The sequence below is a fragment of the Micromonospora matsumotoense genome, from assembly GCF_900091525.1.
Lineage (GTDB): Bacteria > Actinomycetota > Actinomycetes > Mycobacteriales > Micromonosporaceae > Micromonospora > Micromonospora matsumotoensis.
In genome coordinates this window covers 1-45,587 of record NZ_FMCU01000034.1, presented here as the reverse complement: position 1 = coordinate 45,587, position 45,587 = coordinate 1, and the positions used below count along the sequence as shown (strand labels likewise).

General features: G+C 72.2%; 39 protein-coding genes, 1 tRNA gene and 3 pseudogenes. 12 read left to right on the top strand and 31 right to left on the bottom strand.

What is annotated here, in order from left to right; all coding sequences use genetic code 11:
- Positions 1–352: pseudogene (locus tag GA0070216_RS32525) on the bottom strand (hypothetical protein); the annotation flags it as partial.
- 667 nt (positions 353–1,019) lie between these two features.
- On the opposite strand from GA0070216_RS32525, the gene GA0070216_RS32520 reads away from it, so the two are divergent.
- Positions 1,020–1,316: a DUF1540 domain-containing protein gene (locus GA0070216_RS32520; RefSeq protein ID WP_091254407.1), complete on the top strand. Its 297-nt coding sequence runs from the start codon at positions 1,020–1,022 to the stop codon at positions 1,314–1,316.
- A gap of 24 nt (positions 1,317–1,340) precedes the next feature.
- On the opposite strand, the pseudogene GA0070216_RS35950 reads toward GA0070216_RS32520, so the two are convergent.
- Positions 1,341–1,565, bottom strand: a pseudogene (locus GA0070216_RS35950) (protein meaA); the annotation flags it as partial.
- 58 nt (positions 1,566–1,623) lie between these two features.
- Here GA0070216_RS35950 and GA0070216_RS32510 point away from each other — a divergent pair.
- Both GA0070216_RS32510 and GA0070216_RS32505 read left to right on the top strand, forming a co-directional pair.
- Complete coding sequence (locus GA0070216_RS32510; RefSeq protein ID WP_091254403.1) at positions 1,624–2,526, top strand: ABC transporter ATP-binding protein; 903 nt, start codon at positions 1,624–1,626, stop codon at positions 2,524–2,526.
- Positions 2,526–3,367: pseudogene (locus GA0070216_RS32505) on the top strand (ABC transporter permease). Before GA0070216_RS32510 ends, GA0070216_RS32505 begins: the two are co-directional and overlap by 1 nt.
- A gap of 174 nt (positions 3,368–3,541) precedes the next feature.
- On the opposite strand, the gene GA0070216_RS32500 reads toward GA0070216_RS32505, so the two are convergent.
- Both GA0070216_RS32500 and murA read right to left on the bottom strand, forming a co-directional pair.
- Positions 3,542–4,390, bottom strand: a complete 849-nt coding sequence (locus tag GA0070216_RS32500) for a 3-hydroxyacyl-CoA dehydrogenase family protein (protein WP_091254400.1) — start codon at positions 4,388–4,390, stop codon at positions 3,542–3,544.
- Between the two features lie 220 nt (positions 4,391–4,610).
- Complete coding sequence (murA, locus tag GA0070216_RS32495; RefSeq protein WP_091254396.1) at positions 4,611–6,050, bottom strand: UDP-N-acetylglucosamine 1-carboxyvinyltransferase; 1,440 nt, start codon at positions 6,048–6,050, stop codon at positions 4,611–4,613.
- Between murA and GA0070216_RS32490 the strand changes: the two genes are divergently transcribed.
- Both GA0070216_RS32490 and GA0070216_RS32485 read left to right on the top strand, forming a co-directional pair.
- On the top strand, positions 6,049–6,621 hold the full coding sequence (locus GA0070216_RS32490) for a cob(I)yrinic acid a,c-diamide adenosyltransferase (RefSeq protein ID WP_091254392.1): 573 nt from the start codon (positions 6,049–6,051) through the stop codon (positions 6,619–6,621). The genes murA and GA0070216_RS32490 overlap by 2 nt on opposite strands.
- Positions 6,597–7,019, top strand: coding sequence for a VOC family protein (locus GA0070216_RS32485; protein WP_091254389.1), 423 nt, complete (start codon positions 6,597–6,599; stop codon positions 7,017–7,019). The genes GA0070216_RS32490 and GA0070216_RS32485 overlap by 25 nt, the downstream gene beginning before the upstream one ends.
- A gap of 64 nt (positions 7,020–7,083) precedes the next feature.
- Here GA0070216_RS32485 and GA0070216_RS32480 read toward each other — a convergent pair whose 3' ends face one another.
- The 12 genes from GA0070216_RS32480 to GA0070216_RS32425 form a co-directional block, all read right to left on the bottom strand.
- Entirely contained in the window at positions 7,084–7,539 is a 456-nt protein-coding gene (locus GA0070216_RS32480; RefSeq protein WP_091254385.1) for a DUF2550 domain-containing protein, read from the bottom strand.
- A 12-nt stretch (positions 7,540–7,551) separates the two neighbouring features.
- Positions 7,552–7,830, bottom strand: a complete 279-nt coding sequence (locus GA0070216_RS32475; RefSeq protein WP_067312863.1) for a F0F1 ATP synthase subunit epsilon — start codon at positions 7,828–7,830, stop codon at positions 7,552–7,554.
- 134 nt (positions 7,831–7,964) lie between these two features.
- Positions 7,965–9,107, bottom strand: coding sequence for an LCP family protein (locus GA0070216_RS32470; RefSeq protein ID WP_091254419.1), 1,143 nt, complete (start codon positions 9,105–9,107; stop codon positions 7,965–7,967).
- A gap of 247 nt (positions 9,108–9,354) precedes the next feature.
- On the bottom strand, positions 9,355–10,812 hold the full coding sequence (gene atpD / locus GA0070216_RS32465; protein ID WP_091254380.1) for a F0F1 ATP synthase subunit beta: 1,458 nt from the start codon (positions 10,810–10,812) through the stop codon (positions 9,355–9,357).
- Entirely contained in the window at positions 10,812–11,741 is a 930-nt protein-coding gene (locus GA0070216_RS32460; protein ID WP_091254377.1) for a F0F1 ATP synthase subunit gamma, read from the bottom strand. The genes atpD and GA0070216_RS32460 overlap by 1 nt, the downstream gene beginning before the upstream one ends.
- 9 nt (positions 11,742–11,750) lie before the next feature.
- Positions 11,751–13,394 (bottom strand): F0F1 ATP synthase subunit alpha, encoded by a 1,644-nt coding sequence (gene atpA / locus GA0070216_RS32455; protein WP_091254374.1) that lies wholly within the window; start codon positions 13,392–13,394, stop codon positions 11,751–11,753.
- A gap of 87 nt (positions 13,395–13,481) precedes the next feature.
- On the bottom strand, positions 13,482–14,303 hold the full coding sequence (locus tag GA0070216_RS32450; protein WP_091254372.1) for a F0F1 ATP synthase subunit delta: 822 nt from the start codon (positions 14,301–14,303) through the stop codon (positions 13,482–13,484).
- Positions 14,303–14,842, bottom strand: coding sequence for a F0F1 ATP synthase subunit B (locus GA0070216_RS32445; RefSeq protein ID WP_091254367.1), 540 nt, complete (start codon positions 14,840–14,842; stop codon positions 14,303–14,305). The genes GA0070216_RS32450 and GA0070216_RS32445 overlap by 1 nt, the downstream gene beginning before the upstream one ends.
- A gap of 27 nt (positions 14,843–14,869) precedes the next feature.
- A complete protein-coding gene (locus GA0070216_RS32440; protein WP_091254364.1) occupies positions 14,870–15,103 on the bottom strand; it encodes an ATP synthase F0 subunit C in 234 nt (77 codons plus the stop codon).
- Between the two features lie 100 nt (positions 15,104–15,203).
- Positions 15,204–16,001, bottom strand: coding sequence for a F0F1 ATP synthase subunit A (atpB, locus tag GA0070216_RS32435; protein ID WP_091254360.1), 798 nt, complete (start codon positions 15,999–16,001; stop codon positions 15,204–15,206).
- An 11-nt stretch (positions 16,002–16,012) separates the two neighbouring features.
- On the bottom strand, positions 16,013–16,249 hold the full coding sequence (locus GA0070216_RS32430) for an AtpZ/AtpI family protein (protein WP_091254356.1): 237 nt from the start codon (positions 16,247–16,249) through the stop codon (positions 16,013–16,015).
- A gap of 178 nt (positions 16,250–16,427) precedes the next feature.
- Positions 16,428–16,853 (bottom strand): hypothetical protein, encoded by a 426-nt coding sequence (locus tag GA0070216_RS32425; protein WP_091254416.1) that lies wholly within the window; start codon positions 16,851–16,853, stop codon positions 16,428–16,430.
- A 138-nt stretch (positions 16,854–16,991) separates the two neighbouring features.
- On the opposite strand from GA0070216_RS32425, the gene GA0070216_RS32420 reads away from it, so the two are divergent.
- Positions 16,992–18,452: an SDR family oxidoreductase gene (locus tag GA0070216_RS32420; protein WP_091254413.1), complete on the top strand. Its 1,461-nt coding sequence runs from the start codon at positions 16,992–16,994 to the stop codon at positions 18,450–18,452.
- A 21-nt stretch (positions 18,453–18,473) separates the two neighbouring features.
- Here GA0070216_RS32420 and GA0070216_RS32415 read toward each other — a convergent pair whose 3' ends face one another.
- The 4 genes from GA0070216_RS32415 to prmC form a co-directional block, all read right to left on the bottom strand.
- Entirely contained in the window at positions 18,474–20,594 is a 2,121-nt protein-coding gene (locus tag GA0070216_RS32415) for a transglycosylase domain-containing protein (protein WP_091254353.1), read from the bottom strand.
- 182 nt (positions 20,595–20,776) lie between these two features.
- Entirely contained in the window at positions 20,777–21,388 is a 612-nt protein-coding gene (locus tag GA0070216_RS32410; RefSeq protein ID WP_091254349.1) for an arsenate reductase/protein-tyrosine-phosphatase family protein, read from the bottom strand.
- Complete coding sequence (locus tag GA0070216_RS32405) at positions 21,389–22,033, bottom strand: L-threonylcarbamoyladenylate synthase (protein WP_091254410.1); 645 nt, start codon at positions 22,031–22,033, stop codon at positions 21,389–21,391.
- Entirely contained in the window at positions 22,033–22,980 is a 948-nt protein-coding gene (gene prmC, locus GA0070216_RS32400; RefSeq protein WP_176739258.1) for a peptide chain release factor N(5)-glutamine methyltransferase, read from the bottom strand. Before prmC ends, GA0070216_RS32405 begins: the two co-directional genes overlap by 1 nt.
- A gap of 73 nt (positions 22,981–23,053) precedes the next feature.
- On the opposite strand from prmC, the gene GA0070216_RS32395 reads away from it, so the two are divergent.
- A complete protein-coding gene (locus tag GA0070216_RS32395; RefSeq protein ID WP_091254341.1) occupies positions 23,054–24,598 on the top strand; it encodes a GGDEF domain-containing protein in 1,545 nt (514 codons plus the stop codon).
- Between the two features lie 76 nt (positions 24,599–24,674).
- On the opposite strand, the gene prfA is transcribed toward GA0070216_RS32395, so the two are convergent.
- The 4 genes from prfA to thrB all read right to left on the bottom strand — a co-directional run bounded on the left by prfA (position 24,675) and on the right by thrB (position 30,085).
- Entirely contained in the window at positions 24,675–25,763 is a 1,089-nt protein-coding gene (gene prfA / locus GA0070216_RS32390) for a peptide chain release factor 1 (RefSeq protein WP_091254337.1), read from the bottom strand.
- A 115-nt stretch (positions 25,764–25,878) separates the two neighbouring features.
- On the bottom strand, positions 25,879–26,103 hold the full coding sequence (gene rpmE / locus GA0070216_RS32385) for a 50S ribosomal protein L31 (RefSeq protein ID WP_091254334.1): 225 nt from the start codon (positions 26,101–26,103) through the stop codon (positions 25,879–25,881).
- A gap of 539 nt (positions 26,104–26,642) precedes the next feature.
- A complete protein-coding gene (gene rho / locus GA0070216_RS32375; protein WP_091254328.1) occupies positions 26,643–28,844 on the bottom strand; it encodes a transcription termination factor Rho in 2,202 nt (733 codons plus the stop codon).
- Positions 28,845–29,140: 296 nt separating this feature from the next.
- Entirely contained in the window at positions 29,141–30,085 is a 945-nt protein-coding gene (gene thrB / locus GA0070216_RS32370) for a homoserine kinase (RefSeq protein WP_091254325.1), read from the bottom strand.
- Between the two features lie 108 nt (positions 30,086–30,193).
- Here thrB and GA0070216_RS32365 point away from each other — a divergent pair, with 108 nt between their 5' ends.
- Complete coding sequence (locus GA0070216_RS32365) at positions 30,194–30,733, top strand: hypothetical protein (protein WP_141723273.1); 540 nt, start codon at positions 30,194–30,196, stop codon at positions 30,731–30,733.
- Positions 30,734–30,780: 47 nt separating this feature from the next.
- Here the strand turns inward: GA0070216_RS32365 and GA0070216_RS32360 are convergent, their stop codons facing one another.
- The 7 genes from GA0070216_RS32360 to argS form a co-directional block, all read right to left on the bottom strand.
- Positions 30,781–32,025 carry an MFS transporter gene (locus GA0070216_RS32360; RefSeq protein WP_091254319.1) on the bottom strand — a complete coding sequence of 415 codons (1,245 nt, stop codon included), beginning with the start codon at positions 32,023–32,025 and terminating at the stop codon, positions 30,781–30,783.
- Between the two features lie 11 nt (positions 32,026–32,036).
- Complete coding sequence (locus GA0070216_RS32355) at positions 32,037–32,882, bottom strand: polysaccharide deacetylase family protein (protein WP_091254315.1); 846 nt, start codon at positions 32,880–32,882, stop codon at positions 32,037–32,039.
- Positions 32,883–33,219: 337 nt separating this feature from the next.
- Positions 33,220–36,492, bottom strand: a complete 3,273-nt coding sequence (locus GA0070216_RS32350) for an efflux RND transporter permease subunit (protein WP_091254312.1) — start codon at positions 36,490–36,492, stop codon at positions 33,220–33,222.
- A 211-nt stretch (positions 36,493–36,703) separates the two neighbouring features.
- Positions 36,704–37,753, bottom strand: a complete 1,050-nt coding sequence (gene thrC, locus GA0070216_RS32345; protein WP_091254309.1) for a threonine synthase — start codon at positions 37,751–37,753, stop codon at positions 36,704–36,706.
- A gap of 114 nt (positions 37,754–37,867) precedes the next feature.
- Positions 37,868–39,181 carry a homoserine dehydrogenase gene (locus tag GA0070216_RS32340; protein ID WP_176739259.1) on the bottom strand — a complete coding sequence of 438 codons (1,314 nt, stop codon included), beginning with the start codon at positions 39,179–39,181 and terminating at the stop codon, positions 37,868–37,870.
- An 8-nt stretch (positions 39,182–39,189) separates the two neighbouring features.
- Positions 39,190–40,575 carry a diaminopimelate decarboxylase gene (gene lysA, locus GA0070216_RS32335; RefSeq protein ID WP_091254304.1) on the bottom strand — a complete coding sequence of 462 codons (1,386 nt, stop codon included), beginning with the start codon at positions 40,573–40,575 and terminating at the stop codon, positions 39,190–39,192.
- Between the two features lie 88 nt (positions 40,576–40,663).
- The gene (gene argS, locus GA0070216_RS32330; RefSeq protein ID WP_091254301.1) at positions 40,664–42,334 is read right to left on the bottom strand and encodes an arginine--tRNA ligase; all 1,671 of its coding nucleotides are present in this window, start codon (positions 42,332–42,334) and stop codon (positions 40,664–40,666) included.
- A 97-nt stretch (positions 42,335–42,431) separates the two neighbouring features.
- On the opposite strand from argS, the gene GA0070216_RS32325 reads away from it, so the two are divergent.
- From GA0070216_RS32325 to GA0070216_RS32310, 4 genes are all read left to right on the top strand, one after another.
- On the top strand, positions 42,432–43,247 hold the full coding sequence (locus GA0070216_RS32325; RefSeq protein ID WP_091254299.1) for a thioredoxin-like domain-containing protein: 816 nt from the start codon (positions 42,432–42,434) through the stop codon (positions 43,245–43,247).
- Positions 43,248–43,257: 10 nt separating this feature from the next.
- On the top strand, positions 43,258–43,926 hold the full coding sequence (locus GA0070216_RS32320; protein ID WP_091254296.1) for a DUF305 domain-containing protein: 669 nt from the start codon (positions 43,258–43,260) through the stop codon (positions 43,924–43,926).
- Positions 43,927–44,169: 243 nt separating this feature from the next.
- Positions 44,170–44,865, top strand: coding sequence for a winged helix-turn-helix domain-containing protein (locus GA0070216_RS32315; RefSeq protein ID WP_091254293.1), 696 nt, complete (start codon positions 44,170–44,172; stop codon positions 44,863–44,865).
- 285 nt (positions 44,866–45,150) lie between these two features.
- Positions 45,151–45,222: transfer RNA gene (locus tag GA0070216_RS32310), tRNA-Arg, on the top strand.
- The last annotated feature ends 365 nt before the right edge of the window (positions 45,223–45,587 follow it).

Genomic DNA, 45,587 nt, shown 5'->3' with positions numbered 1-45,587 from the left:
CACCCAGGTGGCCGAGGTTCTCCAGCTTCGACTCCTGCAACGCGGTGGCGATGGAGACCACGGCGGCCCGCTCGTCCAGGCCCGACTTCTTGGTCGCGGCGATGATCGCCTTGACGTTGCCGGTCTGCTCGTCGTTCAGGTCGATGCGGGACTGGTCGCCCTGCACGCCGTGCGGGATCAGCTTGCCCTTGTCCACGGCCGGCTTGTCGGCCTGGACGGTGGCGGCGACGGGACGGGCGTCGAGGGTGGTGGTGTCGGGGGTGCCGTGATTCAGCGGGCCGGCGGCCAGACCACCGGCGACGGCCAGACCGGCGATACCGAGAACACTCTTACGCAGAATGGTGGTGTTCATGGGGGATGCTCCTTCGAGGGGGTCGACGCCACCCGGCCGGTCGGGGGACCGGACCACCGGCCGTAGCCGGCGGCGGGGGCGTAAGCACCACGACGAGGCGCTCATGAGGGGGATCCGTCCGGCGGGCCCTGCCGCTCACGCCGGAACCAGAGGTAACGACCGGGGGCCCCGCATCATTCCGGGGCGTTGCCCGCCTCCGTGCTGGCCGGGCGGGGTGCTGCTGCGGTCGTACAGAGGGTGTAACGACGGCGGGCCGGCCGGGATTCCGCCGTCGGTGTGCCGTCGGTCACCGGACACACCACCGGAGACCACCCCCACCGGGACACCCGTGACGGGCCCGTTCCGCCGGGTCGGACACCTGCGGACACCCGGGACACCGGTGACAGGGGGAACGACCTGCACCGCCCGCCCACCCCGCCCGAGACGCGGGGCCGGGCACGCGGGGCCGGGCACGCGGGGCCGGGCACGCGGGGCCGGGCACGCGGGACCGGGCACGCGGGACCGGGCACGCGGGACCGGGCACGCGGGACCGGGCACGCGGGACCGGGCACGCGGGCCCGGGCACGCGGGACCGGGCTTCTCGACAGGGTGATCGGCGGCAGAACGGCCCGCGCCCGCTCCCCAGCGGCCTATCGTTTGTGGCATATCTACCGAAAGTGAGGTTGTCATGACCACAGCGATGGAAATGCCCCGGGTTCAGGAGTGCGCGGCCTCGTCCTGCGCCTACAACCACACGAACGACTGTCACGCGTTCGCCATCACGATCGGCAGCGCCGACCACGCCCACTGCCACACCTTCGTCGAGCTACCGGTACGCGGCGGTCTCGACCGGCTCATCGCCCAGGTCGGCGCGTGCAGCCGGGCGGACTGCCGGCACAACGCGGAACTGGAGTGCCGGGCCCCGGCGATCACGGTCGGCCCCGACAGCGACCTGGCCGACTGCATGACCTACCAGAGACGCTGACCCTCGCCGCCGCCGGCCACTCGGCAGGTCGTCGACGATGCCGGTGGGGGCGAGGTCCCTCGGTGCGAAGACCCGGGCCACCCCGACGACCCCCAGAGCGTCGGCGTCGCCCGGGGGATGGTGCCGCCGACCCCCACCGGCAGGGCACCCCGGCCGGCGGCGCGGTCCGGCCAGCACCACCGGCACGGCCGCCAGGCGCGACCCGGAGAGCACCGACGGGCCGACCAGGTCGTCGTCCTCCCGCACGGCACGACACCGGCACACCCCCGGCCGCCGCCCTGGTCGGGCTGGTCGCACACTTGACGTCATGGAAGACGAGCTCGCGATCTCCGTACGGGGACTGCGCAAGGCGTACGGCGACAATGTCGCGGTGGCGGGGGTGGACCTCGACGTCCACCGGGGTGAGGTGTTCGCCCTGCTCGGCCCGAACGGGGCGGGCAAGACCACCACGGTGGAGATCCTGGAGGGCTACCGGCAGCGCGACGCCGGCCAGGTGAACGTGCTCGGCAGCGACCCCGGGCTGGTCTTCGGGTCGCGCCTGCGCGGCTCCCGGGCGGGCTCCGCACCCACCTCCCGACGGCAGACGGCCGACTGGCGTTCCCGGGTCGGCATCGTGCTCCAGGGCACCGGCGAATTCGACGAACTGACCGTCGCCGAGGTGGTGCGGCACTTCTCCGGGTTCTATCCCGGCGCGGACGACCCGGACAAGGTCGTCGAGCGGGTCGGGCTGGGGGCGAAGGCCAACGCCCGGACGCACACCCTCTCCGGCGGGCAGAAACGCCGGCTCGACGTGGCGCTGGGCATCATCGGCCGCCCCGAGCTGCTCTTCCTCGACGAGCCCACCACCGGCTTCGATCCCGAGGCGCGGCGCGAATTCTGGGAGCTGATCCGGGACCTCGCCGCCGCCGGCACCACCATCGTGCTCACCACCCACTACCTGGACGAGGCCGAGTCGCTCGCCGACCGGGTCGGGGTGATCGCCGCCGGCCGGGTGATCGAGGTGGCCCCACCGAACCTGCTCGGCAACCGCCAGGACGCCCTGGCGACGGTCTCCTGGCGTACCCCGGACGGGACACCGGAGACGGCGCAGAGCGCGACGCCGACGGCGCTGGTGGCGGAGTTGGCCGCGCGCTTCGGCGGCGAGGTGCCCGGCCTGACGGTGACCCGGCCGACCCTGGAAGACATCTACCTGAGCATGATCGGACACTGATGACGACCACCACGAGGCCGGGGACCCCTGCCGCCGCCGGCAGCCGACGGATCGGGCCGGGCGCGCTCGCCCTGCGCCAGGGCCGGCTGGAGATCACCCAGTTCCTGCGCAGCCGGGAGTCCGTCGTCTTCACGATGGGTTTCCCGATCATCATGATCCTGATCTTCGCGTCGATCTTCGACGGGACGATCGGGGGCGGGGTGAAGTTCACCCAGTATTCATCACCGGCATGATCGCCACCGGCCTGATGACGGTGAGCTTCCAGAACCTCGGCATCTGGATTCCGATCGAGCGGGACCGGGGCGTGCTCAAGCGCTACCGGGGCACCCCGATGCCGAAGTGGGTCTGGTTCGCCGGCAAAGTGATCATGGTGGTGGCGATCGGCATCGCCGAGACCGCGCTCCTGCTGGCCGTCGCCGTGGCGCTGTTCGACCTCGACCTGCCGGCCACCGCCGCGAAGTGGTTCACCTTCGGCTGGGTCGCCATGCTCGGGGTGACCGCCTGCACCCTGTGCGGGATCGCCATCTCGTCGCTGGCCCGCACCGCGCGCAGCGGCTCCGCCGTGGTCACCCCGGTCTCCCTGGTGCTCCAGTTCATCTCCGGGGTGTTCTTCGTCTTCACCGACCTGCCCACCTGGATGCAGCAGGTGGCTGCGCTCTTCCCGCTCAAGTGGATGTGCCAGGGCCTGCGCGCGGTCTTCCTGCCGGAGAGTTTCGGCGCCCAGGAGCCCGGCGGCTCCTTCGAGCTGGGCCGGGTCGCCCTGGTCCTCGCCCTGTGGTGCGTGATCGGCCTGGCCCTCTGCCTGACCACCTTCCGCTGGACCACCAAGCGCGACGGCTGACCCCCGCCCCGGTGTCCCGCCGGCCGGCCCGGCCCGGGTCACGCCGGATCGGACGGGTCACGCCCGGGCCGGCCATGATCGACTCAGTTGTGCCGATACTGCGGTATCCCCACCAGCGGATACCGCAGTATCGGCGACATGGCGAACCGACCTACCGGGGCAGGCCAGGCGGGCTCAGTACGAGTAGAAGCCCTGGCCGGTCTTGCGGCCCAGGTCACCGGCGGTGGCCATCCGCTGGAGCAGCTCCGGCGGGAAGAACTTCTCGTCGGCGGTGTCGGTGTAGATGTTCTTCGTGGCGTTCAGCAGGACGTCCACGCCGGTCAGGTCGACCGTGGCCAGCGGGCCCATCGCGTGACCGAAGCCCAGCTTGCAGGCGGTGTCCAGGTCCTCGGCCGACATCACCCCGGACTCGACCAGCTTGACCGCCTCCATCGCCAGCGCGCAGATCAGCCGGGTGGTGACGAAGCCGGCGATGTCCCGGTTGACCACCACCACCGTCTTGCCGATCTCCTCGGCGAACGCCTTCGCGGTGGCGATGGTCGCGTCGCTGGTCTTGTAGCCGCGGACCAGCTCGCAGAGCTTCATCATCGGCACCGGGGAGAAGAAGTGGGTGCCCACGACCGACTCCGGCCGCTCGGTCACCGTGGCGATCTGGGTCACCGGGATGGCCGAGGTGTTGGTCGCGAGCACCGCGTCGGCCCGGCAGATCTTGTCCAGCGCGCGGAACACCTCGTGCTTGATCTCGATCTTCTCGAAGACCGCCTCCACCACCACGTCCGCGTCGGCCGCCGCCTCCAGCTCGGTGGTCGGGGTGATCCGGGCCAGGGTCGCCTCGACCTCGGACGGGTCGATCTTCCCCTTCTCGGCGAACTTCGCCAGCGACTTCCGGATGCCGTCCAACCCCCGGGTGGTGGCCGCGTCGTCGACGTCCCGCAGGGACACCTGCCAGCCCGCCTGTGCTGCCACCTGGGCGATGCCGGAACCCATCAGCCCGGCCCCGACGACCGCGAGTCGACCCGCCATCTGCTTCTCCCTCGCTGCGATTGAGTGTCTGCCAGCACCCTAGTCGGCGAGCCTGAACGACCGCTAAGCCCCGGACGCCCGGCCGGGCGAGGCCGGGCGGTGAAGTCAGCGCGGGTCAGCTGGCGCGGGACCGGGTTGGGGCAGGGTCAGCTGGCGCGGGGTCAGATGGGACAGGGTCGGCTGGCGCGGGACCGGTTAGGGCAGGGTCGGCTGGCGCGGGTCAGATGGTCAGCTCGGGGGCCTCCGGGGCGGTGCCGCGTTCCACCTCCACGCCGAGCGCCCGCAGATCGGCCACGAAGTCCGGGTAGCCCCGGTCCACGTGGTGCACGTGCGAGACCTCGGTGAAGCCGTCCGCACAGAGTCCCGCGATGATCAGCCCGGCGCCGGCCCGGATGTCGGTGGCGCGTACCGGGGCACCGGAGAGCCGGTCCCGACCCCGTACCACCGCGTGGTGGCCGTCGGTCTTGATGTCCGCGCCGAGCCGTGTCATCTCGTTGGCGAACATGAACCGGCCGTCGAAGATGTTCTCGGTGATCAGCGACGCCCCGTCGCTGACCGCCGCCAACCCGATCGCCATCGGCAGCAGATCGGTGGCGAAACCCGGGTACGGCAGGGTGACCACGTCGACGGCGGCGGGCCGCTCGTCGGCGCGTACCCGGAAGGCGTCGCCCCGGGTCTCCACCAGCGCGCCGGCCGACACCAGCTTGTCCAGCGCGACCTCCAGGTAGGCCGGATCGATCCCGGTGACCGTCACGTCCCCCCGGGTCATCGCCGCGCCGAACGCCCAGGTGCCGGCCACGATCCGGTCCCCCACCGTGGCGTGCCGCACCGGGCGCAGCGCGGGCACCCCGACGATGCGCAGGGTGGAGCTGCCACTGCCGGAGATCCGGGCGCCCATCCGGTGGAGCATGGTGCAGAGGTCGACGATCTCCGGCTCCCGGGCCGCGTTGTCGATCACGGTGACGCCCCGGGCCAGCACCGCCGCCATCACCAGGTTCTCGGTGGCACCCACGCTGGGGAAGTCCAGCACGATCTCGGCGCCCCGCAACCCGTCCGGGGCGGCGGCGATGACGAAGCCGTGCTCGCCGGAGACGTCCGCGCCCATCCGGGTCAGCCCGGCGATGTGCATGTCCAGACCCCGGGAGCCGATGGCGTCCCCACCCGGATGCGCCACCCGCACGTACCCCCGGCGGGCCAGCAGGGGGCCCAGCACGCAGATCGAGGCCCGCAGCCGGCGGACCAGGTCGTAGTCGGCGTCCGCACCGGGCTGCTCAGGTACGTCGATGAGAACCGACCGGGACCGGGCCTGCCCGCCGTAGCCGACCATCGGGTCCACCGGGTCGTCCGCCTCGAAGCGCACCACGCAGCCCAGCCGGCGCAGCACCTCGCCCATGATGGCGATGTCGGTGATCCGGGGCACGTTCGTGATCACCGTCCGCCCCGGTGCCAGCAGGGCCGCCGCCATCAGCTTCAGGGCCGAGTTCTTCGCCCCGACGACGTGCACGGTGCCGGCCAGCCGGGCGTCCCCGCCGACCCGGATGACATCGATGTCGTCGACCGCCGGGGCACCGGCGTCACCCGGCCCCACCCCCACCGGCCAGCCGGTCGGGTCCGGCCGTGCCGGGATCGTCAGGTCCGGTATCCGTAGGCTGTGCGTCATGGCCGTCCACCTCACGCGCATCTACACCAAGGCCGGCGACGCCGGCATGACCAGGCTGAGCAACAACGAGCAGGTGCCGAAGACCGATCCACGGATCGCCGCGTACGCGGATGTCGACGAGTGCAACGCCGCGATCGGCGTCGCGCTCGCCCTGGGCCAGCTCGACGACGAGCTGCGGGCCGTGCTGGAGGCGATCCAGAACGACATGTTCGACGTCGGCGCCGACCTGGCCACCCCCGTCGAGCCGGAGCCGGCGTACCCGCCGCTGCGGGTCACCGAGGAGTACGTCGAACGCCTCGAAGGCTGGTGCGACGAGTACAACGGACGTCTGAGCAAGCTCGACTCCTTCATCCTCCCCGGCGGCACCCCGGGCGCGGCGCTGCTGCACGTGGCCCGGACGACCGCCCGGCGCGCCGAACGGGCGGCCTGGGCGTTGGTCGCCCACGATCCGGATCGCACCGGCTCCCTTCCGGCCAAGTATCTCAACCGCCTCTCCGACCTGCTGTTCATCCTGTCAAGAACGGCCAATCCGGGCGGCGATGTGCTATGGGTGCCGGGCGGCAAGCGCTGAGCACGGGCGGGCTGCACCACGTCGAGGTCTGGGTACCCGACCTGGCCGCCGCGAAGCGGAGCTGGGGCTGGCTGCTCGGTGCACTCGGCTGGACGCCGTACCAGGACTGGCCGGCCGGCCGGTCCTGGCGGCACGGCACGACGTACCTGGTGTTGGAGGAGTCCCCGGCGCTGGCCGGGCGGGTCCACGACCGGCTCGCCCCGGGCCTCAACCACCTGGCCTTCCACGCCGGTCCGCCGCACGCGGTGGACCGGCTGGTGGCCGCCGCGCCGGCCCAGGGCTGGACACTGCTGTTCGCCGACCGTCACCCGCACGCCGGCGGCCCGGACAGCTACGCCGGCTACCTCACCGACGGGCAGGGTTACGAGGTCGAACTGGTCGCCGCTGAGGAACCGTAGGAACACCGGTCGGGCGGGGGCTCCCACGTCCGACCCGGTGCCGGCCGGCACCGCAGGCCACGGGTCAGGCGGCCGGCCAGTCCTGGGACGCCATACGTGGCGAGGCCGCCCCGGGCGGGGCGGCCTCGAGCCAGGAGGAGAAACCGGTCACCGTGGAGCGGGCCATGGCGATCTCGACCGGTGCGTGTTGACTGGTACAGCGGAGGATCACCCAGTCGGACGGCATGGAGAGCCGTTCCTGCCCCTCGGGGAGCCGCCGTCGCTCCACCATCAGCTCCTTGCGGGACAGCACCCGCTTGGGCCGCAGGGCGAAGCTGAACATCCGGTACCAGCGGAGCTGGTCGCCGACGAACCGCGCGAAGCCCGGGGACCAGCCCCGGCCGTCCAGGACGGTGGTGACCCGGACGCTCAGCCGGATGATGCCACCGCTACGGGTCACCAACGCGCGCCGGACGAAGAGGATCAGGACCGCGACCAGAATCACCGCGATGCCGATTCCGATCCCTTCGACGATCTGCATCGGCGGGCGGGCTCAGCGGGCCGGAGTTGCCGGGGTGGCGCTCTCGGCGAGCACTGTCACGCTCTCCGCGCCGACCGACAGGAACCCGCCGGTGATGTCGTAGGCGACCTGCTGGCCGCCGGCCTGCTTGATCCGGACCTGGCTGGGCTCGGCGAGCTGGCCGAGCAACGGCGCGTGCCCCGGCAGCACACCCAGCTCACCCTCGGTCGTGCGGGCGACGACCATCTCGGCCTCGCCGGACCAGACCTTCTCCTCGACGGCTACGAGGTCGACGTGAAGCTGCTGTGCCACGCTGTCTCCTTGCTGCGGCGACGGATTGCCGAAAGTCTAGTCTGAGCGCGGTGGACACCCCAACGCGGGTGGCGAGACGTGCACCACCACCCGGCGTGTCGGCTGGCCGGGAGGTGGTGTCGGCACCGGGCGGATCACCTGGTCTTGTTGCGGAACTCCGGGTGCTCCAGCAGGAAGGCGTCCAACTGCTCCTTGCCGAGGGCGGTGAAGAAGTCGTCGGCGGCGGGCAGCAACCGCTCGCCCCGGTAGCCGTTGCCGGTGCCGATCCCCTCCCCCGGCAGCTTGATCAGCTCGACGTTCTCCGAGCGGATGCCCTTGAGCGCGATGGCGAAGTCGACCACGCTGCTGCCCCGGCCGTTGAAGGTCAGCGACTGGCCGGCGGCCCGGATCACCCGGTCCAGCTTGATCGGGTTGGTCACCACGTCGGCGCTGAACGCCTGGGTGACCATCGCCTTGATGAACTGCTGCTGGTGCCGCTGCCGGCCGTAGTCGGCGTCCGGGACGCCGTTCTTCGGGTAGCGCTGCCGCACGTAGTCCAGCGCCTGCCAGCCGCTGAGGTGCTGGTTGCCCTTCTTGTAGACCGCCTGCGGCCCGATGTAGCCCTCGCCGTACGGGTTGCCCTTGCGGTGCTTGCCGTTCGGCTCCCGGTGCTCGGACTTGACCTCCCGCTCGATGTACATGTCGACGCCGCCCATCGCGTCGACGATCTTCTGGAAGCCGGTGAAGTTGATGATCGCGCCCGCGTCGAACCGTTCGATCCCGGTCGCCTTCTGCACGGTCTTGGCGAGCAGTTCGAAGCCCTGCGGGGCGCTGGGGTTCTTGCCCTCGACGATGCTGCCGTGCGACATCGCTCCGTTGATCTTGCCGGAGCCGCCCCGGTAGCCGGCCTTGTCGAACTTGGGGATGTCCACGTAGAGATCGCGCGGAATGGAGAAGATGTAGGCCTGCTCCAGCGACGCGGGCACGTGCAGCACCATGATCGAGTCGGCCAGTGGCGGGGTCTTCGCGTCCCGTGGGTCGATCCCCACGAGCAGGATGTTCAGCGGCCCCTTGACGTTGCTCTTGCGCTCCTGTGCCCCGGCCGCCTTGTCACCGAAGAGGTCGGCCTTGCCCACCGAGCCCTCGTAACGCGACAGCAGGGTCTCGTAGCCCACCAGGACCGCGCCGCTGAGCAGCATCAGCACCACCCCGAAGACGGTGCACACCCGGGCCCAGCGCGGCACCCCCGACCAGATGGACGACTTGCCGCCGCCCTTGCCGGACTTACCCACGAGCAGCTCCATTCGTCGCGCCACGAGGATGCGTCACGAAAACTCGTCACGTCCACGAACAGAAGACGGTCGCGCACCGTCGAAAAGTTGCACCGAATCGACGCTCGTTCCCGGCGTCGCGCTCGAAACGGTACCTCGCCCGCCTGGGAACCGCTTACCCGGCAACCGGACACCGGCTGCGACCAGCCACGACAACGACCGAAGGCCACCCCGGTGCACCGGGGTGGCCTTCGTGGGACGACTGTCGAGGGGCTCAGCCCTCCGACATCAGCTCCTTCGCCTTGCGCTCCAGGTCCTCCAGACCACCGCACATGAAGAAGGCCTGCTCGGGGAAGTGGTCGTACTCGCCCTCGCTGATCTTCTTGAACGCCTCGATGGTCTCGGCGATCGCGACCGTCGAGCCCGGCACGCCGGTGAACTGCTCGGCGGCGTAGGTGTTCTGCGAGAGGAAACGCTCGATCCGGCGGGCCCGGCCGACGGTGAGCTTGTCCTCTTCGGACAGCTCCTCGATGCCGAGGATCGCGATGATGTCCTGGAGGTCCTTGTAGCGCTGGAGGATGCGCTTGACCTCGGTCGCCACCGTGAAGTGCTCCTCGCCGACGAACTCCGGGGCGAGGATCCGGGACGAGGACGCCAGCGGGTCCACGGCCGGGTAGATGCCCTTGTCGGAGATCGACCGCTCCAGGTTGGTGGTCGCGTCCAGGTGGGCGAAGGTGGTCGCCGGCGCCGGGTCGGTGTAGTCGTCGGCGGGCACGTAGATCGCCTGGAGCGAGGTGATGGCCTGGCCCCGGACGGAGGTGATCCGCTCCTGGAGCTCGCCCATCTCGTCGGCCAGGGTCGGCTGGTAACCCACCGCGCTCGGCATCCGGCCGAGCAGCGTGGAGACCTCGGAACCGGCCTGGGTGAAGCGGAAGATGTTGTCGATGAAGAGCAGCACCTCCTGCTTCTTCACGTCGCGGAAGTACTCCGCCATGGTCAGCGCGGACAGCGCCACCCGCAGCCGGGTGCCCGGCGGCTCGTCCATCTGGCCGAAGACCAGCGCGGTCTTGTCGATGACGCCCGACTCGGTCATCTCGGCGATGAGGTCGTTGCCCTCACGGGTGCGCTCACCCACGCCGGCGAAGACCGAGGTGCCACCGAAGTTCCGGGCCACCCGGGTGATCATCTCCTGGATGAGCACCGTCTTGCCCACGCCCGCGCCGCCGAACAGGCCGATCTTGCCGCCCTTGACGTACGGGGCGAGCAGGTCGATGACCTTGATGCCGGTCTCCAGCATCTCGGTCTTCGGCTCCAGGTCGGCGAAGGCCGGAGCCTTGCGGTGGATGCCCCACCGGTCATCGGGGTCGAGCGTCTCGCCCTCGGTGAGGTTGAGGCACTCGCCGATGGCGTTGAAGACGTGGCCCTTGACCGCGTCGCCCACCGGTACGGTGATCGGCGAACCGGTGTCGGTCACCTCGGCGCCCCGGACCAGACCGTCGGTCGGCTGCATGGAGATGGCGCGGATCAGGTTGTCACCCAGGTGCTGGGCGACCTCCAGGGTCAGCGTCTTCTCACCACCGGAGAGCTTCACCTCGACGTGCAGGGCGTTGAACAGGGCCGGCATGGCGTCGCGCGGGAACTCGGCGTCGACGACCGGGCCGATGACCCGAACCACGCGACCGGTGGCCGTCCTGGTCTCTGCCGGTCCCCCGGCAACTGCGGATACAGTCATCACACTTCACTTCCCGACGCGGCCAGCGCGTTCGCGCCGCCGACGATCTCACTGATCTCCTGGGTGATCCCGGCCTGGCGGGCCGAGTTCATCTCACGCGTGTACTTCTCGATCATGTCTTCGGCGTTGTCGGTGGCGCTCTTCATCGCCCGCCGACGGGCCGCCGACTCGCTCGCCGCCGACTCCAGCAACGCCGCGTAGATCCGCGTGTTGATGTACCTCGGCAACAGCGCGTCGAGCAGCGACTCCGCCTCCGGCTCGAACTCGTACGCCGGCAGCAGCCCCTCGGAGCGCGGCCGGTCCTCGACCTGCATCGGCCCAATGATCTTGGTAACCGGGTTCTGCGTCATCAGGCTGTGGAACTCGGTGTAGACGATGTGCAACTCGTCGATGCCGAGCACGCCGTCCGGTCCGGCGTCACCGTCGGTGTCGTCCGCACCGGCGGTGAACGCCGAGATCAGCGTCTCACCGACCTCCCGGGCGTCGGCGAAGGTGGGCTGCTCCGAGAAGCCGGTCCAGTTCGCCGCGATCTCCCGGTTGCGGAACCGGTAGAACGTCAGACCCTTACGCCCGATGACGTAGAGCACCGGCTCCTTGCCGTCGGCGGTGAGCCGGGCGATCAGCGACTCGGCGGTCCTGATCGCGTTGGAGCTGTACCCACCGGCCAGGCCCCGGTCGGAGGTGACCAGCAGGACGCCCGCCCGCCGCACCTGCTCGCGCGGGGTGAGCAGCGGGTGGTCGATCCGGGCGTTCGAGGCCAGCGCCGTGAGCACGCCGGTGATCGCCTGGGCGTACGGCAGGGACGCCGTCACCCGGGCCTGGGCCTTGGCGATGCGGCTCGTCGCCACGAGCTCCATCGCCTTGGTGATCTTCTTCATCCCCTTCGCCGAACGGATCCGTTGACGAAGAACGCGTACCTGGGCCGCCATGAGTCAGCCCTACTGCTTCTCGGCGTCGCCGCCGGCGTAACGGGTGACCGTCTCCCGGTCCGCCCCGCCCTCCAGCGGCTTGGCGGGCGCGTCGTTGACCCGGTGCTCGTCGGCCTTGCCGAGGAAGACCTGCTTGAACTCGGCGATGGCCGAGTCGAGCGAGGCCGCGATGTCGTCGCCCCACTTGCCGCCGGCGATCGAGGCCAGCACGCCCTCGTGCTTGTGCCGCAGGTACTGGAGGAACTCCGACTCGAAGCGACGGACCTCGCCGACCGGGACGTCGTCCAGCTTGCCCTCGACGCCGGACCAGACCGAGACGACCTGCTCCTGCACCGGGTACGGCGAGTAGTTCGGCTGCTTGAGCAGCTCGACCAGCCGGGAACCCCGGTTCAGCTGGGCCTGCGAGGCCTTGTCCAGGTCGGAGGCGAAGGCGGCGAACGCCTCCAGCTCACGGAACTGGGCCAGGTTGAGCCGCAGCGAGCCGGAGACCTTCTTCATCGGCTTCATCTGGGCGGCGCCGCCGACCCGGGAGACCGAGGTGCCGACGTTGATGGCCGGCCGGACGCCCTGGTTGAACAGGTCGGACTCCAGGAAGATCTGGCCGTCGGTGATCGAGATGACGTTGGTCGGGATGAAGGCCGAGATGTCGTTGGCCTTCGTCTCGATGATCGGCAGGCCGGTCATCGAGCCGCCACCCAGCGCGTCGGAGAGCTTCGCGCAGCGCTCCAGCAGGCGGGAGTGCAGGTAGAAGACGTCACCCGGGTACGCCTCACGGCCCGGCGGGCGACGCAGCAGCAGCGACACGGCCCGGTACGCCTCGGCCTGCTTGCTCAGGTCGTCGAAGACGATCAGGACGTGCTTGCCGCCGTACATCCAGTGCTGCCCGATGGACGAGCCGGTGTAGGGGGCGAGGTACTTGAAGCCGGCCGGGTCGGACGCCGGGGAGGCCACGATGGTGGTGTACTCCAGCGCGCCCGCGTCCTCCAGGATGCCCTTGATCGAGGCGATCGTGGAGGCCTTCTGGCCGATGGCGACGTAGATGCAGCGAACCTGCTTCTTGGGGTCGCCGGAACGCCAGTTGTCCCGCTGGTTGAGGATGGTGTCCAGCGCGACGGTGGTCTTGCCGGTCTTCCGGTCGCCGATGATCAGCTGCCGCTGGCCCCGACCGATCGGGGTCATCGCGTCGATCGCCTTGATGCCGGTCTGCAGCGGCTCGTCGACCGACTGCCGGGACATCACGTTCGGGGCCTGGAGCTCCAGCTCGCGGAAGCCCTCGTCGGCGATGTCGCCGAGGCCGTCGATCGGCTGGCCGAGCGCGTTGACCACGCGGCCGAGGAAGGCGTCGCCGACCGGCACGGAGAGCACCCGGCCGGTGCGCTTGACGCGCTGCCCCTCCTCCAGCTTGGCGGAGTCACCGAGAACGACGACACCGATCTCCCGGACGTCGAGGTTCAACGCCACGCCGAGCGTGCCGTCCTCGAACTCCAGGAGCTCGTTGGTCATGGTCGAGGGCAGGCCCTCGACGTGGGCGATGCCGTCACCGGTGTCGGCGACGGTGCCGACCTCCTCGCGGGAGACGTCGGTCGAGTAGGAGGAGACGTAGCGCTCCAGGGCGCCGCGGATCTCCTCCGTCGAGATGGTCAGCTCGGCCATCCTCTGCTTCCTTAAAATTCAGGGGCCCGGGATACCTAGTACCGACCGGTCCGAATGGCGTCGATCAAAGGGCGGCGAGGCCGCTGGTCAGCGCTTCACGAGCGCGTTGCGGGTCTCGTTGAGGCGGCGCAGGACGGTGCCGTCGTACAGGTCGGAACCGACCCGCACGCTCACCCCACCGAGCACCTCCGGGTCGACCGTCTGCTTGACGGAAACCTCTCGACCGTACATCGCGGAGAGGCGGGCACCGAGCCGTCGCTCGTCGGACTCGCTCAACGGGGCGGCCACGGTCACGTACGCGACCTGGCGGTCCCGCCGATCGGCGGCCAGCTCGACCAGCCGGGTGAGCGCCCCGGTGAAGGAGCGTCCCCCGAACCCGCCGAGGGCCACCTCGACGAGGCGGACGGTGACCGGTCGGGCCTTGCCGTCGAGCAGCTCCCGGGCCAACGCGGCCCGCTGCCCGGCCGGGGCGATCGGGTCGGCCAGCGCCGCGGAGAGCGCGGACTGACCGGTGACCACCTGGCCGAAGCGGAACAGCTCGTCCTCGACCTCACCGAGGTCGCCGGCGGAGTCGGCGCTGGCCAGCAGCGCCTCCACCCCGAGCCGCTCGGTGCCGTCGAGCAGCTCCGACGGCGTCGACCAACGGCCGGCGACCAGGCCGGTCAGCAGGTCGAGCGCGTCCGCGCCGATCTTGCCGGCCAGGATGCCGTTGAGCAGCCCGGCACGGTCGTCGCCGGTGCGGGCCGGGTCGGACAGCGCCCGGCGCAGCCGCGGCTCGCCCCGCAACAGGGCGGCGACGGAGAGGATGTCGTCGGCGGTGGTGGCCACCGCCGACGGCTCCGCACCGCGGACGTACGCGTCGAGGCGCTCGGCCGCGATCCCGTACGACTCCCGGCTGGCGGCCTGCATCAGCGGGCCCCCGTGCTCTCGAGGTTGCTCAGGAACCGGTCCACGGTGCCCTTGCGGCGCGCCTCGTCGGCCAGCGACTCCCCGACGATCTTGCTGGCCAGGTCGACCGCGATGGTGCCGACCTCGGTGCGCAGCTCACGCACGATGGTGGCCCGCTCGGCGGCGAGTTGCTCCTTGCCGGCCGCAATGATCCGGTCGGACTCCTCACGTGCCTTGCCGAGGATGTCCTGCCGGATGCCCTCCGCGTCGGCCCGGGCGTCGTCCCGGATCTTCGCGGCGTCGGTGCGCGCCTCGGCGAGCTGCGCGCGGTATTGCTCGAGGAGCTGGTTGGCCTCGGCCTGGGCGGCCTCGGCGCGCTTGATACCGCCCTCGATCGCGTCGACCCGAGCCTGGAACGTCTGTTCCATACGGGGGAAGACGAACTTCATCAGCACGAAGCAGAGCACGGCGAAGGCGACGCTTCCCACCACGATCTCCTGCCAGATCGGGAGGATCGGGTTGTGCGTCGACTCACCACCCTCAGCGGCGAGGAGAAACATGAGAGACCTCCGGTCAGAGGGGCTGGATCAGATGTCGCCGGCCCAGATGAAGCCGAAGGCGATGCCCAGCAGCGCGAGCGCCTCGATGACGGCGAAGCCGATCCAGACGTACGGCAGGGTCATCCGGGACGACTCGGGCTGGCGGGCGGTCGACTGGATGTAGGCGGCGAAGACCAGGCCGACGCCGATGCCCGGGCCGATGGCGGCGAGGCCGTAGCCGATGGCGGCGGTGCTGCCCTCTACCGCGGCGTAGATGTCCATTAGTGGGTTCCTCCTGGTTATCACGCGTGACTCTCACGCGGTACGACAACTGTTGGTACGCGACTGGTCAGTGCTCGCTGGCGAGCCCCCGCCCGGTGGATCAGTGCTCGTCGGCGAGCGCGCCCTGCACGTAGCTTGCGGTGAGGACGGTGAAGACGTAGGCCTGCAGGCAGATGACCAGGAACTCGAGGAAGGTGAGCGCGATGGTCATCACCCAGGACAGCACCGAGACCGGTGCGAGCCAGGCGTTGGCGCTGAGCATCGCGAAGCCACCGAGCGTGAAGACCAGCAGCAGCATGTGCCCGGCGAACATGTTGGCGAACAGACGAACGGCCAGCGAGAACGGCCGGACGATGAAGGTCGAGAAGATCTCGATCGGGATCAGCAGCGGCAGGATGAACCAGGGCGCCGGCGGAACCAGAGAGTTCTTGAAGTATTTCACGAAGCCGTGTTGCCGGATGCCGATGTAGTTGAACAGCACGTAGCTGATCACCGCGAGGATCGCCGGGAAGGCGATGTGCGAGTTCGGCGAGATCTGGAACAGCGGCACGATCGCGAAGAGGTTGGTCAGCAGCACGAAGCAGAACAGCGTGGTGAAGTACGGCGCGAACCGCACCCCCCGGTGCCCGAGCATGTCGACCGCGATGTTGTTGCGCACGAAGCCGTAGATCGACTCGGCGAGCCACTGCTTCTTGGTCGGGACCAGCTGCGGCTTCCGGTAGGTCGCCAGGAAGAAGATGATCAGGATGCCGACGGCGACCCAGACCATCGCCGTGATCTTGGTGAACCAGTACGAGTCGTGCGCACCCCAGGGCAGGATGCTGGGCAGGTAGAAGTCCTCCACGCTGGGTGGGAATGCCGCCTGGCCCGCTGCCAGGACGTTCGCCTGTCCGAACACCGCGTCCCTTCCTATGTAGGCGTGCCGAGCCGGCGGACGACCAGGATGATCCCCCCGGCCATGCCGAGCACGACACCGATCCCGGTGGCGATGCCGCCGGAGTCGAGCCACTGGTCGACCAGCCAGCCGATGAAACCCCAGACGAGCATGCCCCCGACGAGGTACGAGAGCGCGGTCCAGCCCTGACCGGCGCCGGTCGGAACGTCGTCCGGACCGCCGGTGGGTTGGGGGGTTTGGTCACCAGCCATGACGGGGCGAACGATATCAGCCGGGGAGACGAGGCTGTGCCTCACCCCCCGCACAACCGTCGTTGTGTGGGCGTCGGGCGGGCTCCATCGTCTGGGGGCACGCTACTCCCCTTAGGCCAGTGAGAGAATGACCGCACGCCGACAGTCGCATACCCGTCCACCAGGTGGGACGCCGGACTCATGGTCGGCGAGAAGACCCGCTGGTCAGCCACCAGATGTGCACTCCGGTCCAGACCGCCACGCCGGCGGCGATGCCGGCACAGAGCGGAATCAGCCCGTCCCACCCGGTCGACGCCACCGCCACCATGACCACCCCCAGCAGGGTGAACTTGGCGACGTACAGGCCCAGCCCGAGCGGCAGCACCAGCTGCGGGTTGATCGCGTCGGCCCAGGCCAGCACCACCGTGGTCAGGGTGTAGCTGAGTACGGTCACCGCCACCCCGGCCGCCGCGCCCGCCGCCGCGGCCCCGCCGCCGGTCAGCCCGCCGACCACCGCCGCGACCGCCCCCAACGCCGCCGAGGCGGCCAGCAGCACCGGCAGGTGGCGCAACCGCCAACCCCGGTCGTCGGCCACCACCGGCGCGCGCACCCCCGGCTCAGCCACGCGGGTCCACCGGACCGCCGACGACCAGCCGGACCAGCCCCGGACCAGTGGCATCGCGCCGGTCGAGGGCCGGCCCCCACAAGGTCTGCTTCACGTTCTCCACAGCGAAAGAGTCTACGGAGCCGCACACTGGTGACCGTGAGATGCCTCGTCACCGGCGCCACCGGCTACATCGGTGGACGACTCGCGCCCCGGCTGCTGGCCGAGGGGCACCAGGTGCGCTGTCTGGCCCGCAAGGCGGGTCGGCTGCGCGACGTGCCCTGGGCGGCCCGCGCCGAGGTGGCCGAGGGGGACCTGCGCAAACCCGAGACGCTGCCGGCCGCGTTCGCCGACGTCGACGTCGCGTACTACCTGGTGCACTCGCTCGGGCAGGGCGACTTCGAGGCCGCCGACCGGGAGGCCGCCACCCACTTCGCCGCGGCCGCCGCGGCCGCCGGCGTACGCCGGATCGTCTACCTGGGTGGGCCGGAGCCGGCGGCCGGTGGCGGGGTGCCGTCGCCGCACCTGCGGTCCCGGGCCGAGGTGGCCCGGATCCTGCTGGCCGGCGAGGTGCCCACGGTGGTGCTGCGGGCCGCCGTGATCATCGGGTCCGGGTCGGCCTCGTTCGAGATGCTGCGTTACCTCACCGAACGGCTGCCGGCCATGGTCACCCCCCGGTGGGTCCGCAACCGGATCCAGCCGATCGCCGTCCGGGACGTGCTGCGCTATCTGGTCGGCTGCGCCACCCTGCCGCCCGAGGTGGACCGGGCCTTCGACATCGGCGGCCCGGACGTGCTGACCTTCCGGGAGATGATGCAGCGCTACGCGCAGGTCGCCGGCCTGCGCCGCCGGATCATCGTGCCGGTCCGCCCGCTGACCCCGGCGCTCTCCTCGCACTGGGTGGGGTTGATCACCCCGGTGCCGAACGCGATCGCCCGCCCGCTGGTGGAGAGCCTGATCCACGAGGCGGTGGCGCACGAGCACGACGTCGCCCGCTGGCTGCCCGACCCGCCGGGTGGGCTAACCGGCTTCGACGACGCCGTCGCGCTGGCCCTGACCAAGGTGCGCGACGCCCAGGTGGAGACCCGCTGGTCGAACGCGAGCGGCCCGGACGCGCCGGCCGAGCCGCTGCCGTCGGATCCGGACTGGTCCGGCGGCACTGTCTACACCGACGTGCGGGAACGTGAGGTCGACGCTCCGCCGGGTGCGCTCTGGCGGGTCATCGAGGGCGTCGGCGGCGAGCACGGCTGGTACTCGTTCCCGCTCGCCTGGTCGGTACGCGGCTGGCTGGACCGGCTGGTCGGCGGGGTGGGGCTGCGTCGGGGCCGGCGCGACCCGCACCACCTCCAGGTCGGCGAGGCGCTGGACTTCTGGCGGGTGGAGGAGATCGTCCCCGGCGAACTGCTGCGGCTGCGCGCCGAGATGCGGCTGCCCGGTCGCGCCTGGCTGGAGCTACGCGCCGAGCCGGCCGGCGAGGGCCGCAGCCGGTACGTCCAACGCGCCGTCTTCCTCCCCCGCGGTCTCCCCGGCCACCTCTACTGGCACTCGGTGGCGCCCTTCCACGCCGTCATCTTCGGCGGCATGGCCCGCAACATCGCCGGCCACGCCCCGACCCGCTGATCCCCCGCCCCCGGGGCGGGGTCAGTTGCCGTCGCGGGGGGTGGGGACGGGACGGTAGGTGATCGACTCGTTGGGCGGGACGAAGTCCCGGACCGGGGCGTCGGCCAGGGCGGCGGCCAGGATGCGGCCCACCGCGTCGACCATCCGGGACTGGACCGCCGCGCCGACGGCGTCGCGGGGATCGTCCGGGTTGGCGGCGATCTGGGCGACCGCGAGCTGCGGGGTGAAGGCCACCACCGACTCGGTCTCGTTCCGCTCCGAGCTGCCGGTCTTGCCGGCCACCGGGCGACCCAGCCCCGGGCGGAGCTTCTCCGCCGTGCCGCCGTCGCAGCGGCGGTACATCGACTGGTCGCCGACCGGGCAGCGGGCCGCATCGGCGGCGGCCCGGGCCACCTCGGTATCGACCACCTGCCGGCAGTCCGGCCGGCCGGCGGCCACCTCCTTCCCGGCGTTGTCCCTGATCGACACGACCGGCAGCGGCGCACACCAGGTCCCCTCGGCGGCCACCGTGGCGTACGCGTTGGCCAGGTCGAGCGGGGTGGTGGAGGACACCCCCAGGGTGAACGCCCCCCAGTCGCGGGCCCCGGACCGGGCCAGTTCGGCGTCGTCGGGGGCGCGGAACCGGATGCCCAGCCGCTCGGCCATCTCCACCACCCGGTCCGCGCCGATCTGCTCGGTCAGCCAGGCGAAATAGGTGTTCACCGAGCGGCCGAAGGCGGTCCACATGGTGCGGTAACCGTCCATCCACTCGGGGGTGGCGTTGACCGGGCACCACCGGCCGCCGCAGCTGGCCCGGGCGTCGTCGGTCGGGAACCGGGTCACGATCCGGCTGGGCGCGACGAAGCCCGTCTCCAGTGGCCGCCCGGACTCCAGGGCGGCCAGCAGGGTGAACAGCTTGAACGTCGAGCCGGCCTGGTATCCCTCGATGCCGTTGCCACCGGCGATCAGCTGGTTGACCGTGTTCGGGTAGTTCCGCTGCCCGGCCGGGTTGGGGGTGACGCTGTAGTGCCGGTTCACCGCCAGGGCGAGCACCCGCCCGGTGCCCGGCTGGACCACCGCCACCGGCGCCGCCCGGGGATCGTCGACGTCGTAGATGTCGGTCGACTGACGTACGGCGGCCCGCTGCACGGCCGGGTCGAGCGAGGAGACGATCCGGAAGCCACCCCGGCGCAGGTTGTCCTGCCGCTCGGCGGCGGTGGCGCCGAAGGCGGGCTGGTCGCTCCACCACTGGGTGAACCAGTCGCAGAAGAACCCCCAGTCGTTGCGCTGCTCGGGCACGGCGGTGCAGTCGTTCGGCGTCCGGCTGGGGCGCAACGTCAGCGGGGCGTCCCGGGCCACCGCCGCGTCGGCCGCCGGGATCTGGGCCAGCGCCACCATCCGGTCCAGCACGTACGACCGGCGGGTCAGTGCCGCGTCGGCGTCGCCGTTGATCGGATCGTCGGTGTCCGGGGAGCGGACCAGGCCGGCCAGCAGCGACGCCTGGGCCAGGGTCAGCCGGGCCGGGGTGGTGGAGAAGTACCGCTTGGTCGCGGCGGCGATGCCGTACGCCCCGGCGCCGAAGTAGGCGATGTTGAGGTAGCGGGTGAGGATCTCGTCCTTGGTCAGCTCGCGCTCCAACGCCAGGGCGTACCGCATCTCCTGGAGCTTGCGGGCGGTGCTGATCTCGGTGGCCCTCTTCCGCTGCTCCTTGGTCAACCGGGGGTCGTTGCTGAGCACGTTGCGGACGTACTGCATGGTCAGTGTGGAGGCGCCCTGCCGGGCCCGGCCGTCGCGCTGGTTGACGGTGAACGCCCGGACCACCCCCCGCAGGTCGACGCCCCGGTGCTGGTAGAACCGGGCGTCCTCGGCGGCCACGATGGCCTGCCGCATCACCGGTGCCACCTTGGCCAGCGGCACGTCCACCCGGTCCTCGGTGTAGAACGAGGTGATCAGGGTGACGCCGTCGGCCGCGTACAGGGTGGAGCGTTGGGCGGTGGGTGGGGTGCGCAGCGTGTTGGGCAGCTCGGCATAGGAGGACGCGAGCCCGCCGAAGCCGATGCCGAACACCAGGGCGAGCGGCAGGGCCGCCGCCGCCAGCACCAGACCGGCGAGCACGCCGGCGATCAACACGGTGAACGCCTTGTCGAGGTGGGTCCGGATCATCAGTACTCCCCGCAGGAGTCGTCAGGACCCGCTCAGCATGACCCGCAAAACCGCCCGAACTCTCATCTTTCCCCAAAACCGGCGAAAGCTCGTGTGGCGGACACGGCGCGCAGCGCGGGACACGCCGTGCCGGTCACCCGCAGGAGACCGGGCAGCCGGCAGACCCCGGGGCACCCTGGGGATCAGGGCAGCAGCGCCGAGGTGAGCGGGTGCACCGTCTCCTCGATCTCGTCGGCCACCCGGCTGAAGCACTGGTCACCCCGGCCCCACGGATCGTCCAGGTCGTCGGAGTGCAGCGGGGTCGCCCCCTGCCGGGCCGCGTCGACCGCCGCCACCAGGGCCACCCCCCGGTCGTACACGGCGTCCGGGGTGGCCTGGGCCGGCGGCAGGGCGGCGGCGTCCACCGCAGCGAGCAGCCGGCCGAACTCACCCAGCACGAAGGTGCGCCCGGCCGCGTCCGGGCGCAACGCCACCACGTACTCCTGCTGGTCGGCGGTGGCGGTGAGGACGAGGTCGGCGGCGTCGATCAGGTCGGAACGGAGCTTGCGCGCGGCGAACCCGTCCACGTCGCCGCCGCGGCCCAGCACCTGCCGAGCCGCGGGCGGGTTCATCTCCTCCCCCGCGTGCCAGCCGCCGGTGCCGGCGCTGTGGGTGTGCAGCAGCGCGTCCGAGCCGGCCGGATCGACGCCGAGCCGCCCCAACCGCTCGCGGACGGCGAGCACCAACAGCCGCTCGGCCATCGGGGACCGGCAGATGTTGCCCATGCAGACGTGCAGGACGGTGAACGGCGGCACTCAGGCTCCCCGCTCGTCGAGGATGTCCGGTGCCACCTCACGCAGCTGGTCCAGGTCGATCGCGCCGACCCGAAGCAACCGGGGCACCTCGGCGGTCAGGTCGACGATGGTGCTCGGCACCGGATCGGGGCACGCCCCGGCCTCCAGATAGACCCGCACCGAGTAGCTGAGCTGGTCGCGGGCCTGCTCGGCGGTCAGCGCCGCCGGCTGGCCCACCTTGTTGGCCGAGGCCACCGCCATCGGGCCGGTCTCCCGCAGCACCTCCAGCGCCACCGGGTGCAGCGGCATCCGCACCGCGACCGTCCCGCTGGCGTCGCCCAGGTCCCAGGCGAGGCTGGGCGAGTGCTCCACCACGATGGTCAACGCCCCCGGCCAGAACGCCTCCACCAGGTCACGGGCCGCCTTGGGCAGCGAGAAGACCAGGCCGTCGAGGGTGTGCCGGGAACCGATCAACACCGGCGGCGCCTGCTGGCTGCCACCTCGGGCATCGGAGAGGGCCTTCACCGCGTACGGGGTGAACGCGTCCGCGCCGATCCCGTAGACCGTGTCGGTGGGCAGAACGACCAGCTCGCCGTTCTTGACCGCCTCGATCGCCGCAGCGACACCGCGGTCCCGGTCGGCGGGCGACCGACAGTCGTAGAGCATCACGAGGAGCCAGTCTGCCACGCCGACGCCCGAACGGCGTGCGGGCCGTCCGACCGGCGGGACGCGGTGGCGAACCGGGACCGGCCGGCCAGGTCCCGGTGGGCCCGCACCGCCGCGTACCGACCGTCGGCGGCGAGCAACGCCGGCACCGCCTCGCCGTGCGTGTCGTCGTGCTCGACGCCCAGCTCACCGTCGGGTCGCAGCAGCGCGGCCGCCCGGCGCAGGACTGGCCGCAGCACCGCCAGACCGTCCGTCCCGGCGAAGACCGCCTCGTCCGGGTCGTACCCGGCGACCTCCGGCGGGACCGCCACCGCACGCGGCACGTACGGCGGGTTGCACAGCAGCACGTCCACCGCGCCGACCAGGTCGGCGAGCAACCCCGGGTCGGTAACGTCGGCGACCACCACCTCGACCGGCCGGTCCCCGGCGGCGGCCCGCTCGGCGGCGTTGCGCCGCAGCCAGGTCAACGCGGCCGGGGACCGCTCCACCGCCACCACCCGGGCCGCCGGCACCTCCTGCGCCACCGCCAGCGCGATCGCCCCCGAGCCGCTGCACAGGTCGACCACCACCGGGGCGTCCCGGGTCAACGCCCGCGCGATCCCCCAGCCGGCCAGCAGCTCCGTCTCCGGGCGGGGCACGAAGACCCCCGGTCCGACCACCAACTCCAGGTGCCGGAAGCCGGCCCGGCCGGTCAAATGCTGCAACGGCTCGCGGTCGGCCCGGCGGGCCACCAACGCGTCGAACCGGGTCCGCTGGGCGCGGGTGAAGCCGTCGGCCAGGGCGAGCCGGCCCCGGGGCACCTCCAGCACGTACGCGGCGAGCTGCTCCGCCTCGGACCGGGCCGACGCCACCCCGGCGGCGGCGAGGGTACGGGCGGCGCGGGCCACCACGGGAGAAGGCCGCTCGCGTTCTGTCCCTTCGGACGGGTGGCGCGGGAGTGAGGTCACGCCATAATCATGAGGCGTCGTCGGCCGCACCACGAGTGGGTGCGTCCGGGCGCACACCGACGGGAGGTTCGGGGTGGGGTGGCTCGACCGGGTCGATGACCAGGTTGACGCCCTGACGCATGCCCGCGACCTCCAGGAGGTCAGCCGCTCGGCCGAGGCGGTCGGGGTCCTCGACCGGGTGCTGCGCACCACCACCGACCCGTACACGAAGGCCGACGCGCTGGTGCAGCGGCTCTGCGCGCTGATCAACCTCGGTCGGACGGCCGAGTTCACCCGGGCCATCGAGGAGGCCTCCGGGGCCGTCCGGGACCTCCCCGAGCCCTACCTGCACGGGCACCTCAACGCGCTGGCCGCGCTGGCCGCGCACCACCAGGGCGCGCTGGACCGCTGCGTCATGCACCTGGTCCGGGCCTCGCGGGCGCTCAAGGCGGCGGAGGACCGGGACCGGGACACCGCCTGGGGCTGGCACGACCTGGCGATGGCCTACTCCTACCTCAGCTTCCACGGCCATGCGCTGGGCGCGATCGAGCGGGCCCGCCAGCACGGCGCCGCCGCCGGCATCCCCGAGGAGACCTTCGCCGCCCCGGGCATCCGGCTGCGCAACGCCGTCGCCCTGGACCACAACGGCGACAGCGACGGCTGCCTGCGGGTGCTCCGCGACATCGCCGCCGACCTGGCCCGTTTCGTCGCCGACGGCCGGGCCGACCGGCTGCGGCCGAGTAGCCTCGCCGCCTACGGCTACGCGGCGGTCCGCCGGACGGCGCTCGGCGATCCGGTGCCGGTCGGCCCGGAGCCGGCCCGGCTGCTCGACCACAGCGGGGACAGCGCCCGGGCCCGGGACATGCGGCAACTCGGCCATGTCTGCCTGGCGGTCGCCGACGGACGCCCGATCGAGGCGATCACCCGACTGGACTCGGCCCGGGTGTCGGCCGAGACGCTCGGCGCGGCGGAGCCGTCCCGGCTGCGCAGCATCGCCTTCTCCCGGGCCGGCGACCACGCCGCCGCACACCGCGCCGACCGGATGGCGTTCCGGCTGGCCGGGCAGCGCAACGACCGGCTGCGGGACGTCTACATCGACGGCATCGCGGCCCGCATCGACCACGAGGAGATGCGCCGGGAGGCGGCCCGCTACGAGGGCGAGGCGCTGACCGACCCGCTGACCGGGCTGCCCAACCGGCGTCAGTTGGAGCGGCACATCGCCTCGGTGGTGTCCCAGGGCGAGCGGGTGGTGATCGGCGTCTGCGACCTGGACGGCTTCAAGGCGGTCAACACCCACCACGGCCACCACTCCGGCGACCTGGTGCTGCAACGCATCGCCGGGGTGATCAACCGGGTGATGCGACGGGGCGACTTCGTGGCCCGCTACGGCGGCGACGAGTTCGTGGTGGTGCTCTCCGGGGCCGGCATGGCCGAAGCCGCCGAGGTGGCCCGCCGGATCGACGCGGCCGTGCGCACCGAGGACTGGGAGTCGCTGGTGCCCGGCACGCCGGTCGGGGTGAGCATCGGTTTCGCCGAGGTCAGCGGCACCGGCACGGCGCTGCGCGACGCCCTCGGCACCGCGTTCGAGCTCGCCGACCGGGAGATGCTGCGGGCCAAGAACCGCACCCGCGCCTCCTGACCGTACCCGGGTGGGCGACCCGGGATCGACGGGGGCCGGGGGCGGTCCCGGTGTCACCGGTGCTGACGCCGCACGGTCAGCGGCGGGTCAGCTCGGTGTCGCCGGCCAGCCGGGCGGTCCGGTCGGCCCCGGCGAGGGCGTCGAGGACGCCGTCCAACTCCCCGGCGAGCGCCAGGTCGAGGTTGTACGCCGTGTAGCCGATCCGGTGGTCGGTGATCCGGTTCTGCGGGTAGTTGTAGGTGCGGATCCGCTCCGAACGGTCCACGGTACGCACCTGCGCCCGGCGGGCGTCCGAGGCGGCGGCGTCGGCCTGCTCCTGGGCCACCGCCAGCAACCGGGCCCGCAGGATGCGCATCGCCTGCTCCCGGTTCTGCAACTGGGACTTCTCGTTCTGGCAGGAGACCACCACACCGGTCGGCAGGTGGGTGATCCGTACCGCCGAGTCGGTGGTGTTCACCGACTGGCCGCCCGGCCCGGACGAGCGGAACACGTCGATCCGCAGCTCGTTCGGGTCGACGGTGACGTCGACGTCCTCGGCCTCGGGCAGCACCAGCACCCCGGCCGCGCTGGTGTGGATGCGGCCCTGCGACTCGGTGACCGGGACCCGCTGGACCCGGTGCACGCCACCCTCCCACTTCAGCCGGGACCAGACGCCGTTGCCGCCGTCCGGGACCCCCTTGGTCTTGATCGCCAACGAGACGTCCTTGACCCCGCCGAGGTCGGAGTCCTGCGCGTCGATCACCTCGGTCAGCCAACCGTGCCGCTCGGCGTACCGGGTGTACATCCGCAGCAGGTCCCCGGCGAAGAGCGCGGACTCCTCGCCACCCTCGCCGGCCTTGATCTCGATGATCACGTCCTTGGCGTCGTGCGGGTCCCGCGGGATCAGCAGCTCCGCCAGCCGCTCCTCCAGCGCCGGCAGGGTCGCCGCGATCGAGTCCGTCTCCTCGGCGAACGCCGGGTCCTCGGCCGCCAACTCCCGGGCCGCGACCAGGTCGGCGCGGGCCTGCTCCAGCTCGTCGGCGGCCTTGTGCAGCGGCACCAGCTCGGCGTAGCGGCGACCGACCCGGCGGGCGGTGTTCTGGTCGGCGTGGATGGCCGGGTCGGCGAGCCGCTTCTCCAGCTCGGCGTACTCGTCGAGGAGGGCGGCCAGGCGCTCGCTGCTCATGGGGGATGCTCCTTCGACGGGTCCGGTGCAGAGACGGTACGCAGAGGTGGAAAGTAGGCGTAACGGACGACGCCCGTGTCCGGCACAGGGCCGGACACGGGCGTCGTCGGTGAAGCTACTTGGCCTTCTTCGCCTGAACCTTGGCGTACTTCTGCTGGAACTTGGCGACCCGGCCGGCGGTGTCGAGGACGCGCTGCTTGCCGGTGTAGAACGGGTGGCAGGCGCTGCAGGTCTCGACCGAGATCGAACCGCCCTTGGCGGTGCTGCGGGTCGTGAAGGAGTTGCCGCAGGAGCACTTGACCTCGGTGGTCGCGTACTGCGGGTGAATGTTGGGCTTCATGTCGCCTCGGTCCTTTCGTCAGGTGGTCGCCGGGTCGCCGCTGATCCCCCGCCGCCTGGTGCGCGACGGACTCGGGCGTGAACCGGAACCGGTGGCCGATTGACCAGTGTGCCATGGGCGTGAGCCGACCCGACGGGCGGGCCGCACGATCGGTCCGGCAGTGGTAACGCCGGCCCACCGCACCGCATTCCCGCCGCTCCCGCCCACCATTCCTCCCCGACGCGCCGACCGGCCGGGCGGGCTCCTCCCCCAGGTTCAGGAGCCCGCCCGGCCGGGCCGCCGGGCGGCGGACGCCTCCCCAGGTTTCTTCCGCCGCCCTCCGGTGGCCGGGTCGACCGGTGACCCGCGCTCCCAGTCAACCCGGCGGCGCACACAATTTTCAAGAGCTATCGAGCCCATCGAAAGAAAATTCCATCAACGGCGATTCCCAGCTACAAACTCCCGGATGTAGCCGCCGCCGACCACCACGGCACGGCGGATACGACGAAGGGCACGGCCGGAGCGGCCGTGCCCAACGTGGCGGTCTCACCCGGGAGGGGTCACTCCCCCGGTGTCGACTTGGCGATCTGCATCAGGAACTCGATGTTGGTACGGGACTGCTTGAGCCGGTCGAGGAGCAGGTCCATCGCCGCCTGCGAATCCAGCGAGTGCAGCACCTTGCGGAGCTTGTGGATGATGGCCAGCTCCTCCGGCGCGAGCAGGACCTCTTCCTTACGCGTACCGGACGGGTTGATGTCGATGGCCGGGAAGGTGCGCTTGTCGGCGATCTTCCGGTCCAGCTTCAGCTCCGCGTTACCGGTGCCCTTGAACTCCTCGAAGATGACCGTGTCCGCCATCGACCCGGTCTCCACCAGCGCCGTGGCGATGATGGTCAGCGAGCCACCGTTCTCGATGTTGCGAGCCGCGCCCAGGAAACGCTTCGGCGGGTAGAGCGCGGTGGAGTCGATACCGCCCGACATGATCCGGCCGGAGGCCGGCGCCGCCAGGTTGTACGACCGGCCGAGCCGGGTCACCGAATCGAGCAGCACGACCACGTCGTGCCCCAGCTCGACCAGGCGCTTGGCCCGCTCGATCGCCAACTCCGCCACCGTGGTGTGGTCCTGCGGCGGACGGTCGAACGTGGCCGCGATGACCTCGCCCTTGATCGACCGCTGCATGTCGGTGACCTCTTCGGGCCGCTCGTCGACCAGCACCACCATCAGGTGGCACTCCGGGTTGTTGTGGGTGATCGCGTTGGCGATCGCCTGCAGCACCATGGTCTTACCCGCCTTGGGCGGCGACTGGATGAGTGCCCGCTGGCCCTTGCCGATCGGCATGACCAGGTCGATGACCCGGGTGGTCAGGATGTGCGGTTCGGTCTCCAGCCGCAGTCGCTCCTGCGGGTAGAGCGGGGTCAGCTTGTAGAACTCGGGACGACGTCGGGCCTCGTCCGGCTCCATGCCGTTGATGGTGTCCAACCGGACCAGCGGGTTGTACTTGTCCCGCCGCTGGTCGCCGGTGCCGCTGCTGTCCCGGGCGGCCCGGACGGCGCCGGTGATCGCGTCGCCCCGGCGCAGACCGTGCTTCTTGATCTGCGACATCGAGACGTACACGTCGTTCGGGCCGGCCAGGTAGCCGGTGGTCCGCACGAAGGCGTAGTTGTCGAGCACGTCGATGATGCCGGCCACCGGGACCAGCACGTCGTCCTCGCCGACCTGCGGTTCGCGACCGCCGCTGCCACTGCCACTGCCACCGCTGTCGTTGCTGCCCTCGACCCGGTCACCCCGGCCACGCCGACGGTCCCGGAACCGGCTGCGCCGGCCCCGCCGGCCGCCGGCCTCGTCGTCGTCCGAGTCATCGCGGTTGTCGCGGTTGTCGCGCTGACCACGCTCGCCGGAGCGGTCACCCCGGTCGCTACGGTCGGCCCGCTCGCCCCGGTCAGCGCGGTCACCCCGCTCCGCCCGGTCGTTGCCGCTGCGCTCGGCCCGGTCACCGCCCGTCCGCTCGGCCCGGTCGTTGCCGGCCCGCTCACCACGGTCGTTACCGGCACGGCCGGCCCGGTCGTTGTCGGTCCGATCGTTACCGGCCCGCTCACCGCGCTCGGCCCGGTCGTTGCCGGCCCGGTCAGCGCGCTCGGCCCGGTCGTTGCCGGCCCGGTCAGCGCCGGCCCGGTCGTTACCGGCCCGCTCGGCACGGTCGTTGCCGCCCCGCTCGGTCCGGTCGGCGCCGGCCCGCTCGGCCCGGTCCCGACCGCCGCGTCCCTCGGCCCGCTCGGGACGGTCGCCGGCCTCGACCGACGCCTCCTCGGTACGGGTCTCGACGATCGGCGGCTCGGTGGCCGGCCGCTCGGTGGCCGGCCGCGCTTCGGCGGTGCTGGCCCGAGTGCGCCGGGTCCGGGTCCGGCCCTCGGTCTCACCGGTGGCGGCAGGGGTCGCCGACGCCGGCTCGGTGGTCCGCTCCGGGGTCACCTCGGCGTGCACCTCCTCCCGGACGGGGGCAGCCGCAGCAGCCACCTCGGCCCGCGGTCGAGGGGTGCCGGTGGCGGCGCCGCCCTGCTGCCGCTCGGAGATCGCGCTGATCAGCTCGCCCTTACGCATGCGGGCGGTCCCGGAGATGCCGAGCGACGCGGCCAGGCTCTGCAGCTCCGGCAGCAGCATCGCCGACAGACCGGTACCGCTGCGCCGACGGCGGGCGGGGGCGGCGGTGGTGGCATCGCCAGCGACGTTGGAAACATCCGACGTCACGTCGGTGGTGTCGCTCAATGGATTCCTTCCCTCGATAGGCCGGGACTGCCCGGGATCGACAAGCAAGGTGGCCGGGCGGCCTCGGTGCACCCGCCTCGCATGACGCGTCGCGGGAGTCTGTGGCACAGCAGCCGGGCGGTTTCCCAACTCACCAACGTCGGTGAGCAGGTCTCGCCGTCTGCGGCGACCTGCGGAAACTGCGGTGCGGCGTGAGCCTTTGGCAGGGGTGACGGGCTGACCGCCGAGAGCTTCGGGGTGCGCCGACCCGCAGAGAGATCGCGTGCTTTCGCGGCTGTGCTGAGTCTAGAGCGTAATCAACTCTTCCGACCTGCGGCAACAGGGTCCCGCTCGGCGTGTCCCAGTCTACCCCGTGCGACCGTCGCTCCGCGCACCTCTACCGGCAACCGCCAGACTTCCCATTCTGTTCCCGGGGTGAACCCCTCGGGTGGCTCGGTGAACGCCAGCACGGTCGGGCCCGCCCCACTGACCACGGCCGCCACACCCGCCGCACGCAACGCGCTGACCAGGGCAGCCGTCTGCGGCATTCCCGGCGCGCGGTAATCCTGGTGCAACCGGTCGACGGTGGCCGGCAGCAGCAACGCCGGCTCGGCGGTCAACGCGTGCACCAGCAACGCCGACCGGCCCGCGTTCAGCGCCGCGTCCCCGTGCGGCACGGTCGACGGCAGGGCCGCCCGCGCGGTGGCCGTCAGTCCCCGCTCCCCCGGTACGAAGACCGTGGGGCGCACCCCGGCCGCCACCGGCAACGAGACCGCCCGGCCGCCGCCCGGCTCGGTCCAGGCGATGGTGAACCCGCCGCGCAGGCAGGGTGCGACATTGTCCGGATGACCCTCGATCTCGGCGGCCAGCCGCAGCACCGCGTCGTCGTCGAGCCGCTGCGCGCCGCCGGTGACCAGGCCCCGGGCCAGCAGCACCCCGGCCACGATCGCCGCCGAGGAGGACCCCAGGCCGCGCGCCTGCGGGATCCGGTTGACGCACTCCAGCGCCAGCCCCGGCGGCTGCCCACCGAGCAGGTCGAAGGCGGCCCGCATGGCGACCACCAGCAGGTGCCGGTCGTCCTGCGGCAGCTCACCGGCCCCCTCACCGGTCACCACCACCCGGACGTCGGCCGAGGTCACCTCGGCGGCCACGTCGTCGTGCAGGGCGAGGGCGAGCCCGAGGGCGTCGAACCCGGGGCCCAGGTTGGCACTGGTCGCGGGCACCCGCACCCGCACCGGCCCGGAGGCGAAAGTCGTCGGCACCGGCTCATGCTAGGGCCCGGGGCTGACCTGGCACCCGCTCGCCCGGCCGGTGGGACTGGATCACCTCGGTTAGCCTGACGCCCATCTATCAGCCGCTCAGGAGGCGACGTGGGAATGTTCGGTTACCGGGTCACGCAGTTGGTGGGACACCTGCCCGTACTGCTCACGCTGCTCACCGTCCTGGTGCTCGCCGCCACCGCCCGCCGCCGGCTGCCCGGCCGGGCCCGGTCGTTGCTGCTCGCCGGGGCCGCTGTCCTGCTGCTGGTGGAGCTGTTCAGCACCGCCTGGCTGGCGGCCCTGCCCGAGCTGATCCGGTCCCGTGCCCTCTCCGGCGGGATGCGGCAGTTCGAGCTGATGAACCTCGCCGCCAGCGCGGTCGGCTGGATCGGCTACCCGATCGGGCTGGGCCTCATCGTCGCCGCCGTGTTCACCGGCCGCGCCGCGACCCCCGCGCCGGGCCAGCCGTGGGGCGCCTGGACGCCCCCGCCCGGCGCCGCGTCCACCGGGCTCGCCACCGGTGGCCTCCCACCGGGATTCGCCGCCGGCCACCCGGGCGTCGGCCCGGTGACGCCGCACCAGGCCGCCGGGCCGTGGGGCGGGAGCGACCGGCCGCCGGCCGCCCCGCCGCAGGCCGACCCCACCAACTGAGCCGCCCCGCCGCGGTGGGACCACGCCGACCGGGCCAGGTGCGACGGTCAGCGGGCGGGCAGCGGGTCCGTGCCGGTGGCCGGGTCGGTGAGCGAGAGCCGGCGGGTGGCGATCCGCCAGCCCACCGCGTAGACGACGGTGACCAGGCCGCAGCCGGCCAGCACCACCCGCTCGTCCACCAGGTCGACCACGCCGGCCACCACCAGCTGACTGACCGAGATCGCCAGGGTCGCCAGCATCATGTCGGTGGCGAAGACCCGGCCCCGCAGCCGGTCGGGCACCTCGCCCTGCAGCGCGAAGTTCGACAGCACCCAGTTGCTGCCGCCGCCGAAGTGGGCCACGAAGACCAGCAGCAGCACCAGCGGGAACCAGCTCGCCACCGCCGCGCCCAGGTAGGCCAGCCCGTACAGCGACATCGACAGGGCCAGGCCGGGCAGCAGCCAGGCCCGGTTGGTCAGCACCCGGCTCATCAGGATCGGCCCGACCAGCGCCCCCGCCCCCCGCGCCGCGAAGAGCAGACCGGTGCCCACCGGCCCGACCCCGTACACGGCGGCCAGCAGGGGGAACACGGTCAGCACGCCGTTGCCCAGGCCCACCGCCGACTTGACGGTGACCAGCGCCAGCACCCGGGGCCGGTGCCGGATGTGCCCCAGCGCCTCACGGATCGCCGGCCAGGTGCGCGGCGTCGGCCGGCCGACCTCCCGGGCCGCCTGCAACGGCCGGCGGATCAGCGCCGCCAGGCCCGCCGCCAGCACCAGGCCGACCGCCCCCACCCAGAAGCAGGCGTACGGCCCGACCACCGCGCTCAACACACCGCCGAGGGACGCGCCGACCACCGTCATCGTCCCCCAGGCGGACCCGGCGATGGCGTTGCCGGCGGCCAGGTCGGCCGGGTCGACCACGTTGGGCAGGGCGGCCTGCGCGGCCGGCGAGTAGAACGCCTTGCCGACCGCCACCGCCGCGATCGCCACCATGGCCAGCCAGGCCGTGCCGGCGTCGCGCACACCGAGCAGCAGCAGCACGCCGAGCAGGGTCACGCCGTTCGCGGCCATCATCACCTTCCGGCGGTCGAACCGGTCGGCGATGGTCCCGGTGTACGGCAGCAGTAGCGCCAACACGCCGGTGTCCAGGGCCAGCACCAGTGCGCCCCACACGCCACTGCCGGTCAACTGCGGCAGCAGCACCAACAGCGGCACCATGACGAACCAGTCGGCGCCGAAGACCACCAGCTCGGCCAGGAAGAGGTTGCGGAAGTCCCGGTTGCGGACGAGAACGGAGAGCGGAGAGGACACGTGCCCGGACCCTACCCGCCCACGCGCGGTCCGCTCGCCCGGCTCAGCAACTGGGAGACCGTGACGAAGGTGTAGCCGCGGGCCCGCAGGCCGGTGATCATCGCGTCCAGGCCCCGCACCGCCACCTGCCGGTTCTCCGAACCCGCGTCGTGGGCGAGCAGGATGGTGCCCGGCACGACGTCGGCCACGATCCGTCGGGCGTGTCCGGCCGGGTCGTCCGGGAACTCGCCCTCCACCATCTGCAACGACCAGAGCACGACGCGGTAGTCGAGGCGTACGGCAGCGTGCAGCACCCCGCCGCCCAGGTGCCCGTACGGCGGCCGGACCAGCCGGGGCGGCACCCCGGTGACCTCGGTGATGGCCTCGTGCGACCGGCGCAGGTCGTCGTGCACCTCGGTGGCGGCCAACCTCGCCAGGTCCCGGTGCCGCCAGCTGTGGTTGCCCACCTCGTGTCGGGTCAGCCGCCCCCGGATCAGCCCGGCGTGCCGGCGGACCCGCGCGCCGACCAGGAAGAAGGTCGCCGGTACCGCGTGCCGGTCCAGGATGTCCAGCACGGTCGGCGTCCACTGCGGCAGCGGGCCGTCGTCGAAGGTCAGCGCGATCAGCCGTTCGGTCGCCGGCACGTGCCACACCACCTGGAGTCCACCCGCACCGACGTCCTGTCGCCGATTGCCGACGGTGGCACTGGCCGGGCCGCCGGAGAGCGGCAGGTGCCGGTCGGCGAGCCCCGCCCCCTGCGACATGCCGACGGCGCCCAGCGTGATGCCCCCGGCCAGCAGCGCCCCGCCGCCCAGCACCCGCCGTCGGCCCCACCGCCCGCCGTCCGGGTCGGTCGTCTCTGCCTCACCCCGCGCCATCACCCAGGGTGGATGGACGATGACCGACGGTAGATGACCACAGGGTGACCGTACCCCCCGGTCGACGCGATGTCCCGGGCCCGGCACGACGCGCCCCCGGCAGGTGGTCCCGGCCGGGGGCGCGTCGGACGGCGACGACCGCGCCGGGCCTGGCCCGGCGCGGTCGCGGTCGTGGTACGCCCTGGCGCGTCGACCGCGCCGCGACCCGACTGACGGTCGCGGCGCGGTCGACGGCCCAATTCGGTCGACGGAGCCACTCGGTCGCCGGCCCTGGCCGGTCGACGGAGCTAACCCCTCGACGGAGCTACTCGGTGGGCGCAGTCGCCCGTGGACGGAGTTACTCGGCCGGTGGCAGCGGTGACCGGCGGCTCTTCGGCAGCCGCAGCACCTCGAACTGGTCCGTGCCGTCCACCAGGGCCGCCGACGGGGTCGGCCGGGCCGGCGGCTCGGTCGCCGCCTCGGCGGCCGGGGCACCCACCGGGGCCGGGACCTCGGCGTCCCGGTCGGCGGGCGTCCCGGTCGGAGCGTCGACGTCGGAGGTCCTCCCCCGCCGGCCGGCCCGCCACCCACGCAGCGACTCCTTGGTGTGCTCCACCATCGTGTAGAGGGTCGGCACCAGGACCAGGGTGAGCAGGGTGGAGCTGAGCAGGCCACCGATCACCACCACGGCGAGCGGCTGGGAGATGAAGCCACCCTCCCCGGTGAGCCCGAAGGCCATCGGCAGCAACGCGAAGATGGTGGCCACCGCGGTCATCAGGATCGGCCGCAGCCGGCGTCGACCACCCTCGACCACCGCCTCGCTGACGCTCATCCCCTGCGCCCGGTACTGGTTGACCAGGTCCAGCAGCACGATCGCGTTGGTCACCACGATGCCGACCAGCATGAGCACGCCGATCAACGCCGGCACGCCCAGCGGGGTCCCGGTGACCAGCAGCAGGGCGATCGCGCCGGTCGCCGCGAACGGGATGGAGATCAGCAGGATCAGCGCCTGGATGATGCTCCGGAACGTCGCCACCATGATCAGGAAGACGATCGCGATCGCGGCCAGCACGGCCAGGCCCAGGTCGCCGAAGGCGTCCTCCTGCTGGGCGCTCGCCCCGCCCACGGTGATCGTCGCCCCCGGCACGTCCAGGTCGTCCAGCCGCTGCTTGAGCGCGGTCGTGGTCGCGCCCAGGTTGGAGCCGGTGGCCGTGCCGGTCACCGACACGCTGCGCTCACCGTCGATCCGGGTGACCTGCTGCGGTCCCTCGCCCCGGGTGACGTCGGCGATGTCGTCCAGCTTCACCGGGCCCACCGGCAACGCCCGCAACTGCTCCTCGGTCGCCGGCGGGGTGGCCGTGGTCCGCAGCACCACGTCCTGCTGGCCACCGTCGAGCGTCACCCGGCCCAGCGGACTGCCCCGGTACGCCTGCGACACCAACTGCCCGACCGCCGCCTCGCTCAGCCCCACCCGGGCCGCGGCCAGCCGGTCGACGGTGACGTCGACCCGGGGCACCCGGTCGGCCAGGCTGGTGGCGACGTCCTCGACACCGGAGAGGCCGGCCATCGCGCCCCGGACCTGGTCGGCGGCCCGGTTCAGGGTGTCGGTGTCGGCGGCCTGGACGACCACCTCCAACTGGTTGCCCGAGGTGCCCCCCTGCCCGTTGTCGAAGCTCAGCTCACCGGCCCCGGCGCCGAGCCTGTCGAACTCCCGGCGCAGGACCTGCTTCATCTCCTTGGCGTCGGTGTCACCGCCGAGCGCCACCGACCAGCGGGCGGTGTTGTTGCCACCCCCCGCCAGCCACGGCTGGTCGTTGCCGCCCACGCTCACCTGGTAGGTCTCGACCCCGTCGGTACGCCCCAGCACCCCCTCCACCAGGCGGGCCGCCTGGTCGGTGGCGGCCAGCCCCGACCCGGCCGGCAGCTTCTGGCTGATGCTCAGGGTGTCCTGGCCGGAGTCGTCGAGGAAGTTGGTCTCCAGCTTCTGGGCCAGCCCGAAGGTGCCGAACAGCAGCAGGACGCCCACCGCCACGGTGATCCACCGGGTCCGGCGGGTCCGGGTGGCGAACCCGATCACCGGCAGGTACGCCCGCTGCAACGGGCTGCGCAGCTCCTTGGCCTCGGCGGCCCGGCGGACCGCCTCGTCCGCGCCGTCGCGCGGCGGCTTGAGGAACCAGTACGCCAGTACCGGGATCACCGTCAGCGACACCAGCAGCGAGGCGAGCAGGGCCACCGTGACGGTGATCGCGAACGGCGCGAAGAGCTGCCCGACGAAGCCACCCACCAGGGCGATCGGCGCGAACACCGCGACCGTGGTGAGCGTCGACGCGGTGACCGCCCCGGCCACCTCGCGGACGGCGGCGACGATCGCGTCCCGTTTCGGTTCGCCGTACTCCAGATGGCGTTTGATGTTCTCCAACACCACGATCGAGTCGTCGACCACCCGGCCGACCGCGATGGTGAGCGCGCCCAGGGTGAGCAGGTTGAGCGAGTAGTCGCCGACCCAGAGGGCGAGCAGCGCCACCACCACCGACAGCGGGATGGAGACCGCGGTGACCAGGGTGGACCGGATCGAGAGCAGGAAGACCAGGATCACCACGACCGCCATCAGCAGGCCGAGCAGCCCCTCGGTGGTCAGACTCTCGATCGACTTCTCCACGAACGGGGCCTGGTCGAACACGATGGTCAGCTCGGTGCCGGAGGCCGACCTGAGGTCGTCCAGCCGGTCCCGGATGTCGTGCGAGATGCGGACGGCGTTGCCGTCCTGGGCCGCCGTGACCTGGACGCCGATGCTCTCCTTGCCGTTGGTCCGGGTGATCGCGGTGGCCGGGGCGAGCTGCTGCTCGACGGTCGCCACGTCACCGAGACGGACCGGGACGGCCTTCGGCGCGGTCGGGGTGAGCGCGATGCCGCGCAACTCGTCGAGGGTGGTGACCGGGGCGCCCACCTGCACCGGCAGCGCGCTGGTGCCGTCGACGACCGCACCGGCCGGCACGGCGATGCCGTTGGTCTTCAGCGCGGTGGCGATGGCGGTCGGATTCAGCTTCGCGGCGGCGAACTTCGCCGGGTCGGGCACGATCGTCACGACCTGGTCGCGGGTGCCGGTCACGGCGACCGTCCGGACGCCGTCGATCCCCTCCAGCTCGGGCACCACGGTGTCGCGCAGCTTCGCGGCGAGCGCCTGCTCGTCACCGCCGCCGGTGGCGGCCAGCACCACGGCCGGCAGGTCGTCGGTGCTGCCGGTGATGACCTGCGGGTCCACGTCGTCGGGCAGCTGCGCGTCGACCCGGCTCAGCGCGGTCTGCATCTTGTTGGCCACGTCGTCGATGTCGGTGCCGAAGACGAACTCCACAGCGATCGTCGCCGACCCCTCCCGCGAGGTGGAGGTGACCTTCTCCAGCCCGGGGATGCTCTGGAGGCTGTTCTCGATCGGCTCGGTGACCTGCGCCTCGACGATCTCCGGCGAGGCGCCCGGGTAGACCGCGACGACGAACGCGCCGGGGAACTCCAGCGACGGCAGCAGCTGCTGCTTGAGCGAGGGGACGGCGAACGCCCCGAACGCCGCGGTCACCACCGCGATCAGGGCGACGAGCCCCCGGTTGGCGAGGCTGGATCTGGCGAGCAGCGACATCGGCGTGGCTCACTCCTGGGAGAGGGGACAGGCGTCTACGAAGTCTGCCCGACCCGGTCTCCCCTGCCCCGCACGGGGTCACCGCCTCCCGGTCGGGGCCGACGACCGCAGGAAACCGCCGCCGGTCGGATCGACCGGGCGGCGGGGGCCGCGCCGGTCAGGCGGCGGGTGACCGCCGCACCGGTCGCCGGGGCGGCCGGCAGGGGTGGGATCAGGCCAGGTCGAGGGAGCGGGCGGCGGTCAGGGCGTCGTTGGCGATGGTGATCGGCGCGGGCGCGGTGGAGATCGCCCACTCCGGGTCCTTGAGGCCGTGGCCGGTGACCGTGCAGACCACGGTGGCGCCGGCCGGGACCTGACCCGCCGCGCCCTGCTGGAGCAGCCCCGCCACGCTGGCCGCGCTGCCCAGCTCGACGAAGACCCCCACCTCCCGGGCGAGCAGCCGGTAGGCCGCGAGGATCTCCCGGTCGGTCACGGCGGCGATCAGCCCCTGCGAGGCGTCCCGGGCGTCGAGCGCCTTGGTCCAGCTCGCCGGGTTGCCGATCCGGATGGCGGTGGCGATGGTCGACGGCTCCGGCACCACCTGACCGCTGACGATCGGGGCCGCGCCGGCGGCCTGGAAGCCGTACATCTTCGGAGCGCGGGTGGCGTTGCCGGCCCGCAGGTCCTCCGAGTAACCCATCCAGTAGGCGGAGATGTTGCCGGCGTTGCCGACCGGCAGGCAGTGGATGTCTGGGGCGTCACCGAGCGCCTCGACGATCTCGAACGCGGCCGTCTTCTGGCCGTGCAGGCGGTCCGGGTTGACCGAGTTGACCAGGGCCACGGGGAAGTCCTGGGCGAGCTTCGAGGCCAGCGCGAGACAGTCGTCGAAGTTGCCCCGCACCTGGAGCAGCTTGGCCCCGTGCACCAGCGCCTGGGCCAGCTTGCCCAGCGCGATCTTGCCCTGCGGCACCAGCACCGCGCAGGTGATCCCGGCCCGGGCCGCGTACGCGGCGGCGGAGGCGCTGGTGTTGCCGGTGGAGGCGCAGATGATCGCCTTGTCGCCGGCCTCGACCGCCTTGGAGACGGCGACCGTCATGCCCCGGTCCTTGAACGAGCCGGTGGGGTTGGCCCCCTCGACCTTCAGATAGACGTCGGCACCGAGCCGGGCGGAGAGCGCCGGCGCGGGCAGCAGCGGGGTGTTCCCCTCGTGCAGGGTGACCACGGGCGTGGCGTCGGTGACCGGCAGCCGGTCCCGGTACGTCTCGATCAGACCCCGCCACATGTCGCTCTCCTCGCCTCTGCCGCCCCGGTCGTGCCGGAGCCCCTGCCAGCCTGGACCAGCCTCGCCGACCGGTCCCCGGCACACCCACTGATAACCATCAGGCGAGACGCCGGGTCACGCGCCGCCCTCGACCCGCAGCACGCTCGCCACCGAGCGGACGATGTCCAGCCCGCGCAACTCCCGTACCGTCGCGGCGAGCGCGGCGTCCGGGGCGACGTGGGTGACGATGACCAGGTCGGCGTCCTCGCCACGACCCGCCGGGCCGCCGCCGGCCGGCCCCTGCCGGACGGTGGCGATGGAGACGTCGTGCCGGGCGAACACCCCGGCCACCCCCTGGAGCACACCCGGCCGGTCGACCACGTCGAGGCTGATGTGGTAGCGGGTCAGCGCCTCGCCCATCGGCCGGACCGCCAGGTCGGCGTACGCGGACTCGCTGGCCGCGTACGCCCCGGCGAGCCGGTTGCGGGCCACCGCCACCACGTCACCGAGGACCGCGCTGGCGGTCGGCGCCCCGCCCGCCCCCCGGCCGTAGAACATCAACTGCCCGGCCGCCTCGGCCTCGACGAAGACCGCGTTGAACGCGTCGCCGACGCTGGCCAGCGGGTGGGTCAGCGGGATCATCGCGGGGTGCACCCGGACGCTGACCGTCTCCCGGCCGGCCTCGTCGGTGCCCCGGGCGGCGATGCAGAGCAGCTTGATGGTGCAGCCCATCGCCTTGGCGCTGGCCATGTCGGCGACGGTGACCTCGGTGATGCCCTCGCGGTGCACGTCGGCGGCGGTGACCCGGGTGTGGAAGGCGAGCGAGGCCAGGATGGCCGCCTTCGCGGCGGCGTCGAAGCCCTCCACGTCGGCGGTCGGGTCGGCCTCGGCATATCCCAGTTCGGTCGCCTCGTCCAGCGCCTCCGCGAAGCCGGCGCCGGTGGCGTCCATCGCGGAGAGGATGAAGTTGGTGGTGCCGTTGACGATGCCGGTGACCCGGTTGATCCGGTCGCCGTGCAGCGACTCGCGCAGCGGACGCAGCAGCGGGATCGCCCCGGCGACGGACGCCTCGTAGTAGAGGTCGGCTCCGCCCTCGGCCGCCGCGTCGTGCAGGGCCGCGCCGTCCTCGGCGAGCAGCGCCTTGTTGGCGGTGACCACGCTCTTGCCGGCGCGCAGCGCCTCCACCAGCCAGCTCCGCGCCGGTTCGATGCCGCCGACCACCTCGACGACCACGTCCACGTCGTCGCGTTTGATCAGGCCGAGCGGGTCGGTGGTGAACAGCGCCGGGTCGACGGGGAGGTCACCCCGATCCCGGCCGACCCGCCGTACGGCGATGCCGGCGATCTCCAGCGGAGCACCGATCCGGGCGGCCAGGTCGGCGGCCTGCGTGTGCAGCAGCCGGACCACCTCGCTACCGACCGTTCCGCAGCCGAGCAGGGCCAAGCGCACAGGTGACGTCATCCCACATCCAAAGCGAGCAGGTCTTCTTCGGTCTCCCGCCGCACGATCAGCCGGGCTCGGCCGTCACGCACCGCGACCACCGGGGGTCGGGGCACATGGTTGTAGTTGCTGGCCATGCTCCGGCAGTACGCCCCCGTGCCGGGTACGGCGACAAGATCTCCGGGCTGCACGTCGGCGGGCAGGAATTCATCCTTCACCACGATGTCCCCGGACTCACAATGCTTTCCCACCACGCGGGCCAACAACGGCTCGGCGGTCGAGGCCCGCCCGGCCAGCGTGGCCGAGTACGAGGCGTCGTAGAGCGCGGTCCGGATGTTGTCGCTCATCCCGCCGTCCACGCTCACGTACGTCCGCAGCCCGTCCACGTCCTTGACGGTGCCGACCTCGTAGAGGGTGAAGACGGCGGGCCCGACGATGGCCCGGCCCGGCTCGATCGACAGCCGCGGCACGGCCAGGTTCTCCGCGGCGCACTCCAAGTCGACGATCTTGCGGAGCCGCTTGGCCAGCTCGTCCGGCGTGGCCGGGTCGTCCTGGGTGGTGTACGCGATGCCGAAGCCACCGCCCAGGTCCAGCTCGGGCAGCTCCACCCCGCGCGCGTCGCGGATCTGCGCCTGGAGGGCGAGCACCCGGCGGGCGGAGACCTCGAAGCCGCTGGTGTCGAAGATCTGCGAGCCGATGTGCGAGTGCAGCCCGCGCAGGTCCAGCACACCCTCGTCGATGACCTTGAAGGCGGCTGCGGCGGCGGCCCCACCGGCCAGCGAGAAACCGAACTTCTGGTCCTCGTGGGCGGTGGCGATGAACTCGTGGGTGTGCGCCTCCACCCCGACGGTGACCCGGATCAGCACGGCGGGGCGGACCCCGCGCTCCCGGGCCAGCGCGGTGAGCCGGTCGATCTCGGTGAACGAGTCGAGGATGACCCGGCCCACCCCGGCGTCCAGCGCCCGGGTCAGCTCGGAAACCGACTTGTTGTTGCCGTGGAAGCCGATCCGCTCCGCCGGCATCCCGGCCGACAGCGCGGTGGCCAGCTCGCCCCCGGAGCAGACGTCCAGGTGCAGGCCCTCCTCGGCGATCATGCGGACCACCGCCCGGCAGAGGAACGCCTTGCCGGCGTAGTAGACGTCCGCGTCGGGGAAGGCGGCCCGGAAGTCCCGGGCGCGCGAGCGCAGGTCGTCCTCGTCGAGGACGTACGCCGGGGTGCCGTACTCGGCGGCCAGCTCGCGGACGTCGAGGCCCGCGACGGTCAGCGCGCCGCCCGCGCCGCGCGCGACCCGGCGGGGCCAGAGCTGCGGGACCAGGGCGTTGATGTCGGCCGGCGGACGCAGCCAGCCCGGCCCCCGGTCACCGATGTCGCCGTGCATCGCACCGGCTTCGTGGGCACGCATCAGCGACCTCCGCCCCGGGGCCGCGGCGACCGCCGGCCCGCTCCGCCGACCTGCGGACGCAGGCCCGTTCCTCGGGTACGCATCAGGGCTACATCCTCTCCGGGGCGGAGACGCCGAGCAGGCGCAGCCCGTTGGCGATCACCGTGCGGGTGGCGTCGTTGAGCCAGAGCCGGGCCCGGTTTCCGTCGCCGATCGGCTCGTCGCCGCGCGGCAGAATCCGGCAGGCCGGCTCGTCGTAGAACCGGTGGTACGCCCCGGCCAGCTCCTCCAGGTAGCGGGCCACCCGGTGCGGCTCACGCAGTTCGGCGGCGGCGGCGACCACGGCGGGGAACTCGGCGAGCGCCTTGAGCAGCTCGTTCTCCTTGTCGTGGGCGAGCAGCTCGGGGTGGAAGTCGGCACCGCTGCCGCGCACCAATCCGACCTCGCCGGCCTGCCGGGCGGCGCTGGCCGTCCGGGCGGCGACGTACTGCACGTAGTAGACCGGGTTGTCGCGGGTGGCCCGGGTCCACAGCTCCACGTCGATGTCGATCGGCGAGTCGCTGGAGTAGCGGGCCAGCGCGTACCGGGAGGCGTCCACCCCGATCGCGTCGACCAGGTCCTCCAGGGTGACCACGGTGCCGGCCCGCTTGCTCATCCGCACCGGTACGCCGTCGCGGACCAGGTTGACCAGCTGGCCGATGAGGATCTCCAGGTTGACCGCCGGGTCGTCGCCGAAGCAGGCGGACATCGCCTTCATCCGCCCGAGGTAGCCGTGATGGTCGGCGCCCAGCATGATCACGACCCGTTCGAAGCCGCGCTCCCGCTTGTCCAGGTAGTAGGCGCAGTCGGCGGCGAAGTACGTCCACTCGCCGTTGGACTTGCGCAGCACCCGGTCCTTGTCGTCACCGAAGTCGGTGGTGCGCAGCCAGGTCGCCCCGTCGGCCTCGTACAGGTGGCCCTGTGCGCGCAGCCGGTCCAGGGCCAGCTCCAGCTCGCCCCGGTCGTGCAGGTCCTTCTCGTTGAAGTAGGTGTCGAACTCCACCCCGAAGCCGCGCAGCGAGGACCTGATCTCGGCGAACATCAACGTCACACCCTCGACCCGGAACACCTCCTGGGCCTCGGCGTCGGCCAGGTCCAGCACGTCCGGCCGGATCGCCCGGACCTGCGCGGCGATCTCGGCGATGTACGCCCCGCCGTAGCCGTCCTCGGGGGCCGGCTCGCCCTTCGCGGCGCACCGCAGCGACCGGGCGAACCGGTCGATCTGCGACCCGGCGTCGTTGAAGTAGTACTCGGTGCCCACCTCGGCGCCGGTGGCCCGCAGCAACCGGCTGAGCGCGTCGCCGACGGCGGCCCAGCGGACCCCGCCGATGTGCACCGGGCCGGTCGGGTTGGCCGAGACGAACTCCAGGTTGATCCGCTGGCCGGCGAGCCGGTCGCTGCGGCCGTACTCCGGGCCGGCCTCGACGATCACCCGGGCGAGCTGGCCGGCGGCGGCGGCGTCGAGCCGGATGTTGAGGAACCCGGGGCCGGCGATCTCCACCGACTTGACCCCGGCCGCCCGCCCGAGCTGTTCGGCCAGCGCAGCGGCCAACTCCCGGGGCGGGACGCCCACCTTCTTGCTGAGCTGGAGGGCCAGCGTCGAGGCGTAGTCGCCGTGGTCGGGATTGCGCGGTCGCTCCACCGCCGTACGCGCCGGAAGCGCGGCGGGGTCGAGCCCACGCGCGGTGAAAACGGCGTGGGCTGCGGAGAGGACGACCTCGGCGAGTTCTGCGGGAGTCACCGAACCATGTTATCGGGGGTAGACTCGGGCACTCGGCGGCGACCCTGAGCGTCACCCGGCCCGCCCATCCCCTGACCGACCGACCTGACGAGGCACGATGAGCATCAGCACCCCGGGCGGCCCTGAGCGCCGTCCGACCGTGGTCAGCACCGGCAAGAAGCCGGCGGCAGGCCGGCCCGCGTCCGGCGCCAAGCCCGGGGCCGGCAAGTCCGCGGCCGCGCCCCGGCAGACGTCGGGCGGTAAGGGCCCCCGCAAGCCGATCACGCCGGTGAAGGTGAGCCAGGGCCGGTCCTGGGGCCCGATCGCCCTGTTCGTCGCCGTCGGCGTGCTCGCCGTCTCGATCATCGGCTACGGCGCGTACGCGGCCTTCCAGGGTTCCAAGTCGTGGGAGCAGCGGGCCGCCGACATCGACGGCATCGTCGACTTCCGGGACAAGGACAAGAAACTCGTCCAGGGTGGCCAGCACCAGCAGGGGGCGATCAAGTACGACGTCCTCCCGCCGGTGGCCGGCCCGCACAACCCGGCCTGGCAGAACTGCATGGGTGACGTCTACGACGCCCCGATCGCCAACGAGCACGCGGTGCACAGCCTGGAGCACGGCACGGTCTGGATCACCTACCGCCCCGACCTGCCGGCCGACCAGGTCAGCAAGCTCCGCAGCAAGACGCAGGGCGTGGAGAAGGTCATGCTCAGCCCGTTCGAGGGGCTGGACAAGCCGATCTCGCTCCAGGCGTGGGGTTACCAGCTCAAGGTCGACAACGCCGACGACAGCCGGATCGACGAGTTCATCAAGACGCTGCGGGTGAACGCCTCGGTCGAGGGTCCGAACGCCAACTGCGGCCAGGGCATCACGGCCACCGGCACCGCCCCGCGCGACAACGTCCCGCAGCAACAGCAGCAGCCGACCCAGTGAGGACGTGGCGATGACCGCCCCCACGACGACCGACACGCCGCCCGTCGAGCCCTCGGTCACCACCTCCGGTGACCGGCGGCCCGCCGGCCGCTACGGCGTGCTCGCCCTGACCGCCGCCGTCGTGGTCGGTCTCCTCCTCGGGTACGCCGGTGGTCTGCTGACCCCGACGTTGACCCGACCGGGCGACAGTTCGGCGGAGGCGGGCTTCGCCCGGGACATGACCACCCACCACGCCCAGGCGGTGGAGATGGGGCTGATCGCCTTCGACCGGGGCACCGACCCGGAGGTACGTCAGATCGGCGGCGACATCGCCACCGGCCAGCAGGGCGAGATCGGCACCATGCAGACCTGGCTGCGGTCGTGGGGGCTCGACCCGACCGGTGACCAGCCCCGGATGGCCTGGATGCCGGACGGCACCGGCAAGATCGAAAACGGTCTGATGCCGGGCATGGCAACCCCGGAGGAGATGGCGAAGCTGCGCGTCGCCCAGGGGCGCGATTTGGACGTCCTCTTCCTCCAGATGATGATCAAGCACCACCTCGGCGGCATCCACATGATCCAGGGCATCCTCGACGCCGGTGGCGACGACGACGTCCGCAAGGTCGCGCAGACCATGAAGAACACCCAGCAGACGGACCTGACCAACCTGCAGAACGCCCTGAAGCGCCTGGGGGGCTGACCCCGTCCCCGCACGTCGAGAGGCCCGCGTCCCGCCCCGGCGGACGCGGGCCTCCGCGCGTCACCGCCTCCCTCGCCGACGCGGGTGCGGACCCGGCGGCACGCGGCGACATGGAGCGCGAAGACCCGTAACGCGGGTTATGGGCGATTTGTATTTTTAGCGCTGTCTGCACCTTTGAGGGTCTACGAGAGTTTTCTACCCACATATCGTGACCAGTTGCGATTCGTGCTCGTTGCGCAGGACGTGGGGGTTGCACTCAGAGACGCGCGGCGCTCGGTCACCAGTTGGTGCCGACGCCACACCATCGGCGGTGACGGAGCGGTGGCAGCCGCCCGTCGCGGACACCGGCAGGGCGAGTCGGGAGCGCTCAGCCGGGAACAGGAACTCGAACTGATCGACGTACTACGGGGCGTCCACCCCGACGAGTTCGGGCTGGACGAGGAGTTGTGGACGCGGCAGAGCCTCGCCGCGCTGATCCAGCACCGCTTCGACCTGGCGATCGACGCCGGCACCGTCGGGGCGTACCTGCGGGCCTGGGGGTTGGGTCCGCGGGAGCCGCGCGAGCGGGCCTGCGGGCTCTGCGTCGGCGCGGTCGAGCACTGGGTACGCGGCGAGTACCCGGCCATCACCCGGGCCGCCCAGGAGCACGACGCGGAGGTCTACTGGATCGGCCGGATACGCCTGCGGGGCACCATGCCGGCCGCCGAGGTCATCTCGGCGGTGTCGTCCCGGGGCCGGGTCCGGTTCATGGTGACCACGCCCAGCGTGGACCCACCGCTGCCCCGCGACTTCGTGTTCCGGCTCAGCGGCGCCGACCAGCACCCGGTGCACCTGATCGTGGACGGCTCCTGGCCCCGCAACGAATGGCCCCGCCGGCTCCCCCGGCGCATCGCCCTGCATCCGCTGCCAAGCTGCGGCCGCACCCTGGCCGCCGCCTGACCGCCCATCCGGCCACCGGTAGCGATCCGCCCGGCCCGACCGGTGGCGGTGGCGGTGGCGTCCCGCCCGACCGGCCCGACCGGCGGCGGTGGCGTCCCGCCCGGCCCGCCCGGTGACCGATCCGCCCGGTCCGGCCGCCGGTGACGTTCCGCCGCCGACGGGCGTCGCGGTCGACCCCGGCCCGCCCCGTCACCATGATCACGCAGGTCAGCGGGATGCGCCGGTGGGGGCCGGGTGGCGATTCGGTGATCCCGGAGGGGTTTGCTACTCTTCTCGGGTCGCTGAGCCCCCGTAGCTCAGGGGATAGAGCACCGCCCTCCGGAGGCGGTGGCGCAGGTTCGAATCCTGCCGGGGGCACACTTGCTAGGAAGCCGAGACCAGCACACGAAGGCCGCTGACCAGGGGAAACCCGGCCAGCGGCCTTCGTCGTTCCAGCACCCCGGTTCCGCCACCAGCGTCCAGGCCGCCCAGTCGTCAGGCCGCCAATGGTCGCGCCACCAGCATTACGCCGCCAGCGGCCCTGGCGGCGGCCGTGCCGAATGCGCGCTGACGCGAGGCGATGATCAACTCAATATCGCCCCAATGGCGCTGTCGCGGCCCTGGGACACCGCTATTTCGACCCACGGGAGTGGATCATCGTGGGGCAGTGCCGGCGGGCCGGGCGGCGCGGGGCAGGACGGGGCGGGGCAGGACGGGGGCAGGGAAGGACGGGGCGGGGCAGG

Coding starts and splice junctions, on each gene's coding strand:
- GA0070216_RS32325 (WP_091254299.1), top strand. CDS start 42,432: ATGAGCATCAGCACCCCGGGCGGCCCTGAGCGCCGTCCGACCGTGGTC.
- prfA (WP_091254337.1), bottom strand. CDS start 25,763: ATGAGCAGCGAGCGCCTGGCCGCCCTCCTCGACGAGTACGCCGAGCTG.
- GA0070216_RS32485 (WP_091254389.1), top strand. CDS start 6,597: ATGGGTGCCGGGCGGCAAGCGCTGAGCACGGGCGGGCTGCACCACGTC.
- GA0070216_RS32500 (WP_091254400.1), bottom strand. CDS start 4,390: ATGGCGGGTCGACTCGCGGTCGTCGGGGCCGGGCTGATGGGTTCCGGC.
- murA (WP_091254396.1), bottom strand. CDS start 6,050: ATGACGCACAGCCTACGGATACCGGACCTGACGATCCCGGCACGGCCG.
- lysA (WP_091254304.1), bottom strand. CDS start 40,575: ATGCGTGCCCACGAAGCCGGTGCGATGCACGGCGACATCGGTGACCGG.
- GA0070216_RS32440 (WP_091254364.1), bottom strand. CDS start 15,103: ATGGACATCTACGCCGCGGTAGAGGGCAGCACCGCCGCCATCGGCTAC.
- atpD (WP_091254380.1), bottom strand. CDS start 10,812: ATGACTGTATCCGCAGTTGCCGGGGGACCGGCAGAGACCAGGACGGCC.
- GA0070216_RS32430 (WP_091254356.1), bottom strand. CDS start 16,249: ATGGCTGGTGACCAAACCCCCCAACCCACCGGCGGTCCGGACGACGTT.
- GA0070216_RS32445 (WP_091254367.1), bottom strand. CDS start 14,842: ATGTTTCTCCTCGCCGCTGAGGGTGGTGAGTCGACGCACAACCCGATC.
- GA0070216_RS32460 (WP_091254377.1), bottom strand. CDS start 11,741: ATGGCGGCCCAGGTACGCGTTCTTCGTCAACGGATCCGTTCGGCGAAG.
- GA0070216_RS32490 (WP_091254392.1), top strand. CDS start 6,049: ATGGCCGTCCACCTCACGCGCATCTACACCAAGGCCGGCGACGCCGGC.
- GA0070216_RS32415 (WP_091254353.1), bottom strand. CDS start 20,594: ATGATCCGGACCCACCTCGACAAGGCGTTCACCGTGTTGATCGCCGGC.
- thrC (WP_091254309.1), bottom strand. CDS start 37,753: ATGTGGCGGGGTCTGATCGAGACGTACCGGGACCGGCTGCCGGTCACC.
- GA0070216_RS32350 (WP_091254312.1), bottom strand. CDS start 36,492: ATGTCGCTGCTCGCCAGATCCAGCCTCGCCAACCGGGGGCTCGTCGCC.
- GA0070216_RS32355 (WP_091254315.1), bottom strand. CDS start 32,882: ATGGCGCGGGGTGAGGCAGAGACGACCGACCCGGACGGCGGGCGGTGG.
- GA0070216_RS32480 (WP_091254385.1), bottom strand. CDS start 7,539: ATGCAGATCGTCGAAGGGATCGGAATCGGCATCGCGGTGATTCTGGTC.
- GA0070216_RS32450 (WP_091254372.1), bottom strand. CDS start 14,303: ATGCAGGCCGCCAGCCGGGAGTCGTACGGGATCGCGGCCGAGCGCCTC.
- GA0070216_RS32320 (WP_091254296.1), top strand. CDS start 43,258: ATGACCGCCCCCACGACGACCGACACGCCGCCCGTCGAGCCCTCGGTC.
- GA0070216_RS32510 (WP_091254403.1), top strand. CDS start 1,624: ATGGAAGACGAGCTCGCGATCTCCGTACGGGGACTGCGCAAGGCGTAC.
- atpA (WP_091254374.1), bottom strand. CDS start 13,394: ATGGCCGAGCTGACCATCTCGACGGAGGAGATCCGCGGCGCCCTGGAG.
- rpmE (WP_091254334.1), bottom strand. CDS start 26,103: ATGAAGCCCAACATTCACCCGCAGTACGCGACCACCGAGGTCAAGTGC.
- GA0070216_RS32405 (WP_091254410.1), bottom strand. CDS start 22,033: ATGCTCTACGACTGTCGGTCGCCCGCCGACCGGGACCGCGGTGTCGCT.
- GA0070216_RS32520 (WP_091254407.1), top strand. CDS start 1,020: ATGACCACAGCGATGGAAATGCCCCGGGTTCAGGAGTGCGCGGCCTCG.